Here is a 57,671-nt window from a genome sequence, read left to right as displayed (position 1 = left end):
AGAAGGTTCAACTTTCTCCGTTATTTGTTTTACATTAGTACGAAATAAATAACCGAAAAGTTACTATCATGAAAAAGTCATTTTTTATTCTAGGAGTATTCCTACTTTCTCTTAGCACGTATGCAGCCATAAACATTAACAAGATCGACCCTCCGTTTTGGTATGCCGGTATGCATAATCCCGAGCTTCAACTAATGGTATATGGTGAAGGTATCGGCAATGCTTCGGTATCTGTTAACTATCCCGGTGTCTTCTTGAGCAGTACCGTCAAGTTGGAAAGCGATAATTATCTGTTGGTCTATCTAAAACTGGACAAAGACGTAAAGCCGGGTAAGATGACATTGACCTTTACACAAGGTAAAAAGAAACTGGTCAAAGAATATGAGTTGAAAATCCGCACAAAGAAAGGATGTGAACACAAAGGTTTCGATGCATCCGACGCACTTTATCTGTTAATGCCCGACCGCTTTGCCAATGGTAATCCAGAAAACGACCATATTGAAGGTATGATGGATAGTAAGGTGGATCGTAACAATCCTAATGCACGCCATGGTGGAGACTTAGCCGGTATTGAAAAGCATCTAGACTATTTTACAGACCTTGGTGTCACTGCTCTCTGGTTTACCCCGGTACTGGAAAATAATATGAGCGGAGGATCTTACCATGGATATGCCACTACCGATTATTACAAGGTAGACCCACGCTTCGGTACCAATGAAGAATATAAACTACTGATAGAGAAAGCTCATGCCCGTGACATTAAAATTGTAATGGATATGATTTTCAACCATTGTGGTGTAGACCACATTTGGATAAAAGATATGCCGAGTAAGGATTGGTTTAACAATCCTAACCATGAAACAAACTTTGTACAGACTTCTTTCAAATTGACTCCACATGTAGATCCATATGCATCAAAGTATGATTTTGACCAAATGAATAACGGTTGGTTTGTTACCGCTATGCCTGACCTTAACCAGAAGAACCCGCATGTATATCGTTATCTTGTCCAAAATAGTTTCTGGTGGATTGAATATGCCAATATAGATGGTATCCGCATGGATACATATCCATATGCCGACTATGATGCCATGAGTAACTGGATGAAGGAATTGAATGAGGAATATCCTAATTATAATACTGTAGGCGAAACCTGGGTAACCGAACCGGCTTATACAGCTTGGTGGCAAAAAGACTCTAAGTTGTCTGCCCCAAAGAACAGTAATCTGAAAACCGTAATGGACTTCAGCTTTTTCGATAAAATCAATACAGCCAAGAACGAACAGAGCGAAACTTGGTTCAAAGGACTTGATCGTGTATACAATAGTTTTGTATACGATTTCCTCTATCCTAACCCGGCTTCCGTATTGGCCTTCATCGAAAACCACGACACCGACCGTTTCCTTGGCGACGGTGATAATCTGCCAATGCTGAAACAAGCCTCCACCCTATTGCTTACTACCCGTCGTATTCCGCAACTCTATTATGGTACGGAAATCATGATGAACGGTGTAAAGAGTAAAAGTGACGGTTATGTACGCAAGGACTTCCCCGGTGGATGGGATGACGATAAAGAGACTGTTTTTACAGCTGCGGGACGTAGCAAATTACAAAATGATTGTTATAACTTCTACAAAACTCTTTTGAATTGGCGTAAAGGTAATGACGTTATTGCCAAAGGCAGTATGACGCAATTTATGGTACAAAACGGAGTATATGCTTATGCCAGACAATACGAAGGTAAAACTGTATTTGTAATGCTCAATGGAACAGACACTTCAACCACTGTATCTCTGAAGTTCTACAAAGAAATTTTGAAACATACCAAACAAGGAAAAGATATTCTAAGTGGCCAAATAATCACCTTTGGAAAAGAATTGAAGATGCAACCACGGGAATCCCTAGTAATTGAGCTTTAATAGTATCTTAACTCATAAGAAACAGCCCCTGCAATATCTGGTTATTGCAGGGGCTACTTTATTCAATTTAATCTGGTAACTTATTCAGCCAATTTATTATCTGAACCAAGCACGTTGATGATTTTATGCTTATACAGCTTCTCCATATTGTCACGAGCCGGCCCCAGATACTTACGCGGGTCAAATTCAGCCGGTTTCTCTGCAAATACCTTACGGACAGCAGCAGTCATAGCCAAACGAGAGTCTGAATCGATGTTAATCTTACAAACAGCAGACTTAGCAGCCTTACGCAACTGTTCTTCAGGAATACCTACAGCAGCCTCCAGTTTACCGCCATACTTATTAATTGTATCAACTTCTTCCTGAGGAACTGAAGACGATCCGTGAAGCACGATGGGGAATCCCGGAAGTTTCTCCATGACAGCATCCAATACAGCGAATTCCAATGGAGGAGGAACCAGACGACCGGTAGCAGGGTCTACGTGACATTGTTCCGGTTTGAACTTATATGCACCGTGAGAAGTACCGATAGAAATAGCCAAAGAATCGCAACCTGTACGAGTAGCAAAGTCAATCACTTCTTCAGGATTGGTATATGTATGGTGTTCTGCAGAAACTTCATCTTCTACACCGGCCAACACGCCAAGTTCACCCTCTACCGTTACATCAAATTGATGAGCATAGTCAACAACCTTCTTAGTCAAAGCAACGTTCTCTTCGTAAGGAAGATGTGAACCGTCGATCATTACCGATGAAAAGCCGGAGTCAATACAGCTTTTACATGTTTCAAAAGTATCTCCATGGTCAAGGTGAAGAACGATTTCAGGATGTTTACAACCCAATTCTTTTGCATATTCTACAGCACCCTGAGCCATGTAACGCAACAAAGTAGCATTAGCATACTGACGGGCACCCTTAGAAACTTGGAGGATAACCGGAGACTTTGTCTCTACGGCAGCCTTAATGATAGCCTGCATTTGTTCCATATTGTTGAAGTTGAATGCAGGGATTGCATATCCACCTTTAATAGCACGAGCAAACATCTCTCTTGTGTTTACAAGGCCTAAATCTTTGTAATTAACCATTTTGTTTAAAGTTTATTGTTAGTGAATAAAAATTCTACGCAAAAGTAAGCATAATCCTTTAAAAAGAAGGTCGGGAAAAGAATAAAATATCTATATTTATCTGTCAACGCTATTCTATTTTAAAGCTATTGACTATAATCAGCAGAATATTGTAATCTCTATATTACAAACTCTTTTTCATTTTCATGTCCCTCACTCATCTTTTACGTATTCATTTACAAAAACAAAAAACCGGAAAGCAAGTTTACTTTCCGGTAGCTATTTACACATTATTATATGTTCATTTTTTCATGATCACATATCTATTTTCTCAGATAAATGATTGTCGGCAAATGATCGCTATAACCATTCAACCATGTCCGCCCTCCATGTGTACGCAAAGGAGAACCTTTATACTTTCCATCTTGCTGTATAAGATAATCACGGATAAACACTTCATTATGATCATAGCGTAATCCTTTTTTTACTTTCAACAATGGTTTTGATATAACAATCTGGTCGAACAAATTCCATTTACCTCGATAAAGTAACGTTCCTACCCCTTTATCTTCCAACGTTTCCCACCAAGGGTTGTAAAATTCACCCTTTTTCACTTGCTTTACATACTTACGTGCACCCAACTCCTGCATGCTTTCATCCATAGGATCATCGTTCATATCCCCCATCACGATAAGCTTCAGTTTCTTATCTTTGCGCATCAACGAATCTTTCAACGCTTTCACTTGTTTGGCAGCATGTACGCGCACCGGTGATTGAGCCCCGCGTGAAGGCCAGTGATTGACTATAAAACAAACGCGCTCACCCGCCAACAGACCGTCTACAATCAGAAAGCCACGCGTCAAATGTACAGTATCCCCCTGATAAGGAGTTGAAAGTACCAGTTGGGAATTTGTTACAGTGAACTGTTCCGGATCATACAACAATGCACAGTCAATACCACGTTTATCGAGACCTTCATAATGAACGAATTTATAGTTGGAGATAGCTGATTGGCTCACCAAATCAGTCAATACATGACAGTTTTCAACTTCTGCGACACCAATCACGGCAGGACCTTCGGGTACTAAATTCCGCGAAAGAGAACTTAATACTTTAGAGAGATTTTGCAATTTTGCTTCATATTTCTTTGCTGTCCACTTATAACTTCCGTCCGGAAGAAATTCATAATCGTTCTTACCATTATCGTGAATAGTATCAAACAGGTTTTCAAGATTGTAAAAAGCGACACTGTACAAATTACGTTCGGAGTTCTGCGCTCCCAATGTTACCATACAAAGGCAGAAAAAGAATAAAATTAGTAGTTTCTTCATAAATCAACAAAATTAGTACGTTGCAAAAATCAGAAATAAAAAAGTATAAACCTATTTTTTTCTGAAACTTTTTTCTATTTCGGAGAAATACATTATCTTTGCACCCTGAAAAAGACCATTACACTATTTATTACCAAAATAGTAACAGAATATAAATTATAAACAAATATTGAAATGAAAAAAGGTATTCATCCTGAAAATTACCGTCCGGTAGTATTTAAAGATATGTCAAATGGTGACGTGTTCTTGTCTCGTTCTACTTGTAATACGAAAGAGACTATCGAATTCGAAGGTGAAACTTATCCGTTGGTAAAGTTGGAAATTTCTAGTACTTCTCACCCTTTCTACACTGGTAAGTCTAAATTGGTTGACACTGCCGGTCGTGTTGATAAGTTTATGAGCCGTTACGGTAACCGTAAGAAATAATTCGGTTTTCGATAACTGAAAAAAGGGAGTTTTTTGAAAGACTCCCTTTCTTATTTACATCGCCCATACTTCTGATTTACATACATTTATCACTTCAGTCATTAAGTTTACGGAACGGCGGTTTCACCACTACAGCTTTCAGTTTACGTCCACGCATATCGACAAAGATTTCAGTACCTACCTTACTATATTCAGGCTTCACATACCCCATTCCAATGCCAATCTTACGCGTAGGAGACATTGTACCGGAAGTAACGCCCCCAATAGACACACCCTCAGCATTATACAATTCATAGCCATGACGAGGGATACCACGGTCTATCATTTCAAAACCAACCAACTTACGTATTGTACCCGCAGCTTTCTGCTTCTCAAGCATCAACCGGTTAGTAAAATTCTTTCCATCCACAAACTTAGTTATCCATCCGAGTCCAGCTTCTATAGGCGAAGTAGTATCATCAAGATCATTGCCATAAAGACAAAATCCCATTTCAAGACGGAGCGTATCGCGAGCACCCAATCCGATAGGTTTAATACCGAACTCCGTTCCAGCTTCAAACACAGCATTCCATATTTTCATGGCTGCTTCAGGATAAAAATACAGTTCAAAACCGCCTGCCCCCGTATAACCTGTATTAGAAATTATCACATCCTTTTCACCTGCAAATTCACCATGCGTAAAAGTATAATATGGCATTTCAAACAAATTTATGGAAGTAAGTTTTTGCAAGGTAAGAATAGCTTTAGGTCCTTGTACTGCAAGCTGTGCCATACGATCGGAAGCATTCTCCAGTTCAGCACCGTCAATATTATGAGAAAGACACCAATTCCAGTCTTTTTCAATATTAGAGGCATTCACAACAAGGAGATATTTCTCCGGCTCATAATGATAGACAAGCAAATCATCTACTATACCACCGTCTTCATTAGGAAAACAAGTATATTGTACCTTTCCAGGAGTAAGAACCGCTACATTATTGGAAGTTATTTTCTGAAGGAACTCCAGCGCATGTGGTCCTTTCACCCAAAATTCGCCCATATGGGAAACATCAAAAACACCTACACTATGGCAAACCGTAAGATGTTCATCAATAATACCGGAATATTCGATAGGCATATTATAGCCTGCAAATTCGTGCATCTTAGCACCGAGTGAGATGTGCTTCTCTGTAAAGGGAGTGGTTTTCATGGTTATTATATTTTAAGTTTAAGAATTACAAAGAGGATTTAGCAGCAACCAGCTCAGCAATTTTAACAATAACTTTCATTGCTTTTTCCATGCTTTGGATGGGAACGAATTCATATCTTCCATGAAAGTTCAATCCACCGGCAAAAATATTGGGACAAGGCAATCCTTTAAAAGAAAGCTGGGCACCATCCGTACCACCACGAATAGCTTTTACATGAGGTTCTACTCCTACAGCTTCCATGGACTTGAAAGCAATATCAATAATATGCATCACCGGCTCAATCTTCTCACGCATATTGTAGTATTGATCACGGAGCTCAAGCAAGGCAGTGCCTTCACCGTATTCCGCATTGATTTTACGAACAAGATGTTCCATTTCTTTTTTACGCCCTTCAAAACGGGTACGATCATGATCGCGAATGATATAAGAGACAGTAGTTTGTTCCACACCACCAGTAATACCGACCAAATGGTAGAAGCCCTCATATCCTTCGGTATGTTCAGGTGTCTCGTGACTGGGCAACATGGCAATAAAACGATTGGCCAGACGAATAGAATTTATCATCTTATGCTTAGCATAACCCGGATGTACATTACGTCCCTTGATAGTAATTTTAGCAGCGGCAGCGTTGAAGTTCTCAAATTCCAGTTCACCTACTTCACCTCCGTCCATCGTATAGGCCCATTCACAACCAAACTTCGCGACATCAAATTTATGAGCACCTTCACCGATTTCTTCATCAGGATTGAAACCGATACGTATCTTTCCATGTTTAATTTCGGGATGTTCCTGCAAATAAACAATGGCCGAAACAATTTCAGCAATACCAGCTTTGTCATCGGCACCAAGTAGAGTTTTTCCATTAGTCACAATGAGATCTTCCCCTTTATGATCAAGCAATTCAGGAAATTGTGATGGAGAAAGGATAACTTTTTCTTCTGCACAAAGCACGATATCCTTACCATCATAATTTTCGACAATACGAGGCGATACATTTTTACCACTCATATCAGGACTTGTATCCATATGAGCAATAAAACCAATAGCAGGCACAGATTTATCCGTATTGGCAGGAAGGGTAGCAAACAAATAACCGTTCTCATCCAACGTTATATCTTCCAAATCTAAAGATGTCAATTCTTCTTTGAGATACTTGGCAAATAGCATTTGTCCGGGAGTACTTGGAGTAAGCCCTGTCAGTTCATCAGACTGGGTATCAAAACTTACATACTTTAAAAAACGTTCTACTAAAGTCATATTATTTACAATTTAACTATTTACAATCAAAATTGGTTCATTTTTATATTGCTGTAAAGGTAAAAAAAGGGGCGTGAATTGCCAAGCAATTCACGCCCCTTTTTATTCATAAACGACTATTTTGTCACTTAAAAATGACTGCTACCGTCAAAGCAATGTGTACAAAGCTTACATTTAGGCAAGCCGATAGCCTCAACCAATGTCTCCAAAGTATTGAATTTTAAAGAAGAAAGACCAAAACGTTCACGGATCACTTCTACCATCCGCTCATATTCAGGCGAACCGGTGGTAGCATATTTTTCAAGATTTTTATTCTCGTCACCTTCCAACTCTTTGATAACACGACGGGTTATCAATTCAAGATCACCCTTAGAAGCCGTAAAACCGACAAATGGACAACTGTATATCAACGGAGGACATGCAATACGAATATGTACCTCTTTGGCACCATATTCATAGAGTACTTTCACATTATCCCTTAACTGCGTACCACGTACAATAGAATCGTCACAAAACAGCAAACGCTTGCCTTCAAGCATAGCACGATTAGGTATAAGTTTCATCTTGGCTACCAACGAACGCATTTCCTGTTTGCTGGGGGTAAAACTACGGGGCCAAGTCGGCGTATATTTAGATATAGCACGATGATAAGGTACCCCCTTTCCTTCAGCATAACCTAGGGCCATACCTACACCGGAATCTGGAATGCCACAAGCACAATCCACTTCAGAATCATCACTCTGTCCCATTTTGTAACCCGAAGTAAAACGAACATCTTCTACATTCTTACCTTCATAACAAGACGTAGGAAAACCGTAATAAACCCACAAAAACGAGCAAATCTGCATTTCTTCATCAGGTTTACGTATCTGCTCCACCCCATCAGAACGCAAACGGACGATTTCACCCGGTCCCAAATAACGATCTATTTCATAACCAAGATTAGGAAAACTGCTTGACTCACTTGTTGCAGCATAAGCACCTTCTTTTTTACCAATAACAATAGGTGTACGTCCCCATTGATCACGAGCAGCTATAATACCATCTTCCGTAAGCAACAACATGGAACAAGACCCCTTGATATGCTTAAATACGTTTTCTATTCCTTCCACAAACGTCTTGCCTTGAATAAGGAGCAATGCGATAAGCTCTGTTTGATTAGTCTTTCCGGAACTTAATTCGGCAAAGTGCATATTCTGTGCTAACAAATCAGTTTCCAGTTCCTGCAAATTCACAATTTTAGCCACCGTCACGATAGCAAATCTACCCAAATGAGAGTTCAGAATAAGGGGTTGAGGATCTGTATCGCTGATAATTCCAATACCGGCATTTCCTTTGAACTTATCCAGTTCGTCTTCAAACTTTGTGCGGAAATAAGTACTTTCCAAATTATGGATGGAACGCGTAAATACTGCACTTACTGCATCGTATGTTGCTAATCCACCGCGTTTTGTCCCTAAATGCGAATTATAATCCGTGCCGTAAAACAAGTCTGCCACGCAACTTACCTTGGCGACTGTTCCGAAAAAACCTCCCATAAGTTCTTTGTGTTATTAGTTATTTTATTAACGAGTGCAAAGGTACAAAGAAGTTTCCATAAAAAACTCCCCATAGAACTAAAATCTGTGGGGAGCCAACTAATGCCTAATCAAAAACTCTTTTTACCTTGATCATTTCCATTTCTTCACAGTCCTTTTATCAGCAGGAGTAGCTTCAATCAAACTTAAAGCAAAACCACCGCTACGGGCTTCTCTTACAGACATCCTTGTTTTATGAGTCACAAGCCCTTTCTTTATTTGATAAGATGTAGGATTATCTTTGTAGTCTGCATCTTTACCATCTGCATATAAGGTAGCAACATACTGCTTACCCGGCTCAAGGAAATCAAGAGTAAAGTTGGCCACACGTGCATTCTCATCTGTAATACCACCCACGAACCAGTTACCGGTTCCCTTTGCTTTACGAGCTACGGTGATGTAGTCGCCAGGTTCTGCTTCAATATACTTACTATCATCCCAGTCTACAGCTACATCTTTAATGAACTGGAAAGCATCCATATGCTTCTCATAGTTTTCCACCAAATCAGCAGCCATCTGTAATGGGCTATAGAGAGTAACATATAGAGCCATTTGTTTGACAAGGGTCGTTTGTACCTGCCCGTGAGGTCTGTCACCCATAAAATCCAATTTCGTATCGAAAATACCCGGAGTATAGTCCATCGGGCCACCAATCAGGCGATTAAACGGCAGCAAAGTAGTATGGAACGGTTTACTGCCACCGAATGCTTCATATTCAGTGCCACGGGCAGATTCATTGCCAATCAGATTAGGAAATGTACGGCATAAACCAGTAGGACGTACAGCCTCATGTCCATTTACACAAATCTTGTAGTCAGCCGCTTTCTTCACTGCATAGAGATAGTGATTATTCATCCATTGTCCGTAATGATGTTCACCGCGAGGAATGATATCTCCCACATAACCACTCTTTACGGCATTATATCCATTATCCACCATGAACTGATAGGCTTTGTCTATGTGACGTTCATAATTGCGTACAGAAGAAGAAGTTTCATGGTGCATCATCAGTTTCACGCCTTTACTCTTAGCGTATGCATTCAACATCTTGACATCAAAATCGGGATAAGGAGTCACGAAATCGAATACATAATCTTTTGATTTTCCAAACCAATCTTCCCAGCCTTCGTTCCATCCTTCTACCAATACTTGGTCAAAACCGTGTTCGGCAGCAAAGTCAATATATCTCTTTACATTTTCATTATTAGCACCATGACGGCCATTGGGCTTGGTTTCCAAATAATCAGTCTCACCCAATTTAACGGAAGGCAAATCATCTGTATAAGCCCAAGTACTTTTACCTGCAATCATTTCCCACCAAACACCGACATATTTCACCGGTTTAATCCAAGAAACATCTTCATAGGCACAAGGCTCATTCAAGTTCAGAGTAATCTTAGAAGCAAGGATATCACGAGCATCATCGCTAACGATAACCGTACGCCACGGCGATTTACAAGGAGCTTGCAAATATCCCTTATCACCCACCGCATCAGGAGTAAGCCAAGACTCAAAAACAAAATTCTTATCATCCAAATTCAAGTGCATACAAGAATAATCAACCAAAGCAGCCTCGTGGAGATTGATATACAGACCATCGGCCGTTTTCATCTGCAAAGAAGTCTGAACCCCCGTAGGAGAGAATTGTGTCTGTGAAGAGTTTTCAGTAATAGCCCCTTTCATCAGGCCACGAATTTCAGATAATTTGGATTCAGTATAATCATATTCTTGAGTATCGTAATCGCCCGGTATCCAGAATGCCGTATGGTCACCGGTCATGGCAAACTGAGAATGTTCTTCCTTGATAACGAAGTAATTCAAGTTCTTTTGTAAAGGAAATTCATAACGGAAACCAAGTCCGTCATCAAAAAGACGAAAACGAATAATCATATTACGATCCTGAGCTTTTTGATTCAGAGTCACAGCCAGTTCATTGTAGTGATTACGGATTTTCTTAACTTCGCCCCATACCGGTTCCCACGTTTCATCAAGCGTAACGGTCTTGACATCAGCCAGAGTAAATCCATTCATCAGTCCCGGATCATTTTTCAGTTCCAGACCAAGTTTAGAAGGATTGATTACAGCTTTTCCTTTATAGAAAAGTGCATAGACAGGTTCGCCTTGATCGTTTACCGAAAAGTTCAGTTGAAGTTGTCCGTTGGGAGAGGTAATACTCTCTGCCATTGCCGTACTGCTTATAAACAATACAAGCAGAAAGCAGGCCAATTTAGTACAAATTACTTTCATGTTTTTCATGCTATGGTTTAAAATAATGTTCGTGATGCAAATATAAGTAGGAAAGAAACAATATCAGAAGTAATAAAGTGAAAAGATATCCGATTTGTCGGCAAACGTTTGCATAAGACATAAAAGTACAAAAAAAGGCTATCTATCACAGACAGCCAATCTTTTTGTTAACCTTAAATCTAATACTATGAAAAACACAATGCAAATGTACGAACTTTTGGAAAATCTCCAAATTTCAAGAAACAATAGCCTCGTCTTATAACATGGTTTAGCAAAACCATAAATAAGTTAACAATTAACATAATAAATAAAGGCTTTAACAAACACATTTTAATCACCGCTTCTTTTGATCAGACAACAAGACAAGCAACTCTCTATACAAACATAAACTGTATAAGATATAAAATCTGTTTAGAGGTAAGACAAACTTAGAACGAAGATTTCGTTTCCATAAATGAAATCTTCGTTCTAAGTTTATAAGAGTACGAAAGATACTCTATATAGGTACGAAAAACGTTTATATCGGTATTGAGTCAAAAGTTATATATTATAACTACCCACTGCTTAAAAAGTATCTTTAGCCAATTCACATTACAAATAAATTCAACTGTTATTGAAAAAAATCCCTCCATCTTCATTACCTTTGCAATCAGAAAATCATTCAGACAATCTATGAGTAAAATACTGATATGCATATTTCTTGGCGGTGGTACAGGTAGCTTGTTGCGCTATTGCATGCAAATGGCGCTACACGAACGAATAGTACCCTACGCTTTTCCGTGGGCAACGTTCACCGTCAATATTCTTGGCAGTTTCCTTATCGGACTATTTTATGCTTGGTCGGCTCGTTTCAACTTGTCCACTGAAATACGTATGTTGCTCACTACCGGTTTATGCGGCGGTTTCACCACTTTCTCCACTTTCAGCAATGACGGACTGATAATGTTGAAACAAGGATTTTATGGTGAGTTTTTCCTATATATCTTATTAAGTGTCCTATTGAGCATTATGGCAGCTTTTACAGGAGGAGTCCTAGGGCGTTGAACAGGCTACACCGATTTATTTCTAAACAATCCGATACTCAAAAAAAATGCCAAAATCAAACAGACTCCACATCATGCCCCCTGTACGGATTGTCCCTCCCACTTTGGAAGGACAAATCAAAAGCGATAAGTCCTTGAAAGAGTGGCTCGAAAGGGAAGAAACCGTCAGAGGTATCCATTTCAGCCAACAGGCGGAGAAAGATATTAATTGTTCTTATAAGACTATTAAAAATTGTACTTTCAGCCACATCCAGTTTAATGCCTGCAAATTGAAATCGACCCATTTCACGGATGTATGTTTTGAAAATTGTGATTTATCCAATATTTCTTTTGTTGAGAGTTCCTTGTTTCGCGTTGAGTTCGTTTCTTGCAAGCTGGTGGGTACCAATCTATCAGAAAGTACCTTGAACCATCTTTTTATGAAAGATTGCAACGCCCACTACCTTAACCTCTCCATGAGCAAGATCAACCAGGCACGTTTCTCTACCTGTGATTTACGTAACAGCGACATAAACGATTGTAAACTGACCTCCATCGCCTTTAGTAATTGCGAACTAATTGAGACTGAGTTTTCACACACTCCGCTAAAAGGTATTGACTTGAGCGATTCGCATATAGAAGGTATTCGTGTCAATCTTCCCGACATACGTGGAGCTATCGTCAACACAATGCAAGCCATGGATCTGACTTCCTTATTGGGAATTGTAATAAAAGTCTGAGCAGCTAAACAATTTTCCGTTTTCGTTTGTTATAAGCGTAGAATTCATACTAAAAAATAAAACAATATGAAAATAGAAAAGATTATCGGACGCGAAATTCTTGATTCAAGAGGTAACCCAACCGTTGAGGTTGATGTAATATTAGAATCGGGATTTATGGGCCGCGCATCTGTCCCATCTGGCGCATCTACCGGTGAGCATGAAGCATTGGAACTACGTGATGGTGATAAAAATCGTTATGGTGGCAAAGGTGTTCTGAAAGCTGTAAACAATATAAATGATATCATTGCTCCTGAAATAGTCGGTATGTCTGCCCTCGACCAAATGGGCATTGATCATGCCATGTTGGCCCTGGATGGTACAAAAACGAAATCAAACCTCGGCGCGAATGCTATACTTGGCGTATCACTGGCTGTTGCCAAAGCTGCGGCTGCTTATCTTGACATGCCTCTCTACCGCTATATAGGTGGAACAAATACATATGTGATGCCGGTTCCTATGATGAACATCATCAATGGTGGTTCACATAGTGACGCTCCTATTGCCTTTCAGGAATTTATGATACGTCCTATAGGTGCAAAATCGTTCCATGAAGGGTTACGTATCGGAGCCGAAGTATTCCATGCGCTGAAGAAAGTCCTGAAAGACCGAGGGCTTAGTACTGCCGTAGGTGATGAAGGAGGGTTTGCACCTGCATTGGATGGTACGGAAGATGCCTTGAACTCGATTATTGCAGCTATCAAGACAGCAGGCTACCAACCGGGTAAGGATGTAATGATTGCCATGGACTGCGCCTCTTCCGAATTCTACCATGACGGTATTTACGATTATACTAAGTTTGAAGGTGAAAAGGGCAAGAAACGTACCGCCGATGAACAGATAGATTATCTGGAAGAATTGATTAATAATTATCCGATCGACTCCATCGAAGACGGTATGAGTGAAAATGACTGGAAAGGTTGGGAAAAACTGACCCAACGTATTGGCAACCGTTGTCAGTTGGTAGGTGATGATCTCTTCGTTACTAACGTAGATTTCCTTGCTATGGGTATTGAAAAAGGTTGTGCCAATTCTATCTTGATTAAGGTAAACCAAATCGGTTCTCTGACAGAGACTTTGAATGCCATTGAAATGGCTCATCGCCACGGCTATACCACTGTTACCTCCCACCGTTCCGGTGAAACAGAAGATGCAACGATTGCCGATATTGCAGTCGCCACCAACAGCGGACAAATCAAAACTGGTTCATTGAGCCGTTCAGACCGTATGGCCAAATACAATCAACTACTGCGCATCGAAGAAGAGCTTGGCAGTAATGCAGCATATGGGTATACAAGAATAAAATAAGTGCATTTTTGAAGGTTAGTAGATAAACATGTGTTAGTGAAAAGTAAGAGGTGGCAGCTCCTTCGGATCTGCCACCTCTTTTTGTTGATAAAAAAAGAGAAATACAATTTCTAATACATCTCTTTTCTGAGCCTCTTGTCGGATTCGAACCAACGACCCCGAGATTACAAATCACGTGCTCTGGCCAACTGAGCTAAAGAGGCAGAGGTGGGTAAGCTTACTATATCGCGCCGCTACAACCAACTACCTTTGCTGCGATCAAGCCCTGGAGGATTTGAAGGGAGCTGGCCGTATAGGACTTACCCATGTTTGCGGGTGCAAAGGTAGGCATTTTTTTTAAACCTGCAATACCCTACTCCAACTTTTTTCAACTTTAACAGGTAGACAAAGCGTTACAACCAATATTATTTATAACTTTGCAGCATATTTCTTAGAAAAATGACAGAAAATAAAGGTTACATGCAAAGATATGCAATGCTGTTCGGTACATATATGGGAGGATACTGGATTTTAAAATTCGTTCTGTTTCCTTTAGGTTTGACAGTACCGTTTCTATCTTTCCTTTTCGTGGGACTTACTCTATGTGTTCCTTTTATGGGATATTATTACACACGAATGTATCGCAATCAGGTATGCGGAGGCGGCATCAGCTTCCTGCACGCGTGGGTATTCACGGTTTTTATGTATATGTTTGCTGCACTGCTGACTGCTGTGGCACATTATATCTATTTCCGTTTCATCGATCATGGCTTTGTAATCAATGCCTACGAATCGCAGATAGACATTCTCGCCCAAAGCAACATTCCCGAAATGAAAGTTTATACCGATGTATTCCGAGATACTTTAAATATGGCAAGATCTCTCACTCCGATAGATATAACCATGCAATTGGTTTCATGGAATGTTTTCTGTGGTTCATTATTGGGCATCCCTACAGCGTTGTTTGTTATGAGACGTAAGAAAAATGAATTACGAAAAAATGACAATAATAATAACCTATTTCAATTGTAAACCATAAAATCATTAATAAACAGATGGATATTTCAGTTGTCGTTCCTTTGTATAATGAAGAAGAATCACTTCCGGAACTGTTCACATGGATTGACCGGGTGATGAAAACCAATGGTTTCTCATACGAAGTGATTTTCATCAATGACGGAAGTACCGATCGTTCCTGGCAGGTAATTGAAGAATTACAAGCTAAATCTGAAAAAATACGGGGTATCAAGTTCCGTCGCAATTATGGTAAGTCACCGGCACTTTATTGTGGCTTTGAGCAAGCTCAAGGTGACGTGGTAATTACAATGGATGCTGACTTGCAAGATAGCCCGGATGAAATACCGGAACTTTACCGCATGATTATGCAGGACGGCTATGATCTGGTATCCGGCTGGAAACAAAAACGGTATGACCCGTTGTCAAAGACATTGCCCACCAAGCTGTTTAATGCAACCGCCCGTAAAGTATCCGGTATCAAGAACCTGCACGACTTTAACTGTGGACTGAAAGCTTACAGGAAAGAAGTCGTAAAAAATATCGAAGTATACGGTGAAATGCACCGCTACATTCCCTATTTAGCGAAGAATGCCGGTTTCAGTAAGATAGGTGAGAAAGTAGTACATCATCAAGCACGTAAATACGGGAAAACCAAATTTGGCCTGAACCGTTTTGTCAATGGCTACCTGGATCTGATTTCACTCTGGTTTTTGTCTGCTTTCGGTGTAAAACCTATGCATTTTTTTGGTCTATTGGGTTCATTGATGTTCGTGCTCGGTTTCATATCCGTCGTTATTGTAGGTGCTAGCAAACTGTATCACATGTACAATGGATTACCCTATCGGCTCGTCACAGACTCTCCTTATTTTTATTTGTCACTGACATCCATGATTATCGGTACACAATTATTCGTTGCCGGTTTCCTCGGTGAGTTGATTTCACGTAACGCCCCCGAACGTAACAAGTATCAAATCGAGAAAATGATTTAACAATGAAAAGATTAATCAGATTTATCATATTCGGAGCTATCCTATACCCTATGCTGAGTGTAGTCGTATCATGTTCAGAAGAAGCGGATTGTTCTATGGCAACACGTGCCATGATGCAATGTTACCTCTATACTATCGACAAAGAAACAGATGTAGTATCCAAAGATACTCTTGATTCACTAACGATAACTGCATACGGTACAGATTCTATCATTATCAATAACCAGAAAAAGGTAAAAGACTTGTCATTACCGTTAAGATATACAGCCGATTCAACCGTACTTATATTCCATTACAGCAAAACATTGACGGATACGGTCATCATTTACCAGACCAACACGCCCTATTTCCTGTCAATGGATTGCGGATATCAGATGAAACAGTCTATCAACAGAGTAAAATGTAGTTATCACAAATTAGACTCCGTCTATCTTTTAAATAAAGAAGCCAGTATTTATGGGACAGAAAATCTTAAACTATTCTATTAGTCTGGCACTTTGTTTGCTGATGTCTTTCCCGTTATGGGCACAGAACCGAAACACTTCCTCCTCTCCAAAGAGCGTACCGCCTCCTACGGAAAAGAAGGACGCGAAGGAAGAAGTGTATTATCCGCTCTACAATGGTGTTTCTGTTGGTGTGGATTTATGGGGACTGGGTAGTAAAGTTATAGGAGGTGACTTTTTGAGTTCGGAAGTAGTATTGGATGTTAACCTTAAAAATAGATTTTTTCCTATTGCAGAAATTGGATATGGTTCAACAGATACCTGGAGCGACAAAGGTATACATTACAAAAGCGGAGCGCCCTATTTCCGTATCGGAATGGACTATAATGCATTGTTCAAGAAGAAGTTTCAACATAAGTTACTTGTCGGACTACGTTATGGTGTAAGTAGCTTTAAATATGATATAGAGTCGCTTGCCATAAATGACCCTGCATATGGTGGAAGTATAGGTAATCCTAATCTGGAAGATAATATCTGGGGAAGCAGCATGCCCTTCAACTACAAAGGAATGAAAGGTTCCATGCAATGGCTTGAATTTTGTGTCGGTATAAGGGCGCATATATGGAAAGAGTTGTACATGGGATGGGCTATCCGTTTTAAATTTCGTATGTCATCTTCCACCTATGAACATGGTGACCCTTGGTATGTACCAGGATATGGAAAATATAGCGGAAACACAATGGGAGTGACTTACACCATAACGTATAAACTACCATTCTAAAATAAATCAGACAATGACTAACTTAGAAATCTGGCTGCTTGCCGTGGGACTTGCGATGGATTGTTTTGCAGTTTCCATAGCCAGCGGAATTATCATGAAACGTATTCAGATGCGATCAATGTTGACAATGGCATTTTTTTTCGGTCTCTTCCAAGCCCTTATGCCTTTGTTAGGATGGATTTGCGCCAGCACTTTCAGTCATTTGATAGAAAGTATAGACCACTGGATTGCGTTCGGAATTCTGGCCTTCCTAGGCGGACGTATGATAAAAGAATCCTTTAAAGATGATAACTGTAAACACGAGTATGACCCTACCCAATTAAAAGTAGTTCTAGCTTTGGCAGTAGCTACCAGCATTGATGCATTGGCAATAGGTGTATCATTCGCTTTTCTTGGTATCAAAGGAATATCGGGCATACTTTCTCCCATCGGCGTCATTGGCTTCGTTTCATTTATCTTGTCTATGATAGGTCTATTCTTCGGAATACGCTTTGGTTGCGGCATTGCTCGCAAATTACATGCAGAATTATGGGGAGGAATTATTCTTGTCCTTATCGGAACAAAAATATTAATTGAGCATTTATTCTTTAACTAACTTTTCCTCAGATATTACAATTATGGATAAGAAAGTACAACGAAATTTTTTATGGATTGCCCTATTGGCATTGGGTACAATTTGGATACTTGCGCGCCACAACCACATGGTTCCTTATCAGACTACCAGTGGATTGATTTTTGGCACGATTTATAACATCACTTATCAATATGATGGAAATCTGAAAGATGAAATCGAAACTGAGCTCAAACGTTTCGATGGTTCTCTATCCCCTTTTAACGATACGGCAACCATTACCCGTATCAACCGTAATGAAAACATCGTTGCCGATACTTTCTTTATCAATGTATTCCGTCGAAGTATGGAGATATCCAAAGAAACGAACGGTGCTTTCGATATAACGGTAGCCCCCTTAGCAAATGCATGGGGGTTCGGTTTCAAAAAAGGTAGATTTCCTGATTCTATTATGATAGACAGCTTGCTAGATATTACCGGATACGCCAAAGTTGTACTGACTGAAGAAGGAAAAGTAATGAAACAAGACCCGCGTATCATGCTTTCTTGCAGCGCTGTGGCTAAAGGATATGCGGTGGATATCATCGCACAACTCCTACAGGAAAAAGGTATCCACAATTTTATGGTAGATATAGGCGGGGAAGTTGTAGTCCATGGAAAAAATCCGAAAAACAATCTCTGGCGTATCGGTATCAATAAACCGATTGACGATTCACTGGCCATAAATCAAGAATTACAAACTGTGCTGGAAGTCACCAATGTAGGTATAGCTACCTCCGGTAATTACCGTAATTACTATTACAAAGACGGAAAGAAATATGCCCATACCATTGACCCGCGTACGGGTTATCCAATTCAACACAACATCTTGTCCGCCACCGTCATTGCCAAGGACTGTATGAGTGCCGACGCATACGCCACAGCATTTATGGTGATGGGATTAAAAGAAGCCGAACGCTTTGCTGATGCACATCCGGATATTGATGCTTGTTTTATTTACACCAATAAGAAAGGAGAACTCCAAACGTTCTTCACGAAAGGGATGGAAAAGTATACAGGAAAAAAATAGGAGTTTATTTGATTTATGATTTGACGAGGTGCGAGGTACAGTTGAAACTACTCATGAAACCATAAATCAAATAAATTGTCATTTATAAAACACGAAGTACACCGCCAGTACTAAACATACAAAGGCTACAAAGTGATTCCAATGCAGTGCTTCTCCTTTGAAGAGTACCGTTGTAAATATCGTAAAGATAATCAACGTAATAACCTCTTGAATAACCTTTAGTTGCATGAGTGAAAACGGACCGCCATTGCCTATAAAGCCAATCCGGTTCGCCGGAATTTGAAAAGAATACTCCGCTAAGGCAATTCCCCATGAAAACAATATGACAGCATAAAGAGGCCAATTAGATATAACTTTCATTTCCTGTAACTTCAAATGCCCATACCACGCAAACGTCATAAAGACGTTAGACACTATCAATAACAAAATGGTATAAAATACTTTCATATTAATAATTTATAGTTAATGTTTAATGATTTATAGTATAGACTATTCCATTTCTGTTTTAGAAACATGAGAGATAGGTAACAATTCTTCCTGAATATTACTCATACTTCCCCACAAACTATAGCGTGCTTCCGGATTCATCTCCTCCAATTGACGCAATATCCCTTTCATCGTACTACGGCTTGATTGCGTCTCATATGGGCAGTTTTTTACCTGTTTCCGATATCCCCTCATCTGCGCCAATTCAATCAAATCAGTCTCATGTACCAGACACATAGGCCGGATGACCGTCATATCAAATTTCTTCATAACCAGACGAGGCGGCATTGAACTGAATGCTCCTTGATAAGTAATGTTCATCAACAAGGTCTCCAGAATATCATCCATGTGGTGTCCCAACGCAATTTTATTACATCCCTGTTCCTTAGCAACTGTAAACAAGGCCTTGCGTCTATTCCAGGAACAAAGAAAACAAGGAGACTTACGAATGTCGGTACTTGCATTGAACTCCGTTTCATATACCAAAAAAGATACTCCCCACGACTCCGCATATTTTCTCAAATACTCCACATCACTCTGATAAGGAATATTCCGCATCACCACATGAACCGCCATTATCGAAAACTTCGGCTTGAAAATACGGGCACGCCGTGCAAGCAGTTCTACCAGTGCCAATGAATCTTTGCCACCAGAAAGTCCGATAAGGATTTTATCTCCATCTTCTATCAGGCCATATTCTACTACCCCTTTCATTAATCTCTTTTCAATGCGGCGTAGCGTCTTTTCCTCTTCTGTATATTTTGTCATTCAGTTCTACTCATATTAATGTTTATTCACATAATCTGTAATAAACAGCTGCAAAAATAACTGAAAAGTATGATTTAAAGAAGAATTAACATAATAGAATTATGGAATACGGTATTATTCACGATTAATTTGTATTTTTGAACTTCTGAAAAATCAAGCAAACTATCGTATGAAAAAAATATATATTCTATTTCTGCTCTTCTGTATTTTTGCAATAGGTGCTTCGGCACAAACTTTGGCACAAGCCAAAGCGCTCTATGATAAAAGACAATATGAGCAAGCCAAACCCGCTTTCAAGAAATTCGTTAAATCACAACCCTCCAATGGGAACTACAACTTGTGGTATGGCGTTTGTTGCCTGAAAACCGGGGAACCGGAAATTGCCGTGAAACATCTGGAAAATGCGGTAAAAAGGCGTACTCCAAGTAGCCAGTTCTATCTGGCACAGGCATATAATGACATTTATCGTTTCGAGGATGCTGTTCAAAACTATGAAGAATATATCACTGATCTCACTAAGAGAAAACGATCTACCGATGAAGCAGAAAAACTTCTTGAAAAGAGCAAAACCAACCTCCGTATGTTAAAAGGAGTGGAACAGGTTTGTTTCATTGATAGTTTTGTAGTAGACAAAAAGAATTTTCTCAATGCTTACAAAATCAGTCCGGAGTCGGGCAAACTATTCATGTACGATGAATATTTCCAAACACCCAATGGAAAGGGCGGTACTGTTTATGAAACAGAACTGGGTAATAAAAACTATTATAGTAAATTCCAGAAAGACAGCACATTAAGCATTCTATCCAGTAACAAAATGCAGGGAGAATGGAGTAAAGGAAATCCATTGCCCGGTAGTATCAATGAAGCGATAAATGCCAATTATCCATATGTATTGACGGACGGTGTCACTATCTATTATGCAGCGGATGGTCCCGGTTCCATAGGAGGATATGACATCTTTGTCACACGATATAATACAAATACAGACAGTTATCTGACTCCAGAAAATGTAGGTATGCCTTTCAATTCTCCATATAACGACTATATGTATGTCATTGACGAATTCAACAACCTTGGTTGGTTTGCTTCTGACCGTTATCAGCCCGAAGGAAAAGTTTGTATCTATGTGTTCATCCCTAACTCCTCCAAACAGGTATATAATTATGAAAACATAGATAACAACAAACTAATTCAGCTTGCTCAAATTCATTCAATAAAAGATACTTGGACTGACTCCAAAGCAGTGAAAGAAGCGCAACAACGTTTAAAAGAAATTTTCCAACAGAAACCTCAAGTAAAGAAAACTCATGATTTTGAGTTTGTGATTGACGACGAACACGTTTATCACGAAGCAGATGATTTTCGTTCTCCACAGGCTAAAACTCTTTTCGAAAAATATTTTCAATTGGAAAAGAGTTATAACCAACAACAAAATAAACTTACAGATTTGCGTAACCAATATATCCGTGCAACTAAGAGTGAAAAGGAAAAGATGGCTCCTGCCATCCTTGACCTCGAAAAACGGGTACGACAGCTTGCCGTCGAAACAGAACAAGCAGGTGTAAAGGCACGTAATCAAGAGAAGCAAACCTTTAAATAGTATAACTATGAACATACTTATTATCGTAGTACTGGTCATTGCAGCAGTCATTCTGTTTTTAGTGGAATTATTTATAATTCCGGGTATCAGTATTGCAGGTATCCTGGCAGGTGGATGTATCATTTATGCCAACTATTATGCCTTTGCCTACATGGGACCGGTAGCAGGTTTCATTACTCTCGCCGTATCGGTTATCGCCTGCATCGGATCATTGGTATGGTTTATGCGCTCCAAAACTTTGGACAAGATAGCATTAAAAAAGAATATCACCTCGAAAGTAGACCGTAGTGCAGAAAATAAAGTTAAAATTGGAGATACCGGTATCACTACTACCCGGCTTGCACTTATCGGTTATGCTGAAATCAACGGTGACATCGTAGAAGTGAAATCTACAGACGGATTTATGAATGAGAAAACTCCGGTGATCGTAAACCGTATTACAGATGGAATTATCTTGGTAGAAAAGTTCAAACCCTGAGAAGTAAATATTTTATATTAAATAATTAATAACTAAATCACATGGATCCAAGCACAATGTATCTGACCGCCTTCCTTATCATAGGAGGTATCATTTTTCTGGTACTGTTTTTCCATTATGTACCATTTTTCCTATGGCTGTCCGCCAAAGTCTCAGGAGTTAACATATCATTGGTACAACTATTCCTTATGCGTATCCGTAATGTACCTCCTTACATCATCGTGCCGGGTCTGATTGAAGCGCACAAAGCCGGCTTGAGCAACATAACCCGTGACGAACTGGAGGCTCACTACCTTGCCGGCGGTCACGTTGAAAAGGTAGTGCACGCACTGGTATCAGCTTCCAAAGCCAACATCGAACTGCCGTTTCAGATGGCTACTGCTATTGACCTTGCCGGCCGTGATGTGTTTGAGGCTGTACAGATGTCAGTAAACCCGAAAGTTATTGATACGCCTCCTGTTACCGCAGTTGCAAAAGACGGTATCCAGCTGATAGCCAAAGCGCGTGTAACGGTACGTGCCAATATTCGTCAACTGGTGGGTGGTGCAGGTGAAGATACTATCCTCGCCCGTGTAGGCGAAGGTATCGTATCTTCCATCGGTTCTTCCGAAAATCATAAGTCAGTATTGGAAAATCCAGATTCTATTTCTAAACTTGTGCTCCGCAAAGGTCTGGATGCCGGTACCGCTTTTGAAATCTTATCCATTGATATCGCCGACATTGATATAGGTAAAAATATCGGTGCTGCCTTGCAAATAGATCAAGCGAATGCTGACAAGAATATTGCACAGGCAAAAGCCGAAGAACGTCGTGCTATGGCAGTTGCCAGTGAGCAGGAAATGAAAGCCAAAGCACAGGAAGCCCGAGCCAAAGTAATCGAAGCAGAAGCAGAAGTACCTAAGGCCATGGCAGAAGCTTTCCGTAGCGGGAATCTGGGTATCATGGATTATTATCGGATGAAAAATATTGAAGCCGATACTTCCATGCGTGAAAATATTGCCAAACCGACCACCGGTCCTTCTACACAACCGCTAAGTAAATAAACCGGTAAACAAACTTATAGAAACGTCGGAACCGGTGAACAGAAACCGCATTCCGGCGTTTTTTTATAAACCAACGAATTAAAACTATGGATATGAAAAAGTATTTTGCATCTTCCGAACTGATTATCAATGAAGACGGTTCAGTTTTCCACCTCCACGTCAAACCTGAATGGCTGGCAGATAAGGTTATCTTAGTAGGTGATCCCGGACGAGTAGCATTAGTCGCTTCTCATTTCGATACTAAAGAATGTGAGGTAGAAAGCCGTGAATTCAAGACCATCACCGGTACTTACAAAGGCAAACGTATCACGGTTGTTTCCACAGGTATCGGCTGTGACAATATCGACATTGTGATGAATGAACTGGATGCTTTGGCAAACATTGATTTCAAGACTCGCGAAGAGAAACCGCAACTACGCCAACTGGAACTGGTACGCATCGGCACGTGTGGCGGTTTACAACCATATACTCCGGTGGGAACCTTCGTATGTTCCACAAAATCCATTGGCTTTGATGGTCTTCTGAATTTCTATGCCGGGCGTAATTCGGTGTGTGATCTTCCCTTTGAACGTGCATTCCTGAATTACATGGGATGGTCGGGCAACATGTGTGCCCCCGCCCCATACGTCATCGATTCCAATGCTGAATTGATAGACCGCATTGCGCAAGAGGATATGGTACGTGGCGTAACAATTGCTGCCGGCGGTTTCTTCGGTCCTCAAGGACGTGAACTCCGCGTGCCATTGGCTGATCCACATCAAAATGACAAGATTGAAAAATTTGAATATAACGGCTGCCACATCACAAACTTTGAAATGGAAAGTTCTGCCTTGGCAGGACTTAGCCGCTTAATGGGACACAAAGCTATGACCGTATGCATGGTAATCGCAAACCGCCTGATAAAAGAAGCTAATACAGGATATAAAAATACGATCGACCATCTTATTCAGAAAGTACTCGATCGTATTTAAACACCTTGCGACAAAGTCTATACCGTTTTCCTCAGATGGCCTAATGAATAAGACTTAGTAATAATCTCATTCATACTGCCTTCCATGCCTATTGGTTTATATAAGGTTACGATAAAAGCCAATAACTGACACAGGCATAAATTTATTTTGTAAGGAAACTATTATCTTTTTCAAATAAAACAAGCTGAAAATCATGAACCAAGATACTATTTGTGCCATAGCCACCGCTCAAGGAGGAGCCATCGGATGTATTCGTGTATCCGGCCCGGAAGCCATCGAAATTACTTCCCGCATCTTCACTCCTGCCGCAATGGGCAAGAAGCTGAAAGACAGCAAACCTTATACCCTCACCTTCGGACGAATCCATGAAGGATCCGAAATTATTGATGAAGTACTTGTCAGCTTGTTTCGCGCCCCTCATTCCTATACGGGAGAAAACAGCACAGAAATTACCTGCCACGGTTCAGTCTATATCCTGCAAAAAGTTTTGCAATTACTCATTACCAATGGTTGCCGTATGGCACAACCGGGTGAATATACCCAGCGTGCATTCCTCAACGGGAAAATGGATTTAAGTCAAGCAGAAGCCGTTGCCGACCTTATCGCTTCATCCTCCGCTGCCACCCATCGCCTCGCCATGAGCCAAATGCGTGGTGGTTTCAGTAAAGAACTTACTTCCTTGCGTGATCAGTTACTACATTTCACCTCTCTCATCGAACTTGAACTGGATTTCAGCGACCACGAGGAACTGGAATTTGCCGATCGTTCAGAGCTTTGCCGGTTAGCGGACAACATTGAAAAAGTTATTTCTCGATTGGCAGATTCTTTCAGTGTAGGCAATGCTATCAAGAACGGTGTTCCTGTAGCCATCATCGGTGAAACAAATGCAGGCAAATCTACTTTACTCAATGTCTTGCTCAATGAAGAAAAAGCCATTGTCAGTGATATTCATGGCACTACCCGTGATGTGATAGAAGATACAGTTAATATAGGCGGTATCACTTTCCGATTTATTGATACGGCAGGTATCCGCGAAACTAATGATACGATCGAAAACCTTGGTATCGAACGTACATTCCAGAAACTGGAACAAGCTGAAATCGTCCTCTGGATGATAGATGCCACAGATGTGACTACCCAGATCGTACAATTATCCCAACAAATACTTCCTCGTTGTGAAGGTAAGCAACTGATCCTTGTATGTAACAAAGCCGACTTAGTATCAGACATCCAAAACTTCCCCCCCATAGACTTCCCTGATAACGTAAAGTCTATCGTCATTTCAGCAAAAAAGCGTGAGCATATCGAAGAACTTCAACAACTGTTGATAGCTGCCGCCAACCTTCCTACAGTCACCTCAAACGATGTCATCGTTACCAATATCCGCCACTACGAGGCATTGACAAATGCACTAGAAGCAATTCACAGAGTTCAGGAAGGCTTAGCCAACAATCTTTCCGGAGATTTCGTTTCTCAAGACATCCGGGAATGCATATTCCATTTGAGTGATATTGCAGGGGAGGTAACAAATGATATGGTGTTAGGGAATATATTTGAACATTTCTGCATCGGCAAGTGACCTAAAGAAAAGCATAAAAAGAGAAAATACAAATCCGTAAAATGCGAAAAATCAATGATTTTATGAGAATTTGTATTTTCTCTTTTTCTCCATACTTTCTGTCTGTTTTTATATTTTTTTCGTAATTTTATTCCCAAATTGTCCCCCGAAAAGGATGCGAGGGACAAAAATCTATCCCCCGAAGACAATGAATCACATCTCTCATTAAAATAGGAACAGATGGAAAATATAAAGCATCTGAGGTAAATTCAGAAATACGACATTTAACCAGATGCAGGTATTACTGTCCAAATCCTTGCCAATTAACCGAAACGAATCTGCCATATCTCTATGAATATTTTGCCAACCTCAGAATGGCATCATGAAACAGATAACAAACTATCATCATTGCTGTGCGTAAAAATATGCAGTCCACTGCGTAAAATGTAAGACTGGACAGTACTCCAATGAGTTTAAACAAATTGCCCATTGTTTTTTTGCGTGTTTGGGAACTCAGTTTATAAATTTATTGACTCGCTTTCACGAACTCTTTTAGGAATCGTTTTCCATAATTCAAGTCCAATGAATCATATGAGATTCTGAAGTATCTGAACTAAATTCAACAAGACATTTCACCAAAGGTGTTAACTATTAATACTTATTCCGTACAATACGCTCTTCCTAGAAAATCAGGAAATAAATCCGTTTCATAGTACTTGTGAGCCAACACACGCAAAAACCAATATCCAACCTTATCTGTTCTATATGCAATAGATTTGTATTTCTTTTCAAAATGGCTCTGAAAATCTTTCAATGTTTCAGGTAACTTTATACCAGTCTGTACGGCCAATTCATTATTTAATCTTTTTTCAAAGAGTAACTGTTCTATATCAAATTCATCGGTGATTGGATATGCAACCTGCAAATTTACATCAGACTCATCTACTTTCTTCTTAAGAGCAGAGTAGAACTCAGGCATATTCATGTATGCCAACAATTCAAATACCACTATTAAAAGCAAAGAGGAATCACAGTGATAGTCATCATCTTTCTCATAGATGCTCTTGGCTAAAGCCATTCTATCTCCATTCGTTTCCGGCCACATCTTTTGTTTGTCATACCGTTTCATCAGATTGATAACTGTACAAAGCAGATACTTACCTAAACTATTTATGTCATCCTGATTCTCAGCATGCATATACATATATTTGAATACCATCTGAATGACAATAGAATTAGTATCAAGCAAAGGCATTGTACATGCATTATTGTTTTCGATGACATTTTTTAAGATATTCAACCTATTACGAAGTTCATCTTCAGAAATCTCTGCATAAGATTCTGTAAAAAAATAGAAATATACTAAATCACCAAGAAAATCATAGCATCTTAGCGGATAGAACATATACTCGGTATCTGAGGATTCAAAACTATATAGTCCTTTTGGAAATAAGACTACTTGTAATATTTTATTAATATATTCTTCGTATATCTGAATTTGCAACAATACAAGGCTATCAAAGTGTTTGATTATTGAGCTTTTATTCTCTTTTTTTGATTTAAGAATCCATGCCCAAGTTTTTAGAACTATAGTGTCAATACAATACTTGGCCGGTAGTAAATTCTGACATTCAACAGAGTAATAATGAACCATATGGGCAATTAGGCGCAATGAGGCGAACGTATTAAGGATTAATCTCCTGTTCTCCTTCTTTGCTGATGAAATTTTCTTTAATTGGAGTTGTACAAGTGTCGATATGTCTTTAAAGTTGTTACCCTCTCCGTCTAATAAAACAAGTATTTTTTTAAATAAACGATAACTCTCGTCATCAGTCAATAAAGTTTCATCAAACAAAAAATCTGAGAAATAAGTAGTCAATAACTCAATGTCCCACTCTTCATAGTTTCCGTCAGGAAATTCTTTCTTGATAAAGCCAGAATATGTAGGTTTTGCATTTGCGTCAATCAAGCCATTGTGAACAAAAACATAATACCTTGGAAATTCTGATAGGCCTGGAATAGAAGGGTCTTCATACTCCGTGTATTTAGAAGCCCTTAAAGATTCTATTAATCCATCCGGTTCATTAAGAGTCCTGTCTGTTATATCTTTTGCACCGAACCCCTTGAGTTCAAATAAGAAAAGTGTTTTTTGCCCATTTTGTCCTTTGATAGCTACTACATCACGTCCATATTGTGACTGTCCTTTTGATTGACACGGTGTAGAAAGGACTCTGTATCCCATTCTTTCCAAAAGTATAGGAAAGATATAGTCTAATTCTTGATCCTCTTTCAAAGACTCAATATATTGTTTAATTATTTCCCGTCTTTTCATTCCAATCAACTAATAAATCATTAATCCACTTATCTTGTTCCATTGGCATCATAGACTGAGCCAATTGCCTTAATGGCATTGAAAATTGTATGCATCCCAAGTGTTGTACTTTTCCATTTTCGTCTCTCCAACCTCCTCCTCTTGCTAAAGTAACGTGCTTCATCATACTACTTAAAAGGCTCTTATGATTTTCATCAGCTTTCTTCATCTGTTGTTGCCAATGTTGTTTTTGAGTTTTCAAAGCTTCTTGATACTCTATCATATAACCGTATTTGGGTGACATTTCTTTAAGAGATCTTCTTTTATCTATTGCATCAGACCTTTTCTCAAAATACTGATTGATTTTCTTTACATACTCATTATCAATATTTAATTTCTCAAAGGCTTTGATTACATGACCCATATATTCATCCAAATATGGAACTAACTGACTCATCAAAACATTACGTACGCTCGGTAATTCACTTTCAATCAGAGGCAATAACTTCGGAAGTCTAGTCTCAGGATTGCCATAATCCTGAAGCAATTCTATAATCAATAAACATTGCAATTTCTCATCCAAGTCTTTTTGAGGGTCAAAATTTGAAGATTCCAAATGATAATCATCCCACAATCTTCGCCCGACAACACGATACAATCCATTGGGATGAAAAATAAATGATAATACAAAGTTTATGAAGTTCTCCTCATTCTCATGTAAAGACCTTAGACTTCCTTCCATCTTTAGGATATCCATTGGGGTCAAAGAATTTGCGATTTCTACGAAAATATTTGTCAAAAACACAGCATCTTTAAAATGAAAATGTATTGAGTTATCAATACTTTTGAGCGCAGTCTCTTTATTCTCACTTCTGAGTCCTTTGATCAATAATATAACACTCTTTTCTATAAATGGGCTAACTTCTTGTTGCACAGACAACCAGCCACATATAAGATTAATGTACTGTGGCACATCTCCCTGCAACATCTCTAGGATCTTATGTTCACATGTTTCTTTTCTTTGGTCAACCAAACCACTTAGCGTAAAAAGGAAAAAAGCCATTGCCGCATTTGATTTAAAGCAAGTGTTAGATACAACTATATCAAAGGCTTTATTAACAATATTCTTCGAAATTTGATTTATTTTCACAAATGCAGTTGCAAACTCCTCCATATTATCTTCAGGAGGATACTCAATGCAATACCTATCAAAATCATTTTCCATCAGACCAGCAAGGCAGCTCGTTTTGTACTGAGGCAATATTGAGATTAATACAACGGCATTGTCATAATAAGCACTAGCGTATTTTTGAACAGCCCAAAGAATTAGATTTTCAGTATTATCCTGTTTACTCTCAAATGACAGAATAACGTTTTTCATAAATTCTGGACTCCAACTTGAGACTCCGGAAACAAGATGAAATGCCCATGCCCATCTCCAAATATTATTAGTTTCATCGAAAATAAGATTACCACCTTTTAGATGTACTATATATGCGAGAGCGACAGCAAAATAACACTCACACATATTATAGTCAGATGGATTGATAATATGTTCATTGTTTTCCCAATAGGATACAGAATCACTGAATTCAAATTCACATGCTGACGCTTTCTCATTTAAAAAGTCTACAACTTTAACAAGTTCATCAGGCAATCCTGAAGTTATATTTCGTCCATCAAACATAATAATCTATTTAATATTCACGTTCCGTAATTTTTCACCACTCTTCCTTCTCTTATATTTAGAAGATTCATCGTATTGGTAAGGTATTTGACATTTTATGCATCTGAGTTGAGAGCTAAACAGGAATTATAGATGTCATCATAATCATTCCATATCCAATGGAGGAAAACTATTATCCTCAAATCTATCAAAATCAGATTGGAAAAGACGGTCTTGAATGATCCTGTACTTTTCAAACTCTGATTCAGCAAACTCTTTGGCATATTCGGCAGAAACCTTTCCGCTATCCTGTAATATCGGGCTCTCAAATAAATTAATGAATTTGTCTATTCGCTTTGCCCAATCTTCCATTGTCATAGGTATATGACGCATAGCCATACTTTCTGCCATATCAAGGGACGCATTGACTATTCTGCCCATTTCTTCCAATTCTTTTTCTCGCAAATAGTTTTTTGCAACAGACACATCAGTTTTGACAATTTTTCCATTCGGAGCATTTTCCCAAGTGGTCAATCCCATGTGCTCCTTATTTGCATCAGTTCGTTCAACTATCAATTCCGCAGCTGTATGCCCATGCACAGCATAGTGCATTTTATTCTGTACTTTCTTGAAGAAAAGACGGGTTGTCGGAGCATCCCTGTTATAGTCTATTGCCGTAGCATAAATATCGGTCAGTTTCTGATAAAAACGACGCTCGCTCAGCCTTATCTCCCTTATTTCGGCAAGCAAATGTTCAAAGTAATCTACACCTAAGAAAGCCCCGTTCTCCATTCGCTTATGGTCAAGCACATATCCACGAATGGCAAACTGCCGGAGTACAAACGTACACCACTGCCGGAACTGGGTTGCCCGGACAGAATTTACACGATAACCGACACTGATAATGGCATCGAGATTATAAAAGGTCGTGTTGTAATTTTTACCATCGGTTGCAGTTGTTTCCATTTTGGAAATAACTGAATTTTCGCCCAACTCTCCACTCTCAAAAATATTTTTAAGGTGTTTGCTGATTGCAGGTACTCCCACATCAAAAAGCTGCGCCATAGCCTTTTGGGTTGCCCAAATGGTCTCATCCTTATACATCACTTGAATCCCATCCTCTTGACCTTCAAGCATAAAGATGAGAAACTCTGCTGTACTATTTCGTATTTCTATATTCTTTGCCATAAAGCATTCCCTAAATCCATTTATCGTTTCATTTAGTCATACTAATGTAGGTGGTCGCTTATATAATGTTCAACATCATGTCAAACTAACACCAAATTCACGGATTGTATCTTCGCTATCTCTTCCTGATATTGATTTACCTATAGCCCTCTCAATTCTATCAGCAAGTTTAATCGCCCTGTCTATGATAAATTCGTCAAAATTATCTTCATTAAGAAAATTAAAGTTTATCTTGTGCGTAGATATGGCATGGATTAAATCATCCTTATTGATTTTGTGATTAAGAATCGTTTGTATATACTTACTTGGGGCTACGCCTCCAATAGAACGATTTGTTGAAGCATATATCATTGTTTTATTAACAACAGAATTCCATTTTTCACGTGGTAAATTATGCTTTTCGCAATAATTAGCAGGAAATATATGATGAATGTCTGTATTCTCTGATGTATAAGTTGCTACAGTCATCTTCCCTGCTGTCAAGAAATCCAGAGGCTCATCTTGAAGAAGAAGAGCCATAACCCCTTTATATGCAGCTGAATTTCTTGTTTGAAGACTTAGCAGACGTGTTGCATGGAAGCTAGAACGAGAAACTGTATCTGGCAATATATTATCATCAGACAACCATAAAAAGAAATCTTTTATATCAGAAGCATAACGCGTCTCATTGGCACTACCATATAACTCACCAAATACTCCGCACCAATACCATTTAGATAACTTAGTTAAGTTTGGTAAATTAGTAAGTAAGTGCTGATGACTTAAATCATATGCAAAAATAGCAGCCAATGGAATAAATTGTGTATTATAAGGCAAATTATCAGCAGAATAAACACCCTGTTTGATCAAAAAGCGAGCGGCTTCAAAAAATCCATTTTTAAGAATATCTCGCTTTTGATTAAAGACTGAACTACGTAGAGCCATTACATCTTTCTTTTTGCACTTCACTCCTATTTTTCCACCAGATACAACCGATTTCTCATAACTATCCAAAAGAGTCATTGAAGTAATGAACGCAGTGCCGTCAATATCTCTTAATACATCAAATTTAGAAAATTCATTTTTTATCGACTTCCACTCCTGACGTAGCTCAACTCCATCAGCCGCAAGTGAGGCTGTAACTAGTTCAAAGACATTCAATGGAACTCCACCACGATTTACATTTTCAAATATCTGACAAACAGACGATTGAGAAGTATTCTTCAAAACTTTAATAACTGGCAGCTTATAAGCAATAACAGATGAAATAATATCTGTATTAAATTTTTGATAAAGAGACAGCTTTGTAGGATCATTCTGATAATAACGCAACATCCCCAAACACCAATTCATTGACTCTGTTGGATCAAACATCAAATTAAGAGGGAACATAAGGTTTTCAAATTCATTTTCTCTAGTGGTCAAATCTAAGGTAATGATCTTACCGATATCTGATGTCTTTACCTTCTTATCAGAAATAGATATTATTGCATCTTCTCTATCTACATTTTCGTCAAGAGCCTTAACCATGTCAATATAATAAAATCTGTAGATGGTATTGTTTTTATTGCGTTCCCAACACGTTTCAACAGGATTTTGACTCATAAATACCTGAAAAAGTGTAGTAAGTCGTTGTTGGCCATCAAGAACAAGATAGTCTGGCTTTACACCTACCATCTTTGTATCAACTCCTGTGAACAAGCGTGGTTTATAATTAACCTCACCTCCTGTTTCTAAAAACATTACTGCCCCCATAGGAAATCCCATTGTAATGCTTTCTATCAACTTACATATTTTTCCATCGTCCCAAACCCACGAACGTTGAAATTCTGGAAGCTGCAATTCACCTTTCTGAACTTGAAGCAACAAGTCTTTTAAATCTGTATCATTTGATTGTACTGCCATAACTTAAAATCTTTTCTATTTTCTTATTACTTTCTTCAATACTCCCAATACTTTAAATCCCTCATCTTCAGGGTTAAGACTAAAGGACTCATATTCTTTATTAAGAGGTATCAACTCAATGCGTGTACGTTCCCAACCATCTTCTGTAGCTCGCTTTTCACTGTGATATTTTTTGATGGTACAGGCGATATTATCACTATCGTAGTCTTTGATATTATAACTTTCGACCAATACAATTTCTCCTTCACGACTTCCACCCGTATAATGTGAAAACACACAATAGTCGCCATCATTGATTTTAGGTTGCATACTATCACCCATTGCACTAACCACAAACATTGATTCATCCAAACGTGACATTTCATCTGATACGTCAATCCACTGCACATCTTCGCATGGAACATCTATCTCAGAAAGGTCATGACAAGCTGCTTTAATACTTGAATAATATGGCAAATGAGTTACAAATTGTTGTCCCGCTGATGCCATATCAATGATACGAGAAGCAGTAACCGATTCAGAGTTATCTGCCTTATTGGAAGCGTGTTGACATTCAGGTAATTCAATGTCATTTTCTTTAAAGTTTTCCACTTGCTCTATCACTTGGCGAAAAACTTCAGGAGAATATTGTGGCGGGTAGCCGTTTTTTACCAAACATACTTTAATGTCATATTTTAGCTGTTCGCGTACATTTTGGTTGTTAAGCCAATCTGCTACACTCGATTTAAGGTCAATAATCTCCTTAATTTTTCGAGCCAATATCTGACATTTTTCGTTGATAACTACACCATCCAACTCTTTATCCTCACCATATTCAAAGTTAAACTTGTCACGGAGCATTATCAGAATGTCATAAAATGCTTTCTCCTCAAAAGTGAGATTCAATTTTCTGAAACTATCTCTATCCTTTTGCATATGTTGGAGAATCTGCAATGCCTGTTCTGTGGCAGTTTTGATAATCTCTTCCGATGTCGCTTCCTGAGTCTCTCCTGCTTCTTCTGCGCTCAAATGCTTACGGCGTTCATGATATTGCCTGATTGTTTCTTCAAGCATCTCCATGAATCTTTTTGCAGCAGCTTGATTTGTTCTGCTGTATTCAGTTATCTGTTTGCGTAGCATTTTTACCAACAGTTCCAGTTTGGATGCAGGCATTTTCACATCAGACAGTTTTTCAAAATACTCAGGACTGAATATATCTTCCTCTTCGCCTATATCCAAGATGCTTTCCACTTTATTGTATTTCAATGCTTCTTCCACCATTTTCGCCACTTTTCTATTCATGGTTTCTGTGTCAGGTGCATCAGTGCCACTCATCTTGCGAACAAAACCGGCAATAGCCATAAAACACTGCGCCAATGCCGATTCCTCATCATTGAGATTTCCCGATGGCTGACAGATGTCGTAAGCAATACGCATTCGCTTTACCATGTTCAAAAAGTATGTCTTGAATGATACCCTCTTTACCTTTTTGCCATCGTCAGAAGCTAAATTCAATAATTCATTCGATTTGAATACAGATTCAGCAGCCTTGGCCAACAATGTATAGCGCAAAGAAGCATCAGTTTCAGGATTGAGAAATGGAGTTAAATCTTCATTCTTAAACAAGTCTTTAAGTATGAATAATTGTTCGATAAAAACAGTTGTAGCCTGTTCCACATCATCATCTGTAGGGGCAAAAGTATTTCCTCCTCCGCCATACATTTTCATCGCTTCACGCATATTATCGCGAATACCGATATAATCGACGACAAGTCCAAACTCTTTGCGTGGATATTTTCTGTTTACACGACTGATAGTCTGAATAAGCGTATGTTTCTGCAAAGGCTTATCGTTATAGAGATATGTCAGGCACTCAACATCAAAACCTGTAATCCACATATCCACAACAATTACGATGCGGAAATTGCTTTTTTCTTGTTTGAATGCAGCATCTAATTTTTCGGAACGCTTGTCGTTTGTTACGCCTCCAAGATAATTATACATATCCTTTTGATCGTTCTTACCGACACTTGCCACCATTGCCATGGTAGGCATTTCCGTAAGCTCTTTTAATTCTTCATCGGTACAAACAACACCTTCCGGAGATTTTCGCAACACAAACCATTCAGGATATTTTTCTTGAAAGATAGTAAGCAATTTATAAGCTATTTCACGTTTAGAACAAACAATCATAGCTTTTTGTACACGATCAGGGTCTCCACTACAAGCATTCACATAATGGTCGTGAATATCCACCGCCAAGCGTTCCAACCGTTGTGGTTCACCAAGAATCACTTGGAGTGAACTCATAGCTTTTTTACTGGCTTCTATATCTTCTCTTGTCGAACCATCTTCAGCACACTGTTTATAATAATCTTCCACCATTTTTATCTTCTCTTTATCGAAAAGCACTTTGGTAATGCGTGGATGATATTTGATAGGGACTGTTATGCCGTCTGCAACCGCCTGATCCATAGTATAACGGTCAATCTCAGCACCAAAAGTCTGATATGTCTCTGCAATGGGAGTACCTGTAAAACCTACAAATGTGGCATGAGGCAATGCTTCACGAAGCACTTTGGCATACGGCTTTGACAGTAGTGCCTTCATGTTCTCCTCAGTTGGAGCAAGATGTTCTTTTTCATCTTCATTAGGTTTGCTGAATTTTATTCTCTTGGCACTCTCCAACTGCGTGCGATGGGCTTCATCACTGAAACAGATAATATTTGAACGCTCGTTAATCAATCCGACAGGGTCATCTTCCCGGTCGCAGAATTTCTGGATAGTACAGATATAAAAGCCACCGCTTTCTCGGGCTGCCAATTCTTCACGCAATGTTTTTCTGTTGGGCACAACACACACTTCTCCCAAACCCAAAAACTCCGTACTCTTTGTAAATAATTTACTGCCTTGTTTCTGTAAATCTTCACGGTCAACAATCATCAAGATTGTTGGAGAGCCAATCTTTGAAGCACAACGCATTGAAAGCTGGCGAGCAAGGAATGCCATAGTATATGTTTTGCCACAGCCGGTTGCACCAAAATATGTTCCACCCTTTCCACTGCGCTCTTTTACCGATTTTATAATACTGTCACGGAGAAGCCTTGTTGCAAAAAATTGAGGATACCGACAAACGATTTCTTTCTCCTTGTCGTCAAACTCCTTATCTTGGAAATAGATGTAGTCTCTGAATATCTCAAGAAATCTTACAGGCGAGTACACACCCTTGACCATAGTACGCATTTCGTCAAACGGAGATGTGGAAATCTTGTCATCATCATTGACTCGGCGCCAAGCGTAGAAGTGTTCGTATGGCGTACGCACTGTACCAAGACGAGTTTTCACCCCATCACTGATGCAAGCCAACGGGCAATAGTGAAGCAGATGGGGAATATCGCGCCAGTACCGTATGTTTATCTGTTCCCATGCATCTGCTATAGTAGCTTTATCATCGGCAGGATTTTTCAGCTCCATAATGCACAGTGGCATACCGTTCACATAAAGTATAATGTCCGGACGGCGGTTCTTTGTGCGGCCATTATTGACATATTCCACTGTAAATTGGTTTACCACTCGGAATATATTATCTTTTGGAGTGTCAAAATTTATAAGGGCAACATCCTTTACCGTTCCGTTTTTAAGGGTAAAATTAATGCCGTCCACCATCCAGCCATACACTTTATGAAGTGTGGCAAAGTCGGTTTCAGCTCCCACAAGGCGCACATTATCCACAATCTGCTGTACCTCGTCGGTATCAAGGTCAGGATTATTCTTGGTCAGAAACTCAATTAAATCATCGGCTATAAGAACCTCTTTTTGATTCGGACGAACAATCTTATCTCCTGACAAATATATCCACTTCTCTGCTTCCAAGAATGATATAAAAGCATTCTCAAAATCAGTCTCGCAGAATCTGCCGTTATAATTTATAAGTTTGTTTTTTGACATTGCGTACTCTCCAAATTATTAAAAATCTATTTTGAAGTTGATATGCTTAATACTCCGCTATAATTTGGATCATCCGTTTCACCAAACTCGACTGTAATATTTCCATCGTTACGCGTTGTTAAACAATAACGAGTAGTTCCATTAACTTTCCATCCTCTACTCATGCGTGTATATTTATCAGAGGCACTTGCATCACTCTTATTTGTATCAGAAATAATAGTCATCCTTGGATTAACCAAAGAAACAAAATCAGAATGATATGCTGATTCTCTACCATGATGTGGTGCTACTAATACATCAGCATTCTTGACAGCCTCCTTAAAATCAATTCTATTCATCAGTTTATCTAATGATTCCGTTTCATTATCACCACATATCACGACCTTAATACCAGATAAACAAAGTACTGTAATTATACTGAAATTATTAAAATTGGAATGGTCGCAAGCATCTGTGGAGAAGGTTTGAATTTCCAACCCTCCATAATTATTGGGATTCCTGGTATAATTTTCATCTTGTGGCGTAACTGGTGAATTATATCGATCGTTGATTTCACAATACTTCTCAAACTTTGCTCTATCACAATATCTGACATCTTTCATCACCTCATTATTACTCAAAGATTTTGCTCTTTGAAGTATCTTCGGCTCATTCAAGTTAAAATTGAGTATGTCATCAATGTGATCAAGGTGAGGATGTGTAATAATCATATATGCAATGTTATCACGCGATCGTTTACTTAGAGGTGACATATTACCACTCTCGTATGTACCTGTTCCAAGGTCAATCACTATATATTTACCATTAGGAGCTTTGACATGTACAGCCAATCCAAGTTGTACATCCCATACTGTCATTGTTGCTTGTCTTGCCATGATATTATTGTTTATTTTTCTTTAAATATTCATTAAGAACCTCTCTTGCATAATAATATGCCCGTTCTTTGTATCTGTTCCAGCATATTAGCAATATAGCTATTGTCAAATATGATTGCCAAAAACATGGATATAATACAATAATGAGGATAGTAGAAATTAGGACGGTTGTGAGAATTGTCCTTGATAAGGCATATTGCGCATTAAAATCAGCAACTCTCGATTTTTCATCGCCATTTACAGCTCTCATTGCCTTGCAAAACAATCTTTCTTCCGAAGGGTTTTCCTCCTTTATTCCATTTTGTAAAATTTCTCGCACAGCCATCGTTTCGTGAAAACGAACTTTTTTAATTCCTTTGTTTGACGGTATGAATAAGCGATAAATACAGCAATGTTTCTTATTCTGTTTGTCAAGCAACCGATTTGACGGTTTGCCACCAATAGTAAAATAGTAAATCGGTTCAAGGAGGCTTCCAATAGCATTTATAACATACCCACATAAGAATGCTATCGCTAAATATGCCACAGTATAGTCATTGTTATACTCTATTTGAAGAGAGTACAGAACAACAACTAAAAACAAATATCCAGCAACAAGTCTGGATAAAACATCGTAGTATTTAAAATTCATCACTTTTACATTTTATGAGTTCGCTGCTCTTTGGACCAATGCAGGGCAAAGAGTTTTTAATTGTTCCCGTACTTCTGAAGCTATTTTTTTAGCCTCTTCAAGGCAGTTGTATATATTCACTATTGACTGCTGTACATTAATCGGAGGGAGTGGTATTTTGACTTCACAGAATCTATCCCACTCCAAATTGGAACGAATACTGCCATCGCTTAAAAACCACCCATATCTATCCATTTCAAATCTCTTAAATTGAAGAAAAAGATATTGTGGAATGATTTTGCATTCGTCTTTTATCCTGAAAGTTGTATAGGCAGGAGAAATAATTATCGGTTCTGTCTTATCATAAAGTGCGATTCTGATGCAGACATCTCGTCCTGTTTGCATACCACTAAAAACAAAATCACCCTTATTGACAATTTTATATTTAGAATTATCCAAATCATTGGTATCAGCAACAGTAGGCATAAAAGTCTTGTCTTTATTTATACCACAAAATGGATAGTTACATCCGCCTGTATTGCGCTTATCAAAAAGTTCAATATAATCTCCGATTTTTACTTCCAGATATTTGTTTTTGCAGTCTGCTACAAATGCTTCGCAAGCCTTGCCAAGAGGTTTAATAAGAGCTTCGTTTTGCTCTGCAAGTGCTTTCAACCCATTGTAGGTATCAACTAATTTTTGCTGTACTTCTATTGAGGGAAGAGGAATTAGCATCAGAGAAAATTCATTCCAAGAAAACACTTCTGTTGATGAACCCCAAGAACGAAAGCAAGCATTGCGATCCCATTCCTCTCTACATATAATAATATACAAATAGTCAGGAAGTAACAAGTCTGTGTTTTTTATTCGAAAAGCAATGTTATTCCAACTGATTATAAAAGGTTTATTTGTATTGTTAAAACCGAGACCTATTTTCTTTCCATGAGTACGCGGATTATAAACAAACTCTTTAGGTTTAACAATGAGAAATTTAGACAAATCATTCTCCTGAAGATTTGTTTTTGTTGGGATAATTTCTTTGGTTATGGTCATGCCCATAGCATCCTTAATAGTATATTTACTTTCGCTATTACGTTCATCACACTGCTCGATATACTCCCCAAGCCGAACCCATTTTATCTTACTTGCACTCATATCCCAACTGTTTTAGAGCGTTACGCAATTTTTCGTCATTCTCTTTCTGACGATTGAGAAGTTCAGATACAGCCGATGCCGTTTCTGTCAGCACCTTATTATAGTCAATATCAGAATCACGGTCAACAAACTCGATATATCGACTTGGAACGAGCGAGAAACCGTTTTCTTCTATCTCTTTGATTCCAACAGAGCGATAGAGTTCAGGCTCTTCATAGTGTGTGCCGTCAGTACCGACAGCCTGCCAATGGAAATAAATATCAGTTGCACGCTTGATTTGATTATCTTTCAACACAACTTTCTTTTTCTGCTCGCCTTTAACAGGGTTTTCAGTCCATTGGCGCAAATCCATAAACAGGATTTCGTGTTCTCGGTTACGAAGATTTCGTCCGTGATACATTCCGCCTTTTTTGTTTTGGTTAAGAATCCAAAGGGTTACACTTATATCCGTGGTAATGAACAGTTCGCGAGGCAACACAATGATAGCCTCTACCTTGTCATTTTCAATCAGTTTTTTACGGATATTCTGTGCGTCAGTATCGCCCAAAGCCCCATTGGCAAGCAGAAATCCGGCCACTCCGTTTGACTGTTTCAAATGGCTGAGCATGTGAAGAATCCAGGCATAGTTGGCATTGCTTTCCGGTGGTGTGTCATAATCGCTCCAGCGGGCATCATGTTCAAGATTGTCATTATACCATCCTTTGAGATTGAAAGGAGGATTAGCCATAATATAATCGAAATAAAGCCCTTTATGTAAATCGTTGGTAAAAGTGCTGTCGCTTTCTGCTCCAAGATTATGGCTGATTCCCCGTAAGGCAAGATTCATTTTGGCCAGACGATATGTAGCCGCCTCTTTTTCCTGACCATAAACATTGATTTTACTGATGTCACCCTGCTTGGATTTTACCAATTCGGCACTCTGAATAAACATACCGCCAGAGCCACAACAAGGGTCATAAATAGTACCATCAAATGGTTCTATTATAGAGGCAATAAGCTGCACAATATCGTGCGGAGTATAATATTCCCCCTCCTCCTTTGTAGCATTTACGGCAAATTCCTTCAAAAAGTATTCATATACACGCCCTATCAAATCTTTCTCCTCGCCAAAGGCTTTGTGTGAAATCTTATTGACCTCATCCACAATCTTTTTTATATCATTCCCGGCTAAATTGCGCTGGGTAAATGTACCCTCGATGAAGCAACCTTTGAGAGCAGGAGTCGTAGTTGCAATACTACGCAAGGCCGTATCAAGAGCTACATTAAGCCCCGGAGCGGGGGTATTGATAATCATGTTCCAACGCGCTTCGGGAGGAAGATTGTATGTACCATCTGTAAAAGTGGCATCATCAAAAAATGCAGAAATGATATTTTCGTCATCAGGGTCAAGTCCGTCTTCTATAAGTTGAGTGCGAAGATGTGCTACACCATTTTCATATTTTTCTCCGATAAATCGAAGAAAAATCAATGTCAGCATCATGTCACGCTTCTCGAAAAACGAACCTGAATTTTTTGCCTGTCTCAATATATCGCGACACTTGAATAAAATCGTATCCAAGTTGATTACTTCTTCCTTTTTTATATTTGTTTTCTTTGCCATAACTATATGCTAATCTTTAGATGTTATAATTTCCCAATGCCCCCCATAACTTGGCCCAACTCGTTTTATAATATCCCCAGCTTTCATGCGCTCTAGTGTTATCCTCATTGCTTTCTCCGAGACTTCGCATTGTTTCGCCAATGCAGAAATACTGATTTGTGGGTTTTCAGCTATAAGAGAAAGTATCTTGTTATGCCCTTGTTGTGCCCCTGTTATGCCCTTGTTATGCCCTAACTGGTCGCTTTCTGGTCGTTTCTGGTCGGAATGGTTAATTCCTTGTCTTTCTTCCAAAACCTTCGCACAAACAGTTGCTTTCATGATAAAGGCAACTAAGTTGTATTGCGGTTCTTTGACACCCAATGCCGACAACTCACGACACATACGGTCAACTCCCTCACCGAACTCTTTTACATAGTCGTATGCTTTGAGGTATTCCGCAATTTTCGGATTGCGAGAGAAATGGGTATGACGAATATTGTCAGTGCGAACGATGCCCGGCAACTTGCCCGGTGTTTCGAACACAAGACGGTCATCGAACATCTTTATCTGAATTTCTGTTCCCTTAATACTGTAATCACGGTGGCAAACAGAGTTTACCACCATCTCTTGTATCACAAACTTGGGATATTCACGGTCGGTTTTGAAGATACCGTCCTCTCCGAGATAGGAATGTTCCTTAACCTGCGTTTCAAGGTATTCAACAGTTTTCTGGATCTGTTCAAGAATACGACCATCGAAAGTAACATCTTTGATGACATTCATTTCACGTCCCACCTTTTCCTCTGTACCGAAATACTTGATAAAACGCACTCTTGCACGAGGAAAGAATGTCTGAGGATGCTTGCCAAAAAGCAATATACAAGCTGCACTGACTTGCGGCACATCACTTTTATAGGTCACAAAACCTTTGTTCTCTTGCAGATACTCCATTGCAGACTTGCCATAGCCAATCCGCTTCATGTAGGCTTTGACTGCATCCATATCTATGTCATCAAAGGTGGCATCGTATGCTGTGGAATCCTCGTAATAGCGTTCCCCTTTGTCGTACATGAGTTGCAAACGCTCATCAAAAGTCAGTTTGCGTGATTTGTCTCCTACACGCCAAAACACTTCATCAGCTTGATTCGCATGAAGTCGCGGACTTGCAGGAATGTGCATCAACAATACACGATTATCACGTCCCTCAGCATCCGTACAAGGCACATAATCCGTAGTGACAGAAACTGATGGAACACAAAAGTCCAAAGGTGTCCGCAATATATCATTGAGATGTTCCTTGTCCTGGTTAACACCCTCTATTCTGCGAGTCTTATCGGATATACCCACAGCAATCATTCCACCATCTGCATTCGCCATAGCGACTATGATAGTGGCAAGGTGTTTAGGCTCAATGAGGATACTTTTACAGTCAAAAGTCTGACCTTCCTGCATCTGCCGTATTTCTTCTATTGTATATTTCATATCCTCTATTTTTCTTTTGTATGGCAAATCAATCTGTGAATATCCACATCCAGCACTTCTGCTATCCGCGCCAATGTGTATAAATCAGGTTGCGAATGATTATTGCACCACTTTGACACCGTTGCCGGATCTTTCTGCAAAGTTTTAGCAAGCCACTTACTCATAATGCCTTTCTCAGCTAATACAGCCTTTATACAGTTCAAATTCGCCATATTATATTCAATTATAAATTGCGTCAAATGCAAAGTTACATATTTTATTTGGTTTGCGAGCATGATCGAAAAAATAAAATCCTATATCATAGTGTTTTGGCAAAAGAATTTAATGAAAAATGATGTGAGATTGGTATTTATTTGCTAATTTTGCAATGCTTTTGAGACAATATAAACATTAACAATGCAAAGAAACAGAATGAACATATTAACAACAACCGCAATTCAGAGCAACAAACGCACTGAATCTATGTCGAGTGTTCATGTTTCACGCATTGAACCTCGTAGAGTAAATACTTTCCAGCGAACATAGTTAGTACATTATTGTACTATGAGAGAAAAGAAACTGAATAGTTGGAGAGTCCTTACCAAGCTTTCCAACTATTTTTTGTTATATGCCCATTTGTGACAGTCGCCTTTGTGATGCTCTTCTGCCATTTCCGTCTGATGGGCTGTTGGCAACCAGATTATTAACGTGCAGTGATGCACACAAATTGCAAAGAAATGAACTATAAATTTGATGGCAGTAAGGTGTTCTTTACATCCGATACCCATTTTTATCATGGGAATATCATTCGTTTCTGCAACAGACCGTTTAAGGATGTGGAAGTGATGAATGAGACTATAATCTCCAATTGGAACAATACAGTCGGGCAGGATGATATCGTGTTTCATTTGGGCGACTTCTGTCTTGGAGGTTCAGCCGAATGGACTAAAATCCTTGACAGGTTGAACGGAAAGATATATCTGATTATGGGTAATCACGATTTGAAGAATATACGCCAAGGCTACATTGACAGATTTGAATATGTGGCAATGCAGATGCACATAGAGATCGGCAAACAGAGGATATATTTGAATCATTATCCCTTTCTATGCTTTGATGGCGGATATAAAGATGTGTGGCAACTATTCGGACACGTTCACACAAGAAAGAACAACACCGGAATAGACGCTGCCCGGCTTCAGTATCTCTATCCTACGCAGTATGATGTGGGAGTAGATAACAACAACTTTACCCCTGTTTCATTTCAACAAGTGAAGAGAATAATTGAAAATCAAGTGGGACAATTTAATAAGAATAAATGATAAGGAGGATTAACAATGAGTGAATATACTACCATTTATTTAAGATGCAAGGAGATACTTTTGTTGAAGTACAAAGAGCATCCTTCGTATGAGGAATATCAAAAGCTATCTAAGGAAGATTTAATGAAAGTCAATCGTGAGATTGATGAATATAACAAACAAGTCACCAAGTCTTTGGGATGTAAATTGTTTTATCTTAGCACTACTCCAAGCCGAGAGTTGACGATGCTTCCATGGAGTCCTTCTCCGAGTATACTAACCAAAGGCCTGCTTGATGAGATTCTTTATTTCTACCGAGAAGAGATTGATAATTACAAAAATGCTATTGCTAAAAATAAAGAAGATATAGCCAAGTTGGAAGTCCGTATATCCAAAGCAAATGTCAATTTGTACGGTAGAATCAGCAAGGAGATAGACGAATGCTATGAAAGAATAAACTTTGAGGAAGAAGAACTCGAACACTGCCAATACCTGTACAACAAATTTGCTTTCTGTAGCAGTATCATAAACAACGAATCAAATTCAGAGTATTATGAACTGATTTACACAAAAAGTTAATAACATAAATAGATTATGAAGATACAATATATGAGCGACCTGCATTTGGAGTTCAGTGACAACAGCAGGTGGTTGAAGCATAATGAATTGCCTGTAACGGGTGATGTTCTAGTTCTTGCCGGAGATATATTCTATTTGAAAAACAAGGCTGCACCTTTGAGCAATTTTTGGAAATGGGCATCTGCAAATTATCGGCAAGTGTTCATTGTGCCAGGAAACCATGAGTATTACAATTATTGTGATGTGATGGACAAGGGATTGCAATGGAAATGGTTGTTCAAGAACAATGTAGGATATTATCAGAATCAAGTACTGCGGATAGATGACACCGACTTTATCATTAGCACTTTGTGGTCTCAAATACCTCCACCTGACGAGTATTTTGTGTGGAAAGGCATGAATGACTTTCGGCAGATAATGTATAATGGCAAATTGCTCCAAACAGAGGAGTTCAATCAGATGCACAGCTTCTGTTTGGATTTCATCAAACAAAGTCTGGTGGAAACCACCGCCAAACACATTGTGGTAATAACGCATCATCTTCCCACATTGGAGGTCGTTGCACCTTACCATAAAGATTCAGTGTTGAATAGTGCATTTGCTACCGATTTGAACCAGCTTATAGCTGACAATCGCATTGATGCGTGGATTTACGGACATTCCCACACCAATATTGATGCTGAGATAGACGGTACGAAGGTTGTGTGCAATCAAATGGGATATGTTTTTGAAAACGAACATATCGCCAATGGTTTTGATTCAGGTAAGTACCTTGTCTTGTGAAATGCGTAAGCTAATCAGCAATACGCTTTAAAGCCTCAATATATCATATAGTAAACAAAGATACGCCTGTTTGCATATTATATGATATATTGTGGCTTAATACTTTCAGTTATTCGAAAATTTCCAATAACTGAATTTTTGCTTGCCAAAAGAAAAAGATATAACTCCACTCTCAACTTGACTTTAATGGCCGTTATTATATACACGGGCAATAAAGTCAAGTCAAACAGAGGGGAAAATGGAAAAAGGCTTCGACTGATTTTTTCTCTTTTGGTCAGCAAACAATATCCATGAAAATCGTGCATTTAGTTGACATCATCGGTGAAAACATCACGGAATTTTGTACCTTTGTAGTCGGATAGAAGATAGGTGAACTTCATTGAGGATACAATATTTCCTCATGGTTCTGATTCATTGAGAAAAGAGTGTAAAACAGCCTCAAAAACAAGTCTCAGAGATCTCAAAAACAACTTTTCTACCGATTAAATTGCAATAATCTATCATTCAGGCAGCTATGTATACTGCATCGAAAACCAGTAAAAATTTAACAGGGAAACACATCTGTTTCAACAATCCCCAAAGAGAGTAGCCCCGGTATTACTTATACCCGTTTTTGACACTTTGCACTTTCTGCATTCTGAGAATCGCATATTTCCACCCGTTGGCAGACGTAAGCGAAAATATGCGAACGAAAATCCGTATCTTCTTCATAAATAGCAAAATACAGAAATATGTACAACTCAAATAAACGGGAAACAGTCGACTGTCCATACGAAAATGTTCTTTTCACGGAAGAAAAAGAGCGTTCCCAGTAGAAATATTCATTTTTCCTATGAGGGAAGTTAACATCCATCACGCCAGAAGTTAACAACTCTCGCGTAAGAAATTAATATCCCTCACGTGGGAAGTTAACATCTCTCGCACGGAAAATGTAAAGCCGATGGGTATTCGGTAAAAACATTGTATATTCATGCACAAAATCATACGCTTTCGGAATTTACGGGAAGTATGTATGTCAGTAAAAGGGGCGATTTAGAAACAGGAATCGCCTCATAAGTACTATTTTAAAATCAATTTGACAAATAGATATGCCAAGTTTATAATCTCTAGGAAATCCGTCCGGTTCTCCGTGAAGCCTTACATTTATTTTGATATTTGACAAGCTGCCCGAAACGGCAAGTTATCTGAACAATTACTCTTTGCCAACAAAAATCCATCGAACATCATGGGATAGAAATGATGACAGGACATCAAATCAAGCATCCTCCCAAAGATTATGTAAAAGACGAAACATTCAGAACAAAAGTTTCTACCTTTGCCAAAAAATAATAAAAACACTGTAACAACCATGCCCATCATCCAAATATCTTCCCTCTCCCACCCCGGAGTAGAAATATTCAGCACCCTCACTGAAGCGCAATTACGTAACCGTATAGAGCCTTCAAAAGGTATCTTTATTGCAGAAAGTCCTAAGGTTATCACTGTGGCTTTAGAAGCAGGATATGAACCTCTTGCTCTTTTATGCGAAAAAAAGCATATCACCGGAGATGCCGCCACTATCATTGGACGATGTGGAGACATACCTGTATATACGGGTGACAGAGAATTACTTGCCACACTCACCGGCTATACTCTCACACGGGGTGTTCTGTGCGCCATGCGCCGTCCGCAGCCACGCAACATTGAGGAAGTATGCCGGGATGCGCGCCGCATCGTGGTGGTGGATGGCGTGGTGGATACTACCAATATCGGTGCTATCTTTCGCTCGGCCGCTGCTTTGGGGATAGATGCGGTACTGCTCACACCTACCTCGTGCGACCCACTGAACCGCCGTGCAGTAAGAGTATCCATGGGATCGGTATTTCTTGTTCCGTGGACTTGGATGGAAGGTCCACTCAACCGCCTGAATGATTTGGGATTTCGTACAGCTGCCATGGCACTTACCGACAATTCAATCTCCATAGACCATCCCGCGCTGGCAAAAGAAACCAAACTTGCCATTATAATGGGGACTGAAGGAGACGGGCTCGCACACGAAACAATAGCCGGAGCAGACTACGTGGTCCGTATTCCGATGGCACACGGAGTTGATTCACTCAATGTGGCGGCAGCTGCCGCTGTAGCGTTTTGGGAACTCCGTACACGAGGATCAGGCAAATAAACCTTCTATGGCAACTTTAATAACTCCTTCCTGCCTGTTTTCAAAGATGTGATACGCCTTCTCTATTTCGTTCAAAGGAAAACGATGGGTAATGAGGGGGGTAGTGTCAATCTTGCCTTCACCGATCAGACGGAGGATTTCCGCGCAATCGCAACCATCCACTCCACCGGTTTTGAAGGTCAGATTTTTACCATACATATCAGGCAAAGGAAGAAGTTGCGGTTTATCGTAGAGTGCCACGACGGTGACCACAGCATTGGGCCGGGCACATTCCCAAGCTAAACGGAAAGTATCTTCAGTACCCGCCACTTCCAACACGACATCGGCTCCGCCATGTTCGCTGTTTTGAAACACAAACTCCTTGCAGTTTTCCGGTCCCGTCACCTGTACATCAGGATAGTGTTCACGGACAAAACGAATTCTTTCGGGAGACTTCTCGCAGACAATAATGCGTTTAGGTTGCTTCAACAGGACACAAAGCAAAGTACAAATACCCGTAGGACCGGCACCGATGACAAGAACCGTATCCTCTCCGGAAATCTCTGAGATACGGGCTGCCCAGAAGCCAGTTGCCAGTACATCACCCACAAAAAGTGCTTGTTCATCGCTCACTGTATCCGGAATGCGGTTCAAGCCTTGGTCGGCATAAGGAACTCTGACGTACTCTGCCTGACCGCCATCAATGCGACAACCTAAAGCCCAACCGCCATCAGGATCCGTACAATTATTTACATATCCATGACGGCAGAAAAAACATCCACCGCAGAAAGTCTCAACATTTACAGTTACCCTGTCACCGCATTTTATTGAAGTAACGTCCTGCCCCACTTGCTCTACGATACCCACCATTTCGTGTCCGACCGTAATTCCCGGAACCGCACGGGGCACACTACCATGCTTAATATGGAGGTCGCTGGCACAGATACTGCCCAGTGTTACACGCACAATCGCATCACGCGAGTCTTTCAGTTCTGGTATCGGTTTCTGCAACAATTCAAATTTTCCGTGTTCAATGTATGTATATGCTAACATAATATTTTACCTCCGATTAATCATTCATCCTATTACAAAGAAACAAATATAAATATTTTATGAATTGGCAGAACAATAAATGGCAAGATTTCTGTAACTTTGCATAATTGATAACTTTACAATATCTATTCCCAAAGCAGTTATTTTATGGCAGATAATTATCTTGAAAATCAATATGAAAAATACCAGGCACGCAAAGCTGCTTGGGAAAGAGAACGTAAATATGGCAATCATAGTAAAAAGAAAAAGGTGTTGCACCATCCACGGTTAGAGGAAAATATTAATGAGGAGATCATATCCGGATCAGAAGAAGAGAGCGAGAATATTTTTCACATCAATACAGACAATGACTATTCCATTGATGATTGAATACCCATGTTACACCACTTCCATACTCCGATAGCAGACATCCCCCTACCCGAGAAATTTACATACCCGTTCTGTTACACGCCTCATCCGCTTTGTGTATTGGCTGCGAAAGAGGTGCAAGATTATCTTTCACACCAACAAGCGTGGAAAGAGGAATTGAAATTGGGTAAAATGTTCGGAGTATTGGTAGTACAGACTAAAGAAGGAGAAACCGGTTACCTTGCTGCTTTTTCAGGTATTCTGGCAGGAAAGAACATACATCCTTTTTTTGTTCCGCCGATATATGATTTACTATGTCCGGAGGGCTTTTTCAAGATTGAGGAAGAAAAGATATCCCAAATCAATGTGCATATCAGGGAACTGGAAGAAGAGGAAGAATACAAAGAGTTGACCGGACAGCTTTCCGTATTGGAGCTAAAGGCGCAAGAAGCATTGAGTAGAACGAAACAACAGATGAAAGCCGCCAAAGAGAAACGGGAAGAACGAAGAAAAGCAACTATTCTCTCAAAGGAAGAAGAAGCGGTATTGATACGGGAAAGTCAGTTTCAGAAAGCAGAATACAAACGGCAGGAACGTTTTTGGAAAGAAGAAACCGGTAAGCTGCAAAGGCAGGTTGATGACCGGAAATGCCGGATACAGCGGTTGAAAACAGAACGTAAAACACGTTCTGCCGCCCTGCAGCAACAATTATTTGAACAATTCAAGATGCTCAATTTCCGGGGAGAGTCTAAAGACTTATGTGAAATCTTTGAACAGACCGTTCATAAAACACCCCCTGCCGGAGCTGGAGAATGCGCCGCTCCCAAACTGTTGCAACAAGCCTATCTGCATGACTGGAAACCGATTGCAATGGCTGAATTCTGGTGGGGAGCGTCTCCTAAAACAGAAATACGCTACCACGGACATTACTATCCGGCATGTAAAGGGAAGTGTGAACCCATCTTACAGCATATGCTGCAAGGACTTGAGGTGGACGAAAACCCTATGCTGAAAAGTATGCAAAGTATAACGGAAAAACTTGAGGTGGTGTATGAAGACGAATGGCTGGTGGTTGTCAACAAACCGGCAGGAATGTTATCGGTACCCGGAAAAAAAGAGACAGTTTCGGTTTACAGCATAATGCGTAAACAATATCCCGCAGCAGATGGACCTATGATAGTCCACCGTCTTGATATGGCCACATCCGGTTTACTGATAATTGCCAAAAGCAAACGTGTACATCAAAATCTGCAAGCGCAATTCAAAAGCCGTCTCGTTAAGAAACGTTACATTGCTTTGCTCGAAGGGAAGATTTCCGAAAATAAAGGCACTATTGAACTTCCGCTCTGTCTTAATCCGCTGGACCGTCCACGACAGATGGTACATACAGAATACGGGAAACCGGCTGTCACTGATTTCCAGGTATTGGAACGCAGAGATAAGTATACCCGTGTCGCTTTCTATCCACGTACGGGGCGTACTCATCAACTTAGGGTACATGCCGCCCATCCCCTTGGTTTACACTGTCCCATCATGGGCGATGAACTTTACGGAAGAAAGGCCGAACGGCTGTACCTGCATGCCGAAGCACTGGAGTTTGTACATCCTGTGACAGAAGAAACTATTAAGATAACTCAAAAAGCCGATTTTTAATATCAAAATCTATGATAACCCAACCTACTCCAAAGGATTACGACGAACTGCTGGCGTTATGGGAAGCTTCCGTCCGAAGTACCCATCATTTCCTTACCGAAGAGAATATACTTTTTTATAAATCTTTGATACGGGAGGAATATTTTCCTACCGTAGATTTATATATCATTCGTAATCGGGAAGGAAAGATAACCGCCTTTATGGGATTGAGTGACGAACTCATTGAAATGTTGTTTGTGCACCCTGATGAACAAGGTAAAGGATATGGAAAACGGTTGATGAAGTACGCTATCCACAATAAGCATATTTATAAGGTGGACGTCAATGAGCAAAATGAACAAGCTCTCCAATTTTATCTGTATTTAGGTTTCGAAGTGGCAAGCAGGGATGCAACAGATTCGACAGGTAATCCTTTTCCTATCTTACATTTACAAATTCAAATTTAATAATCGTATGAGAATACATCATTTAGCAATCTGGACTTTCCGTTTGGAAGCAATGAAAGAGTTCTATACCCGATACTTCAAGGGTATCAGTAATGAAAAGTATATCAATCCGAAAAAAGGATTCGAATCTTATTTTATCCGGTTTGAAGGAGGAATTGATTTGGAATTAATGAGCCGTCCCGATGTACAGAATACTCCGGTTGAAGAAAACAGATTAGGACTGACTCATTTCGCATTCTCGTTTGACAGTAAAGAGGACATATTACAACAAACTGAAATGCTGCGTTCGGCTGGATATACTATTGCAGGTGAACCTCGCACTTCGGGTGACGGATACTTTGAGAGTGTTGTACTTGATCCTGACGGCAACCGGATAGAATGTGTATTTAAGGTTTAAATATATCCCAAGCTATAAAAAGATTCTACATTAGTCATGTAAGAAGTGCAGTTTCCGTATATTATATCCTCTCCTTTGGGCTGAAGCAATCAATTTACCTTTGATATCTTCAGCCAGATGGGGATTACGACTCAATATCCAAAGATATTTATCGGAACTGCTACCTACCAAGGCATAGCTATAGTTCTCCTTATCCAATTCCAGAACATAATAATCGAAATAGAACCAAAGGAAAAAAGAGACTTTCAACTTACCGGGTTGTTTTTCATCGGGACGGTAAGCATGTCCCACAGCACGTTTCTTCACTCCATTTTTAAGACCTGCATTTTCTACCCGTATCTTTCCGTCGGATGACAGGGAATAAGTGGCTGTTACATCGGTCATTCCTTGTTCAAAGGAGTTATCATAACGGGCTATTTCATACCAAAGTCCCATATAACGGGCAACATCCAAAGAAGGTACCGTCCGTGTATCCGGCAGTTTCAATAATGACTCAATGGTAGGCACGGAAAATGTGAAACCGGCTTCAAGCAAGCGGGAAGGCGAAACCGTCTGTCCATTCAGCAGGACACTGCTCATTTCACCCAAGAGAGAATGAAAAACCCAACCCGGCACAGGCACGGTTGCCCAAGCATGGTAGGCTATCGCCAATGCATGCGCCAGATGTTTCTGCGATATAAATTGTGGGGCTACTACATTATAAACACCTTGCGTATCTTTATGCTCTATTAAAAAAGTGACGGCACGGCATACATCCTGTATACTCACCCAAGGAAAAGTCTGCTTGCCCGAACCGATTACGGCAGAGAACTTTGTATGAATTAAAGGTAAAACCATCTGTTGCATAGCACCGCCATCCGGTGCAAGAACAACTCCCAAACGAGTGATGACCATACGGACATCAGATGGACACTTTTGAGCCTCCGCTTCCCACTCACAGCACAGTGAAGCCAAGAAACCCTCGGCAATCATGTCATCCTGCTCGCTATAGTATCCCCGTGAAGGATAATAACCGACGGCCGACACAGACAACATCACTTCAGGCCGTTTCTGCGCCGCCTTCATAGCTTTTACCAATCGGGAAGTCACTCCGATACGGCTATGACGTAGTTCACATTTGTATTTGGGAGTCCAACGCCGGTTGATAGAAGCACCTGCCAAATTAACAAGTGCATCACATCCTTCCAAAGATTCTACCAATTGCTGGAAAGCATCTTCCTGCAAAAATCCCCTTCCGATAGGAATAACCTGGTGATGATGTTCTGTCAGATATTCCATGAGATGCGTCCCTATAAAGCCGGATGCTCCGCTTATTGCAACTTTCATAACTCTAATTTTATTATTATAACGAAAGGAGCTCCTCTTTAGTTCGCGTCAACTCAATATCAAGACTACAATTGAATAATCTTTACTCAAAACTACGTAATAATTTAATTTCTTCCGCCCAAAGTGTTTCGTCCGGAGTCTCCAGAACAATGGGCAAGTCATTAAAACGTTCGTCTTTCATAAAGCGTTTGAAAAAATCTATACCAATCAATCCTTTTCCGATGCTATCATGACGGTCTACCCTGCTTCCTAAGGCTTTCTTGGAATCATTTAAATGGATACCACGAAGATAATTGAAACCAACGATGGTATTAAAGTCATCAAAAACCTTATCATAGTCGTTCACAATGTCATATCCCGCCGTATAAGTGTGACAGGTATCAAGGCAAACGCCCACCCGCGATTTATCTTCCACACGATCAATGATATACTTTAATTGCCAAAATTCATTACCTACATTACTGCCTTGCCCAGCTGTATTCTCTATTACGGCCGTCACATTTTGTGTTTTGTCCAAAGTAATATTTATAGATTCTGCCACCTTGTCCAAACATGCTTCCACTGAAATCTTATTGAGATGGCTACCTGGATGAAAATTTAATAATCTCAACCCCAATTCCTCACAACGTTGCATCTCATCTAAAAAAGCAGCACGGCTTTTTATCAGGCCTTCCTCTTCGGGATGTCCCAGGTTTATCAAATAACTGTCATGTGGCAGAATATAATAGGCATCAAAATCATACTTCGCACAATTCTCTTTAAATAAAGAGATATTTTCTGGCATCAAAGGCTTTGCCACCCATTGGCGTTGATTCTTGGTAAACAGGGCGAAAGCATTCGCTCCAATTTCGTGGGCATTGACAGGAGCCAACTCCACACCTCCGCTTACACTTACATGTGCACCGATATATTTCATAACCATACTATTTTAGAATTCAACAATTATTCCTCTATAAATTTCCATTGAGAAACTTTCATGTCCACCATTCCACTCTTGCGGAACTGTACACCTTCACTTTCCAGCAAAGCCCTTTGTTCTACCCAAAACGGTACCAACCTTCCCTGACTGTTCACTACCCTGTGACAGGGCAGATGCAACTCCGAAGGTACATCATGCATGACATGTCCTACCATACGCGAACACTGAGGTCTACCTATAAGAAAGGCAACCTGCCCGTAGGTTACTACCTTTCCGGACGGAATGGCAGCAACCACATTGTATACTTCCTGTTGAAAAGCACCTTTGTCCATGAAAAACTTTTTTCAGGACAAAGATATAATTTATTTGGCAGGTAACTGAATGTCGTCTATAAGAAAGTACTTGCTCCAAGAATATTATGCAAGTAAGTGACATTCCGGTCATTTATTATTCCTCCATCAGGAGTAAATAATATCTGATATTTCGTCTGTACATTCGGCATTCCTATCTCTACGGCAACAATCGACTGCCATTTAGGGAACTGTACCCACGTTACATTCTGTACTTCACCACCAGCAAACTGACTGGCGGCAAAAGCATTGAATACCGCTGCCGGTACCTCATCCATCGTTACCCAATCGGTTTGCTTCATCACCCATTGGGCATCCGAGTTGAACCATACTCTGGTATCAAAAGCATTCATCATAAAATCCGCTACATAATAATTTCCATCCTGCGACCAGGCGATATCATTAGCAGCAGGATACATTTTTTTTAGAGCATTCTGTACATTGACAGGTGTATAACCGGCAAATACCGAAACTGATGTAAAGAACATTGACAGCAGAAAAGATAATTTCAATTTATTCATGACCAAACAATTTATCATTAGTCTGTTATCAACAGCATTCCAATGATTTTGTTTGGCTCATTCAATACCATTAAAAAGGAAATTTTACGTCTATAAAGATAAAATTATCGTTTTTCTCCATTATTCCACTATCTTTGTTCTGAAAATAAACTCTGTTATAAATGACGGTCAAATCCATGTCACGCGTTCAACGAGAACAACAGACGATAGAACAAATGATTACCCTTTATTGCAGAAAGAAAGAGGGTAATAAAGAGTTATGTTCCCAATGTAAGGAATTAATAGAATATGCGCATACAAGATTATCCCGCTGTCCTTTTGGAGAAAAAAAGTCAACCTGCAGACTGTGCACCATTCATTGCTATAAACCCGAAATGAAAGAACAGATGCGGAAAGTGATGCGGTTTACCGGGCCAAGAATGCTGCTATACCATCCTATAGCAGCACTCCGGCATTTATGGCAAGAACATTTTCAATTGAAATAGTATAAGAAAACAGCTACTCCTTCGAGTGCTTTCTTCTTCTCGCCTTGAATTTCAATGGCAAATTTGATTTCTGCCTTTGCCACTCCCCGTAGGTTGGACAAAGATTGTAAAGTTGCTACCAGACGGATACTCTGTCCAGACAATACCGCTTGACCGAATTTCATTTTATCCATACCATAGTTAATCATCATCTTCAGGTTATTTACCTCAATAATCTGATTCCACAAATGAGGCAACATAGATAGGGTAAGATAACCATGAGCAATGGTACTCTTGAAAGGACTCTCCACATGGGCACGTTCCGGATCAACATGAATCCACTGATGATCCAATGTTGCATCGGCAAAAAGATTGATACGCTCCTGAGTAAGTTGCACATACTCAGAAATACCAAGTTGCTGACCTATTAACTTTTCAAAATCTTCATACGAGTTGATAATTACTTTTTCCATATATTTTTTGTTTTATTTAATAAATAGTGTCATAAACCGTGACAAAGATACATTTCTATCTCCCATTTCTTTTCATTTCTACGGATTATTTCTATTTTTGTAACCATATACATCTGTATTAATTTATCAGAAATACTTCTGTATGAACGCTAAATTAGATTATAACTTACTATCAGAAATAATACTTAATGCCAACATAGGCTGTTGGGAAGCAGACTTACAAAATGCAAACTATATCTGTTCCGAATATATTTCCAGCCTATTGGGTTTAAAAGAAGACGGGGTTATCAGTTTCGAAGACTTCAATAAACGAATTCTGAAAGAGGAACATCCTCTTACTACAGTTCATTCTTTTAACAACGCACAACAGTCGAAAGAGATTGTATATCTACTTGATACGATCAAAGGCCCTATGTGGATACGTAGTAAAGTTTGTATGCAGAAAACAGATGAAAACGGGAACTGAAAGATTTATGGTATAGCCGAAGTACAAGACGGTCCCAACATGTCATCTGCCTCACAAGTACTGCAACAACAGGAACGATTATTACACAACATTTATAAGAATTTGCCGGTAGGCATCGAACTCTATAACATCCAGGGGATACTGATAGACTTGAATGACAAGGAGTTGGAAATGTTTCATCTAGAACAGAAGGAAGACTTGCTGGGTATCAATATCTTCGAAAATCCCGTCTTCCCAAACGAAATGAAAGAAAAGCTGAAGAAACATGAAAATGCAGACTTTACTTTTCGTTATGACTTCTCTCAAATAGGAACTTACTATAATTCAAAAAAGAAAACAGGCACGATAGATTTGGTAACTAAGGTAACCACGTTGTACGATGAGCATCATATTCCAACCAACTATCTGCTGATTAATGCAGATAAAACCGAAACGACTGTAGCCTACAACAAAATTCAGGAGTTCGAAAGTTTCTTCGAACTGATAGGCAATTATGCCAAAGTGGGATATGCCCACTACAACCTGCTTACCCAAGAAGGGAATGCCCAACAAAGTTGGTATATCAACATCGGTGAAAAAGAAAAGACACCGCTATCCGAAATTATCGGAACATACGGTCATATTCACCCCGAAGACCGCCATTGTATACTCGGCTTTCTGGATAATGCAAAAAAAGGGACAGAGAACAAATTCAACAAAGAGATACGCGTTCTCAGAGAAGACGGCAGTTATTCATGGACGCATGTCAATCTGATAGTGAAAACATACGCTCCCGAACGGAACAATATAGAACTAATCTGCATCAACTACGATATCACCCACCTGAAAAACACGGAATTCATGTTGATACAAGCCAAGGAAAAAGCAGAAGAAGCGGATCGCCTGAAGTCGGCTTTCCTCGCCAATATGAGCCACGAAATACGCACACCGTTGAATGCAATTATCGGATTTTCCAGCCTGCTCCCTTACGTGGACGATGCCAACGAACGCGACCAATATATTTCACTAATTAACCGTAACAACGATCTGCTACTGAACATTATCAACGATGTACTGGACTTGTCGAAAATAGAATCCGGCCACATTGAACTACATCCTACCTGGTTCAATCTGTCGGAACTGATCGACGAAAGTTGTGCCGAGTATAAACAAAACGCTCCGGCAGGTGTAGAAATCAGAACCCGTTATCCGGCAAATGCCTACTTAATAGAACAAGACTTGATGCGTATTAAACAAGTGCTGAACAATCTTATTTCGAACGCATTGAAGAATACGACCGTCGGCTACATCGAAGTTTCCTATAAGATAGACCGATCTGAAGCAAAAATCAACATTACCGACACTGGACGCGGAATCCCCCAGGACAAACTCGACACGATATTCGAACGGTTCGAGAAGGTAAACTCCTTCATACAAGGAGCCGGACTGGGTCTGTCTATTTGTAAGTCCATCATGGAAAGAATGGACGGAAGCATCGGAGTTACATCTACCGTAGGGACAGGCAGTACATTTACCATCACATTCCCATGCCAAGTGCAACCAGCCGGACGACAGAAACAAAAAAAATTATAGAATGAAAGCCATTATCATAGGAGCCACCTCAGGGATCGGCCAAGAAGTTGCCAGATTATTAGTAAAACAAGGTTGGCATATAGGAGTTTCAGGAAGACGGGAAGAGGCATTACGAGATTTTCAACGGATTGCTCCCCGACAAATTGAAATACAACCATTGGATATTACCCGTGAAGATGCCCTTCTACACCTTCAAACATTGATAGAAAAATTAGGAGGGATGGATTTGTTTCTCCTCAGTTCAGGTATAGGCAGTCAGAACCCTACTTTGCAACCAGAGGTCGAGATTAACACGGCACGTACCAACGTAGAAGGTTTTATCAGGATGACTACCGCCGCTTTCAATTATTT

51 protein-coding genes, 1 tRNA gene and 1 pseudogene (1 of these 53 running past the window's edge) are annotated in these 57,671 nt (G+C 39.6%); 27 read left to right on the top strand and 26 right to left on the bottom strand.

The genetic code is table 11. The features are described 5' to 3' along the window. Nucleotides 1-68: 68 nt before the first annotated feature. Nucleotides 69-1,919, top strand: coding sequence for a glycoside hydrolase family 13 protein (locus DXC10_RS06220; RefSeq protein WP_117737518.1), 1,851 nt, complete (start codon nt 69-71; stop codon nt 1,917-1,919). 80 nt (nt 1,920-1,999) lie between these two features. Here DXC10_RS06220 and DXC10_RS06215 read toward each other — a convergent pair whose 3' ends face one another. After that, the gene (locus tag DXC10_RS06215; RefSeq protein ID WP_101543143.1) at nt 2,000-3,004 is read right to left on the bottom strand and encodes a class II fructose-bisphosphate aldolase; all 1,005 of its coding nucleotides are present in this window, start codon (nt 3,002-3,004) and stop codon (nt 2,000-2,002) included. A gap of 302 nt (nt 3,005-3,306) precedes the next feature. Then, nucleotides 3,307-4,314, bottom strand: a complete 1,008-nt coding sequence (locus DXC10_RS06210; protein ID WP_117737517.1) for an endonuclease/exonuclease/phosphatase family protein — start codon at nt 4,312-4,314, stop codon at nt 3,307-3,309. Between the two features lie 174 nt (nt 4,315-4,488). Between DXC10_RS06210 and DXC10_RS06205 the strand changes: the two genes are divergently transcribed. Further along, complete coding sequence (locus tag DXC10_RS06205; protein ID WP_005835945.1) at nt 4,489-4,740, top strand: type B 50S ribosomal protein L31; 252 nt, start codon at nt 4,489-4,491, stop codon at nt 4,738-4,740. Between the two features lie 94 nt (nt 4,741-4,834). Here DXC10_RS06205 and gcvT read toward each other — a convergent pair whose 3' ends face one another. From gcvT to DXC10_RS06185, 4 genes are all read right to left on the bottom strand, one after another. Continuing rightward, a complete protein-coding gene (gcvT, locus tag DXC10_RS06200; RefSeq protein ID WP_101543141.1) occupies nt 4,835-5,929 on the bottom strand; it encodes a glycine cleavage system aminomethyltransferase GcvT in 1,095 nt (364 codons plus the stop codon). Nucleotides 5,930-5,954: 25 nt separating this feature from the next. Continuing rightward, the gene (gene pepT, locus DXC10_RS06195) at nt 5,955-7,187 is read right to left on the bottom strand and encodes a peptidase T (RefSeq protein ID WP_101543140.1); all 1,233 of its coding nucleotides are present in this window, start codon (nt 7,185-7,187) and stop codon (nt 5,955-5,957) included. Between the two features lie 128 nt (nt 7,188-7,315). Then, the gene (locus tag DXC10_RS06190; RefSeq protein ID WP_101543139.1) at nt 7,316-8,725 is read right to left on the bottom strand and encodes an amidophosphoribosyltransferase; all 1,410 of its coding nucleotides are present in this window, start codon (nt 8,723-8,725) and stop codon (nt 7,316-7,318) included. A gap of 132 nt (nt 8,726-8,857) precedes the next feature. After that, nucleotides 8,858-11,020, bottom strand: a complete 2,163-nt coding sequence (locus tag DXC10_RS06185; protein WP_117737516.1) for a glycoside hydrolase family 97 protein — start codon at nt 11,018-11,020, stop codon at nt 8,858-8,860. Nucleotides 11,021-11,683: 663 nt separating this feature from the next. Here DXC10_RS06185 and crcB point away from each other — a divergent pair. From crcB to eno, 3 genes are all read left to right on the top strand, one after another. Continuing rightward, on the top strand, nt 11,684-12,055 hold the full coding sequence (gene crcB / locus DXC10_RS06180) for a fluoride efflux transporter CrcB (protein ID WP_101543137.1): 372 nt from the start codon (nt 11,684-11,686) through the stop codon (nt 12,053-12,055). Nucleotides 12,056-12,128: 73 nt separating this feature from the next. Beyond that, entirely contained in the window at nt 12,129-12,773 is a 645-nt protein-coding gene (locus tag DXC10_RS06175; protein ID WP_187120667.1) for a pentapeptide repeat-containing protein, read from the top strand. 66 nt (nt 12,774-12,839) lie between these two features. After that, nucleotides 12,840-14,120 carry a phosphopyruvate hydratase gene (gene eno, locus DXC10_RS06170; RefSeq protein WP_101543135.1) on the top strand — a complete coding sequence of 427 codons (1,281 nt, stop codon included), beginning with the start codon at nt 12,840-12,842 and terminating at the stop codon, nt 14,118-14,120. 129 nt (nt 14,121-14,249) lie between these two features. Here eno and DXC10_RS06165 read toward each other — a convergent pair. After that, nucleotides 14,250-14,323 (bottom strand) — tRNA-Thr (locus DXC10_RS06165). A gap of 235 nt (nt 14,324-14,558) precedes the next feature. On the opposite strand from DXC10_RS06165, the gene DXC10_RS06160 reads away from it, so the two are divergent. Genes DXC10_RS06160 through DXC10_RS06135 form a run of 6 tightly spaced genes read left to right on the top strand, consistent with a single transcriptional unit; the run spans nt 14,559 to nt 18,969 of the window. Next, nucleotides 14,559-15,131, top strand: coding sequence for a DUF4199 domain-containing protein (locus tag DXC10_RS06160; protein WP_117737514.1), 573 nt, complete (start codon nt 14,559-14,561; stop codon nt 15,129-15,131). A 23-nt stretch (nt 15,132-15,154) separates the two neighbouring features. Then, complete coding sequence (locus DXC10_RS06155) at nt 15,155-16,105, top strand: glycosyltransferase family 2 protein (RefSeq protein WP_101543133.1); 951 nt, start codon at nt 15,155-15,157, stop codon at nt 16,103-16,105. 2 nt (nt 16,106-16,107) lie between these two features. Beyond that, nucleotides 16,108-16,593, top strand: a complete 486-nt coding sequence (locus tag DXC10_RS06150; protein WP_101543132.1) for a DUF6452 family protein — start codon at nt 16,108-16,110, stop codon at nt 16,591-16,593. Beyond that, a complete protein-coding gene (locus tag DXC10_RS06145) occupies nt 16,562-17,329 on the top strand; it encodes a DUF6048 family protein (protein ID WP_101543131.1) in 768 nt (255 codons plus the stop codon). The genes DXC10_RS06150 and DXC10_RS06145 overlap by 32 nt, the downstream gene beginning before the upstream one ends. Before the next feature lie 13 nt (nt 17,330-17,342). Further along, entirely contained in the window at nt 17,343-17,924 is a 582-nt protein-coding gene (locus tag DXC10_RS06140) for a manganese efflux pump MntP family protein (protein WP_101543130.1), read from the top strand. Nucleotides 17,925-17,946: 22 nt separating this feature from the next. Beyond that, nucleotides 17,947-18,969: an FAD:protein FMN transferase gene (locus DXC10_RS06135; protein ID WP_101543129.1), complete on the top strand. Its 1,023-nt coding sequence runs from the start codon at nt 17,947-17,949 to the stop codon at nt 18,967-18,969. 78 nt (nt 18,970-19,047) lie between these two features. On the opposite strand, the gene DXC10_RS06130 is transcribed toward DXC10_RS06135, so the two are convergent. Both DXC10_RS06130 and DXC10_RS06125 read right to left on the bottom strand, forming a co-directional pair. Then, complete coding sequence (locus DXC10_RS06130) at nt 19,048-19,416, bottom strand: DMT family protein (protein ID WP_101543128.1); 369 nt, start codon at nt 19,414-19,416, stop codon at nt 19,048-19,050. Nucleotides 19,417-19,458: 42 nt separating this feature from the next. Beyond that, nucleotides 19,459-20,223 (bottom strand): ATP-binding protein, encoded by a 765-nt coding sequence (locus DXC10_RS06125; RefSeq protein ID WP_101543127.1) that lies wholly within the window; start codon nt 20,221-20,223, stop codon nt 19,459-19,461. A 169-nt stretch (nt 20,224-20,392) separates the two neighbouring features. Here DXC10_RS06125 and DXC10_RS06120 point away from each other — a divergent pair, with 169 nt between their 5' ends. The 5 genes from DXC10_RS06120 to mnmE all read left to right on the top strand — a co-directional run bounded on the left by DXC10_RS06120 (nt 20,393) and on the right by mnmE (nt 25,894). Further along, the gene (locus DXC10_RS06120) at nt 20,393-21,823 is read left to right on the top strand and encodes a M48 family metallopeptidase (RefSeq protein ID WP_117737513.1); all 1,431 of its coding nucleotides are present in this window, start codon (nt 20,393-20,395) and stop codon (nt 21,821-21,823) included. Nucleotides 21,824-21,830: 7 nt separating this feature from the next. Next, the gene (locus tag DXC10_RS06115) at nt 21,831-22,301 is read left to right on the top strand and encodes an NfeD family protein (RefSeq protein WP_101543125.1); all 471 of its coding nucleotides are present in this window, start codon (nt 21,831-21,833) and stop codon (nt 22,299-22,301) included. Between the two features lie 41 nt (nt 22,302-22,342). Next, nucleotides 22,343-23,344 carry a flotillin-like protein FloA gene (gene floA / locus DXC10_RS06110; protein ID WP_101543124.1) on the top strand — a complete coding sequence of 334 codons (1,002 nt, stop codon included), beginning with the start codon at nt 22,343-22,345 and terminating at the stop codon, nt 23,342-23,344. Nucleotides 23,345-23,436: 92 nt separating this feature from the next. After that, nucleotides 23,437-24,315, top strand: coding sequence for a nucleoside phosphorylase (locus tag DXC10_RS06105; protein WP_117737548.1), 879 nt, complete (start codon nt 23,437-23,439; stop codon nt 24,313-24,315). A 193-nt stretch (nt 24,316-24,508) separates the two neighbouring features. Then, complete coding sequence (gene mnmE, locus DXC10_RS06100) at nt 24,509-25,894, top strand: tRNA uridine-5-carboxymethylaminomethyl(34) synthesis GTPase MnmE (protein WP_101543123.1); 1,386 nt, start codon at nt 24,509-24,511, stop codon at nt 25,892-25,894. A gap of 637 nt (nt 25,895-26,531) precedes the next feature. On the opposite strand, the gene DXC10_RS06095 is transcribed toward mnmE, so the two are convergent. The 11 genes from DXC10_RS06095 to DXC10_RS06045 all read right to left on the bottom strand — a co-directional run bounded on the left by DXC10_RS06095 (nt 26,532) and on the right by DXC10_RS06045 (nt 42,762). Further along, complete coding sequence (locus DXC10_RS06095) at nt 26,532-28,205, bottom strand: hypothetical protein (RefSeq protein WP_117737512.1); 1,674 nt, start codon at nt 28,203-28,205, stop codon at nt 26,532-26,534. Next, nucleotides 28,183-29,871, bottom strand: a complete 1,689-nt coding sequence (locus DXC10_RS06090) for a hypothetical protein (protein ID WP_117737511.1) — start codon at nt 29,869-29,871, stop codon at nt 28,183-28,185. Before DXC10_RS06090 ends, DXC10_RS06095 begins: the two co-directional genes overlap by 23 nt. Before the next feature lie 144 nt (nt 29,872-30,015). Continuing rightward, complete coding sequence (locus tag DXC10_RS06085) at nt 30,016-31,038, bottom strand: virulence RhuM family protein (RefSeq protein ID WP_117737510.1); 1,023 nt, start codon at nt 31,036-31,038, stop codon at nt 30,016-30,018. 75 nt (nt 31,039-31,113) lie between these two features. Beyond that, entirely contained in the window at nt 31,114-32,922 is a 1,809-nt protein-coding gene (locus tag DXC10_RS06080) for a DUF262 domain-containing protein (RefSeq protein WP_117737509.1), read from the bottom strand. Between the two features lie 15 nt (nt 32,923-32,937). Further along, a complete protein-coding gene (locus tag DXC10_RS06075; protein WP_117737508.1) occupies nt 32,938-36,849 on the bottom strand; it encodes an HsdR family type I site-specific deoxyribonuclease in 3,912 nt (1,303 codons plus the stop codon). A gap of 26 nt (nt 36,850-36,875) precedes the next feature. Next, a complete protein-coding gene (locus DXC10_RS06070) occupies nt 36,876-37,724 on the bottom strand; it encodes a ComEC/Rec2 family competence protein (protein WP_117737507.1) in 849 nt (282 codons plus the stop codon). A 4-nt stretch (nt 37,725-37,728) separates the two neighbouring features. Further along, the gene (locus DXC10_RS06065) at nt 37,729-38,355 is read right to left on the bottom strand and encodes a hypothetical protein (RefSeq protein WP_117737506.1); all 627 of its coding nucleotides are present in this window, start codon (nt 38,353-38,355) and stop codon (nt 37,729-37,731) included. 12 nt (nt 38,356-38,367) lie between these two features. Beyond that, nucleotides 38,368-39,489, bottom strand: coding sequence for a restriction endonuclease subunit S (locus DXC10_RS06060; protein WP_117737505.1), 1,122 nt, complete (start codon nt 39,487-39,489; stop codon nt 38,368-38,370). Beyond that, entirely contained in the window at nt 39,476-41,089 is a 1,614-nt protein-coding gene (locus tag DXC10_RS06055; RefSeq protein WP_117737504.1) for an N-6 DNA methylase, read from the bottom strand. Before DXC10_RS06055 ends, DXC10_RS06060 begins: the two co-directional genes overlap by 14 nt. Nucleotides 41,090-41,098: 9 nt before the next feature. Then, nucleotides 41,099-42,550, bottom strand: coding sequence for an RNA-binding domain-containing protein (locus DXC10_RS06050; protein ID WP_117737503.1), 1,452 nt, complete (start codon nt 42,548-42,550; stop codon nt 41,099-41,101). Between the two features lie 5 nt (nt 42,551-42,555). After that, complete coding sequence (locus DXC10_RS06045) at nt 42,556-42,762, bottom strand: helix-turn-helix transcriptional regulator (RefSeq protein WP_040293447.1); 207 nt, start codon at nt 42,760-42,762, stop codon at nt 42,556-42,558. Between the two features lie 504 nt (nt 42,763-43,266). On the opposite strand from DXC10_RS06045, the gene DXC10_RS06040 reads away from it, so the two are divergent. From DXC10_RS06040 to DXC10_RS06020, 4 genes are all read left to right on the top strand, one after another. Continuing rightward, nucleotides 43,267-43,851 carry a metallophosphoesterase gene (locus tag DXC10_RS06040; RefSeq protein WP_117737501.1) on the top strand — a complete coding sequence of 195 codons (585 nt, stop codon included), beginning with the start codon at nt 43,267-43,269 and terminating at the stop codon, nt 43,849-43,851. A 15-nt stretch (nt 43,852-43,866) separates the two neighbouring features. Next, nucleotides 43,867-44,409, top strand: coding sequence for a hypothetical protein (locus DXC10_RS06035; protein WP_117737500.1), 543 nt, complete (start codon nt 43,867-43,869; stop codon nt 44,407-44,409). A 15-nt stretch (nt 44,410-44,424) separates the two neighbouring features. Further along, the gene (locus DXC10_RS06030; protein ID WP_117737499.1) at nt 44,425-45,192 is read left to right on the top strand and encodes a metallophosphoesterase; all 768 of its coding nucleotides are present in this window, start codon (nt 44,425-44,427) and stop codon (nt 45,190-45,192) included. 1,348 nt (nt 45,193-46,540) lie between these two features. After that, nucleotides 46,541-47,353: an RNA methyltransferase gene (locus DXC10_RS06020; protein WP_101543118.1), complete on the top strand. Its 813-nt coding sequence runs from the start codon at nt 46,541-46,543 to the stop codon at nt 47,351-47,353. Here DXC10_RS06020 and DXC10_RS06015 read toward each other — a convergent pair. Further along, nucleotides 47,342-48,385 (bottom strand): alcohol dehydrogenase, encoded by a 1,044-nt coding sequence (locus DXC10_RS06015; protein WP_117737497.1) that lies wholly within the window; start codon nt 48,383-48,385, stop codon nt 47,342-47,344. The genes DXC10_RS06020 and DXC10_RS06015 overlap by 12 nt on opposite strands. A gap of 147 nt (nt 48,386-48,532) precedes the next feature. On the opposite strand from DXC10_RS06015, the gene DXC10_RS06010 reads away from it, so the two are divergent. From DXC10_RS06010 to DXC10_RS05995, 4 genes are read left to right on the top strand one after another with little or no spacing between them, the layout of a single operon-like run. Further along, nucleotides 48,533-48,754 carry a hypothetical protein gene (locus DXC10_RS06010; RefSeq protein WP_101543116.1) on the top strand — a complete coding sequence of 74 codons (222 nt, stop codon included), beginning with the start codon at nt 48,533-48,535 and terminating at the stop codon, nt 48,752-48,754. Nucleotides 48,755-48,760: 6 nt separating this feature from the next. Then, entirely contained in the window at nt 48,761-50,386 is a 1,626-nt protein-coding gene (locus tag DXC10_RS06005) for an RluA family pseudouridine synthase (RefSeq protein ID WP_117737496.1), read from the top strand. 11 nt (nt 50,387-50,397) lie between these two features. Further along, entirely contained in the window at nt 50,398-50,832 is a 435-nt protein-coding gene (locus DXC10_RS06000) for a GNAT family N-acetyltransferase (protein ID WP_101543114.1), read from the top strand. Between the two features lie 7 nt (nt 50,833-50,839). Further along, nucleotides 50,840-51,229, top strand: coding sequence for a VOC family protein (locus DXC10_RS05995; protein WP_117737495.1), 390 nt, complete (start codon nt 50,840-50,842; stop codon nt 51,227-51,229). A 30-nt stretch (nt 51,230-51,259) separates the two neighbouring features. Here the strand turns inward: DXC10_RS05995 and DXC10_RS05990 are convergent, their stop codons facing one another. From DXC10_RS05990 to DXC10_RS05975, 4 genes are all read right to left on the bottom strand, one after another. After that, entirely contained in the window at nt 51,260-52,555 is a 1,296-nt protein-coding gene (locus DXC10_RS05990) for a TIGR01777 family oxidoreductase (protein ID WP_117737494.1), read from the bottom strand. Nucleotides 52,556-52,637: 82 nt separating this feature from the next. Next, nucleotides 52,638-53,471 (bottom strand): deoxyribonuclease IV, encoded by an 834-nt coding sequence (gene nfo, locus DXC10_RS05985; RefSeq protein WP_101543444.1) that lies wholly within the window; start codon nt 53,469-53,471, stop codon nt 52,638-52,640. 26 nt (nt 53,472-53,497) lie between these two features. After that, entirely contained in the window at nt 53,498-53,806 is a 309-nt protein-coding gene (locus DXC10_RS05980) for an MGMT family protein (protein WP_101543111.1), read from the bottom strand. 56 nt (nt 53,807-53,862) lie between these two features. Then, nucleotides 53,863-54,345, bottom strand: a complete 483-nt coding sequence (locus tag DXC10_RS05975) for a PepSY-like domain-containing protein (protein WP_101543110.1) — start codon at nt 54,343-54,345, stop codon at nt 53,863-53,865. Between the two features lie 176 nt (nt 54,346-54,521). Here DXC10_RS05975 and DXC10_RS05970 point away from each other — a divergent pair, with 176 nt between their 5' ends. Further along, nucleotides 54,522-54,830, top strand: coding sequence for a nitrous oxide-stimulated promoter family protein (locus DXC10_RS05970; protein WP_101543442.1), 309 nt, complete (start codon nt 54,522-54,524; stop codon nt 54,828-54,830). Here DXC10_RS05970 and DXC10_RS05965 read toward each other — a convergent pair. Then, nucleotides 54,818-55,282: a MaoC family dehydratase gene (locus DXC10_RS05965; protein ID WP_101543109.1), complete on the bottom strand. Its 465-nt coding sequence runs from the start codon at nt 55,280-55,282 to the stop codon at nt 54,818-54,820. The two genes, DXC10_RS05970 and DXC10_RS05965, sit on opposite strands and share 13 nt — an antisense overlap. Before the next feature lie 142 nt (nt 55,283-55,424). On the opposite strand from DXC10_RS05965, the pseudogene DXC10_RS05960 reads away from it, so the two are divergent. Then, nucleotides 55,425-57,320 (top strand): annotated as a pseudogene (locus DXC10_RS05960) (PAS domain-containing sensor histidine kinase). Between the two features lies 1 nt (nt 57,321). Next, nucleotides 57,322-57,671 carry the start of an SDR family oxidoreductase gene (locus tag DXC10_RS05955; protein ID WP_117737493.1) on the top strand. It continues 373 nt past the right edge of the window, so the window shows 350 of its 723 coding nt (coding positions 1-350); its start codon is at nt 57,322-57,324; the stop codon falls past the right edge of the window.

Origin of the sequence: Bacteroides sp. OM08-11 (assembly GCF_003438665.1) — a bacterium.
In the GTDB taxonomy this organism is placed as follows: domain Bacteria; phylum Bacteroidota; class Bacteroidia; order Bacteroidales; family Bacteroidaceae; genus Bacteroides; species Bacteroides cutis.
This window is presented reverse-complemented; position numbering and strand designations above follow the sequence as displayed.

Bases quoted from the DNA above. Each gene is read 5' to 3' on its own strand.
- DXC10_RS06220 (WP_117737518.1), top strand. From the start codon at position 69: ATGAAAAAGTCATTTTTTATTCTAGGAGTATTCCTACTTTCTCTTAGC.
- DXC10_RS06215 (WP_101543143.1), bottom strand. From the start codon at position 3,004: ATGGTTAATTACAAAGATTTAGGCCTTGTAAACACAAGAGAGATGTTT.
- DXC10_RS06210 (WP_117737517.1), bottom strand. From the start codon at position 4,314: ATGAAGAAACTACTAATTTTATTCTTTTTCTGCCTTTGTATGGTAACA.
- DXC10_RS06205 (WP_005835945.1), top strand. From the start codon at position 4,489: ATGAAAAAAGGTATTCATCCTGAAAATTACCGTCCGGTAGTATTTAAA.
- gcvT (WP_101543141.1), bottom strand. From the start codon at position 5,929: ATGAAAACCACTCCCTTTACAGAGAAGCACATCTCACTCGGTGCTAAG.
- pepT (WP_101543140.1), bottom strand. From the start codon at position 7,187: ATGACTTTAGTAGAACGTTTTTTAAAGTATGTAAGTTTTGATACCCAG.
- DXC10_RS06190 (WP_101543139.1), bottom strand. From the start codon at position 8,725: ATGGGAGGTTTTTTCGGAACAGTCGCCAAGGTAAGTTGCGTGGCAGAC.
- DXC10_RS06185 (WP_117737516.1), bottom strand. From the start codon at position 11,020: ATGAAAAACATGAAAGTAATTTGTACTAAATTGGCCTGCTTTCTGCTT.
- crcB (WP_101543137.1), top strand. From the start codon at position 11,684: ATGAGTAAAATACTGATATGCATATTTCTTGGCGGTGGTACAGGTAGC.
- DXC10_RS06175 (WP_187120667.1), top strand. From the start codon at position 12,129: ATGCCCCCTGTACGGATTGTCCCTCCCACTTTGGAAGGACAAATCAAA.
- eno (WP_101543135.1), top strand. From the start codon at position 12,840: ATGAAAATAGAAAAGATTATCGGACGCGAAATTCTTGATTCAAGAGGT.
- DXC10_RS06160 (WP_117737514.1), top strand. From the start codon at position 14,559: ATGACAGAAAATAAAGGTTACATGCAAAGATATGCAATGCTGTTCGGT.
- DXC10_RS06155 (WP_101543133.1), top strand. From the start codon at position 15,155: ATGGATATTTCAGTTGTCGTTCCTTTGTATAATGAAGAAGAATCACTT.
- DXC10_RS06150 (WP_101543132.1), top strand. From the start codon at position 16,108: ATGAAAAGATTAATCAGATTTATCATATTCGGAGCTATCCTATACCCT.
- DXC10_RS06145 (WP_101543131.1), top strand. From the start codon at position 16,562: ATGGGACAGAAAATCTTAAACTATTCTATTAGTCTGGCACTTTGTTTG.
- DXC10_RS06140 (WP_101543130.1), top strand. From the start codon at position 17,343: ATGACTAACTTAGAAATCTGGCTGCTTGCCGTGGGACTTGCGATGGAT.
- DXC10_RS06135 (WP_101543129.1), top strand. From the start codon at position 17,947: ATGGATAAGAAAGTACAACGAAATTTTTTATGGATTGCCCTATTGGCA.
- DXC10_RS06130 (WP_101543128.1), bottom strand. From the start codon at position 19,416: ATGAAAGTATTTTATACCATTTTGTTATTGATAGTGTCTAACGTCTTT.
- DXC10_RS06125 (WP_101543127.1), bottom strand. From the start codon at position 20,223: ATGACAAAATATACAGAAGAGGAAAAGACGCTACGCCGCATTGAAAAG.
- DXC10_RS06120 (WP_117737513.1), top strand. From the start codon at position 20,393: ATGAAAAAAATATATATTCTATTTCTGCTCTTCTGTATTTTTGCAATA.
- DXC10_RS06115 (WP_101543125.1), top strand. From the start codon at position 21,831: ATGAACATACTTATTATCGTAGTACTGGTCATTGCAGCAGTCATTCTG.
- floA (WP_101543124.1), top strand. From the start codon at position 22,343: ATGGATCCAAGCACAATGTATCTGACCGCCTTCCTTATCATAGGAGGT.
- DXC10_RS06105 (WP_117737548.1), top strand. From the start codon at position 23,437: ATGAAAAAGTATTTTGCATCTTCCGAACTGATTATCAATGAAGACGGT.
- mnmE (WP_101543123.1), top strand. From the start codon at position 24,509: ATGAACCAAGATACTATTTGTGCCATAGCCACCGCTCAAGGAGGAGCC.
- DXC10_RS06095 (WP_117737512.1), bottom strand. From the start codon at position 28,205: ATGAAAAGACGGGAAATAATTAAACAATATATTGAGTCTTTGAAAGAG.
- DXC10_RS06090 (WP_117737511.1), bottom strand. From the start codon at position 29,871: ATGTTTGATGGACGAAATATAACTTCAGGATTGCCTGATGAACTTGTT.
- DXC10_RS06085 (WP_117737510.1), bottom strand. From the start codon at position 31,038: ATGGCAAAGAATATAGAAATACGAAATAGTACAGCAGAGTTTCTCATC.
- DXC10_RS06080 (WP_117737509.1), bottom strand. From the start codon at position 32,922: ATGGCAGTACAATCAAATGATACAGATTTAAAAGACTTGTTGCTTCAA.
- DXC10_RS06075 (WP_117737508.1), bottom strand. From the start codon at position 36,849: ATGTCAAAAAACAAACTTATAAATTATAACGGCAGATTCTGCGAGACT.
- DXC10_RS06070 (WP_117737507.1), bottom strand. From the start codon at position 37,724: ATGGCAAGACAAGCAACAATGACAGTATGGGATGTACAACTTGGATTG.
- DXC10_RS06065 (WP_117737506.1), bottom strand. From the start codon at position 38,355: ATGAATTTTAAATACTACGATGTTTTATCCAGACTTGTTGCTGGATAT.
- DXC10_RS06060 (WP_117737505.1), bottom strand. From the start codon at position 39,489: ATGAGTGCAAGTAAGATAAAATGGGTTCGGCTTGGGGAGTATATCGAG.
- DXC10_RS06055 (WP_117737504.1), bottom strand. From the start codon at position 41,089: ATGGCAAAGAAAACAAATATAAAAAAGGAAGAAGTAATCAACTTGGAT.
- DXC10_RS06050 (WP_117737503.1), bottom strand. From the start codon at position 42,550: ATGAAATATACAATAGAAGAAATACGGCAGATGCAGGAAGGTCAGACT.
- DXC10_RS06045 (WP_040293447.1), bottom strand. From the start codon at position 42,762: ATGGCGAATTTGAACTGTATAAAGGCTGTATTAGCTGAGAAAGGCATT.
- DXC10_RS06040 (WP_117737501.1), top strand. From the start codon at position 43,267: ATGAACTATAAATTTGATGGCAGTAAGGTGTTCTTTACATCCGATACC.
- DXC10_RS06035 (WP_117737500.1), top strand. From the start codon at position 43,867: ATGAGTGAATATACTACCATTTATTTAAGATGCAAGGAGATACTTTTG.
- DXC10_RS06030 (WP_117737499.1), top strand. From the start codon at position 44,425: ATGAAGATACAATATATGAGCGACCTGCATTTGGAGTTCAGTGACAAC.
- DXC10_RS06020 (WP_101543118.1), top strand. From the start codon at position 46,541: ATGCCCATCATCCAAATATCTTCCCTCTCCCACCCCGGAGTAGAAATA.
- DXC10_RS06015 (WP_117737497.1), bottom strand. From the start codon at position 48,385: ATGTTAGCATATACATACATTGAACACGGAAAATTTGAATTGTTGCAG.
- DXC10_RS06010 (WP_101543116.1), top strand. From the start codon at position 48,533: ATGGCAGATAATTATCTTGAAAATCAATATGAAAAATACCAGGCACGC.
- DXC10_RS06005 (WP_117737496.1), top strand. From the start codon at position 48,761: ATGTTACACCACTTCCATACTCCGATAGCAGACATCCCCCTACCCGAG.
- DXC10_RS06000 (WP_101543114.1), top strand. From the start codon at position 50,398: ATGATAACCCAACCTACTCCAAAGGATTACGACGAACTGCTGGCGTTA.
- DXC10_RS05995 (WP_117737495.1), top strand. From the start codon at position 50,840: ATGAGAATACATCATTTAGCAATCTGGACTTTCCGTTTGGAAGCAATG.
- DXC10_RS05990 (WP_117737494.1), bottom strand. From the start codon at position 52,555: ATGAAAGTTGCAATAAGCGGAGCATCCGGCTTTATAGGGACGCATCTC.
- nfo (WP_101543444.1), bottom strand. From the start codon at position 53,471: ATGAAATATATCGGTGCACATGTAAGTGTAAGCGGAGGTGTGGAGTTG.
- DXC10_RS05980 (WP_101543111.1), bottom strand. From the start codon at position 53,806: ATGGACAAAGGTGCTTTTCAACAGGAAGTATACAATGTGGTTGCTGCC.
- DXC10_RS05975 (WP_101543110.1), bottom strand. From the start codon at position 54,345: ATGAATAAATTGAAATTATCTTTTCTGCTGTCAATGTTCTTTACATCA.
- DXC10_RS05970 (WP_101543442.1), top strand. From the start codon at position 54,522: ATGTCACGCGTTCAACGAGAACAACAGACGATAGAACAAATGATTACC.
- DXC10_RS05965 (WP_101543109.1), bottom strand. From the start codon at position 55,282: ATGGAAAAAGTAATTATCAACTCGTATGAAGATTTTGAAAAGTTAATA.